General features: G+C 66.5%; 53 protein-coding genes (2 of these 53 running past the window's edge). 33 read left to right on the forward strand and 20 right to left on the reverse strand.

All coding sequences use genetic code 11. The annotated features are described in order from the left end of the window. From ABZ827_RS14480 to ABZ827_RS14490, 3 genes are all read left to right on the forward strand, one after another. On the forward strand, window positions 1-1,951 hold the 3' portion of the coding sequence (locus tag ABZ827_RS14480; RefSeq protein WP_357237050.1) for an alpha/beta fold hydrolase. Its footprint begins 1,445 nt before the window's first position; the window shows 1,951 of its 3,396 coding nt (coding positions 1,446-3,396); its start codon lies off the left edge, out of view; the stop codon is at window positions 1,949-1,951. 43 nt (window positions 1,952-1,994) lie between these two features. Further along, window positions 1,995-2,423, forward strand: a complete 429-nt coding sequence (locus tag ABZ827_RS14485) for a VOC family protein (RefSeq protein ID WP_357237051.1) — start codon at window positions 1,995-1,997, stop codon at window positions 2,421-2,423. 415 nt (window positions 2,424-2,838) lie between these two features. Then, complete coding sequence (locus ABZ827_RS14490) at window positions 2,839-4,023, forward strand: cytochrome P450 (RefSeq protein WP_357237426.1); 1,185 nt, start codon at window positions 2,839-2,841, stop codon at window positions 4,021-4,023. Between the two features lie 27 nt (window positions 4,024-4,050). Here the strand turns inward: ABZ827_RS14490 and ABZ827_RS14495 are convergent, their stop codons facing one another. The 3 genes from ABZ827_RS14495 to ABZ827_RS14505 all read right to left on the reverse strand — a co-directional run bounded on the left by ABZ827_RS14495 (window position 4,051) and on the right by ABZ827_RS14505 (window position 5,993). After that, window positions 4,051-4,320 (reverse strand): hypothetical protein, encoded by a 270-nt coding sequence (locus ABZ827_RS14495; protein WP_357237052.1) that lies wholly within the window; start codon window positions 4,318-4,320, stop codon window positions 4,051-4,053. Window positions 4,321-4,406: 86 nt separating this feature from the next. Then, on the reverse strand, window positions 4,407-5,108 hold the full coding sequence (locus ABZ827_RS14500) for a hypothetical protein (RefSeq protein ID WP_357237053.1): 702 nt from the start codon (window positions 5,106-5,108) through the stop codon (window positions 4,407-4,409). 123 nt (window positions 5,109-5,231) lie between these two features. Beyond that, on the reverse strand, window positions 5,232-5,993 hold the full coding sequence (locus ABZ827_RS14505; RefSeq protein ID WP_357237054.1) for a TioE family transcriptional regulator: 762 nt from the start codon (window positions 5,991-5,993) through the stop codon (window positions 5,232-5,234). Window positions 5,994-6,073: 80 nt separating this feature from the next. Between ABZ827_RS14505 and ABZ827_RS14510 the strand changes: the two genes are divergently transcribed. Continuing rightward, on the forward strand, window positions 6,074-7,264 hold the full coding sequence (locus ABZ827_RS14510; RefSeq protein ID WP_357237056.1) for an erythromycin esterase family protein: 1,191 nt from the start codon (window positions 6,074-6,076) through the stop codon (window positions 7,262-7,264). Between the two features lie 262 nt (window positions 7,265-7,526). Here ABZ827_RS14510 and ABZ827_RS14515 read toward each other — a convergent pair whose 3' ends face one another. The 4 genes from ABZ827_RS14515 to ABZ827_RS14530 form a co-directional block, all read right to left on the reverse strand. After that, entirely contained in the window at window positions 7,527-8,786 is a 1,260-nt protein-coding gene (locus ABZ827_RS14515) for an amidohydrolase family protein (RefSeq protein WP_357237058.1), read from the reverse strand. Window positions 8,787-9,055: 269 nt separating this feature from the next. Then, on the reverse strand, window positions 9,056-10,483 hold the full coding sequence (locus tag ABZ827_RS14520; RefSeq protein WP_357237060.1) for a FadD3 family acyl-CoA ligase: 1,428 nt from the start codon (window positions 10,481-10,483) through the stop codon (window positions 9,056-9,058). 25 nt (window positions 10,484-10,508) lie between these two features. Beyond that, window positions 10,509-11,705 carry an amidohydrolase family protein gene (locus ABZ827_RS14525; protein ID WP_357237062.1) on the reverse strand — a complete coding sequence of 399 codons (1,197 nt, stop codon included), beginning with the start codon at window positions 11,703-11,705 and terminating at the stop codon, window positions 10,509-10,511. A 38-nt stretch (window positions 11,706-11,743) separates the two neighbouring features. Continuing rightward, window positions 11,744-13,303, reverse strand: a complete 1,560-nt coding sequence (locus tag ABZ827_RS14530; protein ID WP_357237064.1) for an AMP-binding protein — start codon at window positions 13,301-13,303, stop codon at window positions 11,744-11,746. A gap of 92 nt (window positions 13,304-13,395) precedes the next feature. Here ABZ827_RS14530 and ABZ827_RS14535 point away from each other — a divergent pair, with 92 nt between their 5' ends. Continuing rightward, window positions 13,396-14,112 carry an enoyl-CoA hydratase/isomerase family protein gene (locus ABZ827_RS14535; RefSeq protein ID WP_357237065.1) on the forward strand — a complete coding sequence of 239 codons (717 nt, stop codon included), beginning with the start codon at window positions 13,396-13,398 and terminating at the stop codon, window positions 14,110-14,112. Window positions 14,113-14,117: 5 nt separating this feature from the next. On the opposite strand, the gene ABZ827_RS14540 is transcribed toward ABZ827_RS14535, so the two are convergent. Beyond that, entirely contained in the window at window positions 14,118-14,708 is a 591-nt protein-coding gene (locus ABZ827_RS14540; RefSeq protein ID WP_357237067.1) for a helix-turn-helix domain-containing protein, read from the reverse strand. A 353-nt stretch (window positions 14,709-15,061) separates the two neighbouring features. Between ABZ827_RS14540 and ABZ827_RS14545 the strand changes: the two genes are divergently transcribed. The 4 genes from ABZ827_RS14545 to ABZ827_RS14560 all read left to right on the forward strand — a co-directional run bounded on the left by ABZ827_RS14545 (window position 15,062) and on the right by ABZ827_RS14560 (window position 18,570). Then, window positions 15,062-16,330: a cytochrome P450 gene (locus ABZ827_RS14545; RefSeq protein ID WP_357237069.1), complete on the forward strand. Its 1,269-nt coding sequence runs from the start codon at window positions 15,062-15,064 to the stop codon at window positions 16,328-16,330. Between the two features lie 64 nt (window positions 16,331-16,394). Then, window positions 16,395-17,231, forward strand: coding sequence for a mycofactocin-coupled SDR family oxidoreductase (locus ABZ827_RS14550; protein WP_357237071.1), 837 nt, complete (start codon window positions 16,395-16,397; stop codon window positions 17,229-17,231). Between the two features lie 174 nt (window positions 17,232-17,405). Next, on the forward strand, window positions 17,406-17,840 hold the full coding sequence (locus tag ABZ827_RS14555; protein ID WP_357237073.1) for a hypothetical protein: 435 nt from the start codon (window positions 17,406-17,408) through the stop codon (window positions 17,838-17,840). A gap of 76 nt (window positions 17,841-17,916) precedes the next feature. After that, on the forward strand, window positions 17,917-18,570 hold the full coding sequence (locus tag ABZ827_RS14560) for a Uma2 family endonuclease (protein ID WP_357237075.1): 654 nt from the start codon (window positions 17,917-17,919) through the stop codon (window positions 18,568-18,570). Window positions 18,571-18,590: 20 nt separating this feature from the next. On the opposite strand, the gene ABZ827_RS14565 is transcribed toward ABZ827_RS14560, so the two are convergent. Together ABZ827_RS14565 and ABZ827_RS14570 are read right to left on the reverse strand one after the other, a co-directional pair. Beyond that, window positions 18,591-19,487 (reverse strand): serine hydrolase, encoded by an 897-nt coding sequence (locus ABZ827_RS14565; protein ID WP_357237077.1) that lies wholly within the window; start codon window positions 19,485-19,487, stop codon window positions 18,591-18,593. After that, window positions 19,484-20,359 carry a LysR family transcriptional regulator gene (locus ABZ827_RS14570; RefSeq protein ID WP_357237079.1) on the reverse strand — a complete coding sequence of 292 codons (876 nt, stop codon included), beginning with the start codon at window positions 20,357-20,359 and terminating at the stop codon, window positions 19,484-19,486. The genes ABZ827_RS14565 and ABZ827_RS14570 overlap by 4 nt, the downstream gene beginning before the upstream one ends. A 163-nt stretch (window positions 20,360-20,522) precedes the next feature. Between ABZ827_RS14570 and bla the strand changes: the two genes are divergently transcribed. Continuing rightward, window positions 20,523-21,470: a class A beta-lactamase gene (bla, locus tag ABZ827_RS14575; RefSeq protein ID WP_357237081.1), complete on the forward strand. Its 948-nt coding sequence runs from the start codon at window positions 20,523-20,525 to the stop codon at window positions 21,468-21,470. 584 nt (window positions 21,471-22,054) lie between these two features. Here the strand turns inward: bla and ABZ827_RS14580 are convergent. After that, window positions 22,055-22,696 carry a pentapeptide repeat-containing protein gene (locus ABZ827_RS14580; protein WP_357237083.1) on the reverse strand — a complete coding sequence of 214 codons (642 nt, stop codon included), beginning with the start codon at window positions 22,694-22,696 and terminating at the stop codon, window positions 22,055-22,057. A 453-nt stretch (window positions 22,697-23,149) separates the two neighbouring features. On the opposite strand from ABZ827_RS14580, the gene ABZ827_RS14585 reads away from it, so the two are divergent. The 15 genes from ABZ827_RS14585 (at window position 23,150) to ABZ827_RS14655 (ending at window position 38,597) form a co-directional block, all read left to right on the forward strand. Next, window positions 23,150-24,685, forward strand: coding sequence for an SMP-30/gluconolactonase/LRE family protein (locus ABZ827_RS14585; protein WP_357237427.1), 1,536 nt, complete (start codon window positions 23,150-23,152; stop codon window positions 24,683-24,685). 8 nt (window positions 24,686-24,693) lie between these two features. Beyond that, a complete protein-coding gene (locus ABZ827_RS14590) occupies window positions 24,694-25,539 on the forward strand; it encodes an SDR family oxidoreductase (protein ID WP_357237085.1) in 846 nt (281 codons plus the stop codon). A 142-nt stretch (window positions 25,540-25,681) separates the two neighbouring features. Then, on the forward strand, window positions 25,682-27,001 hold the full coding sequence (locus tag ABZ827_RS14595; protein ID WP_357237428.1) for an aromatic ring-hydroxylating dioxygenase subunit alpha: 1,320 nt from the start codon (window positions 25,682-25,684) through the stop codon (window positions 26,999-27,001). Between the two features lie 39 nt (window positions 27,002-27,040). Further along, window positions 27,041-28,864 (forward strand): NAD(P)/FAD-dependent oxidoreductase, encoded by a 1,824-nt coding sequence (locus ABZ827_RS14600; protein ID WP_357237086.1) that lies wholly within the window; start codon window positions 27,041-27,043, stop codon window positions 28,862-28,864. After that, window positions 28,861-29,778 carry an SDR family NAD(P)-dependent oxidoreductase gene (locus ABZ827_RS14605; protein WP_357237088.1) on the forward strand — a complete coding sequence of 306 codons (918 nt, stop codon included), beginning with the start codon at window positions 28,861-28,863 and terminating at the stop codon, window positions 29,776-29,778. Before ABZ827_RS14600 ends, ABZ827_RS14605 begins: the two co-directional genes overlap by 4 nt. Before the next feature lie 2 nt (window positions 29,779-29,780). Beyond that, window positions 29,781-31,487, forward strand: a complete 1,707-nt coding sequence (locus tag ABZ827_RS14610) for a thiamine pyrophosphate-binding protein (RefSeq protein WP_357237090.1) — start codon at window positions 29,781-29,783, stop codon at window positions 31,485-31,487. Further along, the gene (locus tag ABZ827_RS14615; RefSeq protein ID WP_357237092.1) at window positions 31,487-32,923 is read left to right on the forward strand and encodes an aldehyde dehydrogenase family protein; all 1,437 of its coding nucleotides are present in this window, start codon (window positions 31,487-31,489) and stop codon (window positions 32,921-32,923) included. The genes ABZ827_RS14610 and ABZ827_RS14615 overlap by 1 nt, the downstream gene beginning before the upstream one ends. Window positions 32,924-32,934: 11 nt before the next feature. Continuing rightward, complete coding sequence (locus tag ABZ827_RS14620) at window positions 32,935-33,465, forward strand: nuclear transport factor 2 family protein (RefSeq protein WP_357237094.1); 531 nt, start codon at window positions 32,935-32,937, stop codon at window positions 33,463-33,465. Window positions 33,466-33,474: 9 nt separating this feature from the next. After that, window positions 33,475-34,338, forward strand: a complete 864-nt coding sequence (locus ABZ827_RS14625) for an SDR family NAD(P)-dependent oxidoreductase (RefSeq protein WP_357237096.1) — start codon at window positions 33,475-33,477, stop codon at window positions 34,336-34,338. A gap of 32 nt (window positions 34,339-34,370) precedes the next feature. Next, the gene (locus ABZ827_RS14630) at window positions 34,371-34,925 is read left to right on the forward strand and encodes a nuclear transport factor 2 family protein (protein WP_357237098.1); all 555 of its coding nucleotides are present in this window, start codon (window positions 34,371-34,373) and stop codon (window positions 34,923-34,925) included. Between the two features lie 22 nt (window positions 34,926-34,947). Next, window positions 34,948-35,772, forward strand: a complete 825-nt coding sequence (locus ABZ827_RS14635) for a TauD/TfdA family dioxygenase (protein WP_357237100.1) — start codon at window positions 34,948-34,950, stop codon at window positions 35,770-35,772. A 70-nt stretch (window positions 35,773-35,842) separates the two neighbouring features. Then, window positions 35,843-36,583, forward strand: coding sequence for an SDR family NAD(P)-dependent oxidoreductase (locus ABZ827_RS14640; RefSeq protein ID WP_357237102.1), 741 nt, complete (start codon window positions 35,843-35,845; stop codon window positions 36,581-36,583). A 35-nt stretch (window positions 36,584-36,618) separates the two neighbouring features. Beyond that, complete coding sequence (locus ABZ827_RS14645; RefSeq protein ID WP_357237104.1) at window positions 36,619-37,203, forward strand: carboxymuconolactone decarboxylase family protein; 585 nt, start codon at window positions 36,619-36,621, stop codon at window positions 37,201-37,203. A gap of 93 nt (window positions 37,204-37,296) precedes the next feature. Then, window positions 37,297-37,698 carry a DUF427 domain-containing protein gene (locus ABZ827_RS14650; RefSeq protein WP_357237106.1) on the forward strand — a complete coding sequence of 134 codons (402 nt, stop codon included), beginning with the start codon at window positions 37,297-37,299 and terminating at the stop codon, window positions 37,696-37,698. Continuing rightward, window positions 37,695-38,597: an acyl-CoA thioesterase domain-containing protein gene (locus tag ABZ827_RS14655; protein WP_357237108.1), complete on the forward strand. Its 903-nt coding sequence runs from the start codon at window positions 37,695-37,697 to the stop codon at window positions 38,595-38,597. Before ABZ827_RS14650 ends, ABZ827_RS14655 begins: the two co-directional genes overlap by 4 nt. 1 nt (window position 38,598) lies before the next feature. On the opposite strand, the gene ABZ827_RS14660 is transcribed toward ABZ827_RS14655, so the two are convergent. From ABZ827_RS14660 to aztB, 8 genes are all read right to left on the reverse strand, one after another. Then, window positions 38,599-39,366 carry a GntR family transcriptional regulator gene (locus tag ABZ827_RS14660; RefSeq protein WP_357237110.1) on the reverse strand — a complete coding sequence of 256 codons (768 nt, stop codon included), beginning with the start codon at window positions 39,364-39,366 and terminating at the stop codon, window positions 38,599-38,601. A gap of 164 nt (window positions 39,367-39,530) precedes the next feature. After that, window positions 39,531-40,070, reverse strand: coding sequence for a DUF1990 domain-containing protein (locus ABZ827_RS14665; RefSeq protein WP_357237111.1), 540 nt, complete (start codon window positions 40,068-40,070; stop codon window positions 39,531-39,533). Between the two features lie 121 nt (window positions 40,071-40,191). Beyond that, window positions 40,192-41,559: a TerD family protein gene (locus ABZ827_RS14670; RefSeq protein WP_357237113.1), complete on the reverse strand. Its 1,368-nt coding sequence runs from the start codon at window positions 41,557-41,559 to the stop codon at window positions 40,192-40,194. A gap of 102 nt (window positions 41,560-41,661) precedes the next feature. Further along, window positions 41,662-42,156, reverse strand: a complete 495-nt coding sequence (locus ABZ827_RS14675; protein ID WP_357237114.1) for a DUF4396 domain-containing protein — start codon at window positions 42,154-42,156, stop codon at window positions 41,662-41,664. A gap of 8 nt (window positions 42,157-42,164) precedes the next feature. Next, window positions 42,165-42,638 (reverse strand): hypothetical protein, encoded by a 474-nt coding sequence (locus tag ABZ827_RS14680; protein ID WP_357237116.1) that lies wholly within the window; start codon window positions 42,636-42,638, stop codon window positions 42,165-42,167. Between the two features lie 159 nt (window positions 42,639-42,797). Beyond that, window positions 42,798-43,952 (reverse strand): zinc metallochaperone AztD, encoded by a 1,155-nt coding sequence (aztD, locus tag ABZ827_RS14685; protein ID WP_357237118.1) that lies wholly within the window; start codon window positions 43,950-43,952, stop codon window positions 42,798-42,800. Between the two features lie 59 nt (window positions 43,953-44,011). Then, complete coding sequence (gene aztC, locus ABZ827_RS14690) at window positions 44,012-44,929, reverse strand: zinc ABC transporter substrate-binding protein AztC (protein WP_357237120.1); 918 nt, start codon at window positions 44,927-44,929, stop codon at window positions 44,012-44,014. Then, window positions 44,926-47,184: a zinc ABC transporter permease AztB gene (gene aztB / locus ABZ827_RS14695; protein WP_357237122.1), complete on the reverse strand. Its 2,259-nt coding sequence runs from the start codon at window positions 47,182-47,184 to the stop codon at window positions 44,926-44,928. The genes aztC and aztB overlap by 4 nt, the downstream gene beginning before the upstream one ends. A gap of 59 nt (window positions 47,185-47,243) precedes the next feature. Here aztB and aztA point away from each other — a divergent pair, with 59 nt between their 5' ends. From aztA to ABZ827_RS14730, 7 genes are all read left to right on the forward strand, one after another. Beyond that, window positions 47,244-47,918, forward strand: coding sequence for a zinc ABC transporter ATP-binding protein AztA (gene aztA / locus ABZ827_RS14700; protein ID WP_357237123.1), 675 nt, complete (start codon window positions 47,244-47,246; stop codon window positions 47,916-47,918). Window positions 47,919-48,148: 230 nt separating this feature from the next. Beyond that, window positions 48,149-49,576 (forward strand): ATP-binding protein, encoded by a 1,428-nt coding sequence (locus ABZ827_RS14705; RefSeq protein ID WP_357237125.1) that lies wholly within the window; start codon window positions 48,149-48,151, stop codon window positions 49,574-49,576. Window positions 49,577-49,747: 171 nt separating this feature from the next. Next, on the forward strand, window positions 49,748-50,044 hold the full coding sequence (locus ABZ827_RS14710; protein ID WP_357237127.1) for a DUF6285 domain-containing protein: 297 nt from the start codon (window positions 49,748-49,750) through the stop codon (window positions 50,042-50,044). After that, window positions 50,041-51,066 (forward strand): phosphotransferase family protein, encoded by a 1,026-nt coding sequence (locus ABZ827_RS14715; protein ID WP_357237128.1) that lies wholly within the window; start codon window positions 50,041-50,043, stop codon window positions 51,064-51,066. Before ABZ827_RS14710 ends, ABZ827_RS14715 begins: the two co-directional genes overlap by 4 nt. An 8-nt stretch (window positions 51,067-51,074) precedes the next feature. Beyond that, entirely contained in the window at window positions 51,075-52,361 is a 1,287-nt protein-coding gene (locus tag ABZ827_RS14720; protein ID WP_357237130.1) for an acyl-CoA dehydrogenase family protein, read from the forward strand. Between the two features lie 138 nt (window positions 52,362-52,499). Next, entirely contained in the window at window positions 52,500-55,841 is a 3,342-nt protein-coding gene (locus ABZ827_RS14725; RefSeq protein ID WP_357237132.1) for a carboxyl transferase domain-containing protein, read from the forward strand. A 13-nt stretch (window positions 55,842-55,854) separates the two neighbouring features. After that, the gene (locus ABZ827_RS14730; RefSeq protein ID WP_357237134.1) at window positions 55,855-56,649 is read left to right on the forward strand and encodes a crotonase/enoyl-CoA hydratase family protein; all 795 of its coding nucleotides are present in this window, start codon (window positions 55,855-55,857) and stop codon (window positions 56,647-56,649) included. Here the strand turns inward: ABZ827_RS14730 and ABZ827_RS14735 are convergent. After that, complete coding sequence (locus ABZ827_RS14735) at window positions 56,614-57,219, reverse strand: TetR/AcrR family transcriptional regulator (protein WP_357237136.1); 606 nt, start codon at window positions 57,217-57,219, stop codon at window positions 56,614-56,616. The two genes, ABZ827_RS14730 and ABZ827_RS14735, sit on opposite strands and share 36 nt — an antisense overlap. A 53-nt stretch (window positions 57,220-57,272) precedes the next feature. On the opposite strand from ABZ827_RS14735, the gene ABZ827_RS14740 reads away from it, so the two are divergent. Then, a protein-coding gene (locus tag ABZ827_RS14740) for an alpha/beta fold hydrolase (protein WP_357237138.1) crosses the window boundary here: on the forward strand, window positions 57,273-57,399 show its beginning. The gene runs 725 nt beyond the window's last position; only the first 127 of its 852 coding nucleotides appear in the window; the start codon lies at window positions 57,273-57,275; its stop codon lies beyond the right edge, outside the window.

Consider the following 57,399-nt stretch of genomic DNA (forward strand, 5'->3'; position numbering starts at 1 on the left):
GGCCAATCTGCGGAACGCCACCGATAGCGCGGTGTTCGATGCGATTTTCGACCGCTCGTGGAACGAACAGCTGGCGCACGGCGGTTGGGCACAATCGATCATCATGGCCATCGCCCTGCACAGCTCCACGGCGACCCGGGACGCCCTCGCCTACGCAGTCGGCATATCCGAACAGGAGCTGCGCGAGGAGATCGGCACGCTGACCGCCGCATCGTTCGTCGAAGTGCAGCGTGACCGGCCGTCTGCCGCCGGGCGGTTCCGGCTCCACCCGCTGACCCGGGCATACGCATTGAACAGGCTGAACAGTAACGCCGAACAACGGGCCGGAATCGAGAAGCGGCTGATCGAATACTACCGGCGTTTCGCCGGACGGAACTCCGATATCTTCACCGACCCCGACCGGGTGCACCTGCTCGAGGGCGAACGCCGGAACATCATCGACTTCGCCGTCCTGGCTTTCGAGCGGGCCGGTAGGTCCGATGACCGGTCGGATCTGCTCTCCGTCCTGGAGTTCGCCGAGGCGATGGCCGGATTTCTCTGGGGCCGAGGCTATTGGCGAGACCGTGTACGGCTGTGTGAAAATGCGGCGATCGCCGCGCGAGCGGCCGGCGAGCCGGTTGCACTGGCTCGTCAATACGCACTCATCGGCCGGGTCCATGCTTGGCTGGGTGATTTCCCCGCTGCCCGGGAGTTTCTCGATAGCAGTGAATCCGTGCTGCCGCCCGGTGCAACCCTGGCGGAACGGCGCGAGACGATCCGGCTGCGTGGGCATATCGCCTCGGGCACCCGTGATTATCCGAGTGCCCGCGCCTTGTTCGGCTCGATTCTCGATGTTGCGGAACGGGAGGCAGCGAACGACGAGGGCCGGGCGGCAACACTGGTGGAACTGGGAATCTGTGCGTTCCGGGAGGGGGAGTTGTCCGAGGCGATCGATCGGTTCGAGGAGGCGCGGCAGCTGGATCTCGAGATGGGGACAGACGAGGGACTGGCCGTTTCGGTGAGTCATCTGGCGAACGCTCTCTTCGAGGCCGAGCAATACGCGAGGGTGCGGCCGCTGTTCGAACAAGGACTCGAGCTGGCGAATCGGGTCAACCGGCAGAGCACGCGTGGCCGATGTCATCTGGGACTGGCGAGACTGGGCGTAGCGGAGAAGGAATACTCCGAGGCCGCCAGGCATGCGGTATCCGCCTGCGATGTCTTCGGCTTGCTCGGTATGCGGGAGATGTTCGAGGAGGCCGCGCTGATCCTCGACAACATTCCGGACGAACGAAGCAGCGATTCACCGCGTCGCGACAATATCTCGGGCCTGATCTCGGGGTGCCGTGCCGTGATCTTCGATTTCGACGACACCCTGGCCGCGACGATGCGAAGTCGCTGGCCGGTCCTTATCCGAACGGCCGGCTCCTTCGGTGTGGAATTGCGCGATGAGGTCATACGCGCGGCCTGGGGTATGCCGTTGGACCGCCTGATCTCCACGATTGTGCCCACTCTCGACCGGGAAATATTCAAGAGCGCCTATCTGCAGGCGATGGCACTCGCGAAACCCGTGCCGACCCTCGGCGCTGCGTCGCTTGTCGAAGCCCTGCACACGCGTGGTGTCCACTTGTCCATCGTCAGCTCCAGCACCAGCGAATTCATCACCGCGGACCTACGGGAGCTCGAGTTGGACCGGTACTTCCGGGCGGTGTTCGGGAGTAACGATTCGGGTTTCCACAAGCCCGATCCGCGGTCGCTGCGCCCGGCGATCAATGCGCTCACCGGAATGGGTATCGACCGCGCCGATATTGTGTGCGTCGGAGACAGCGTGCGTGATCTGCGCGCGGCCGCGGGCAACGGGTTACGGTTCATCGCCACGCTCACCGGTCTGGAAGGGCGCGCCGAATTCCGGGCCGCAGGCCTCCCCGATGGGCTGATGGTAGCCAACCTTGCTCAGGTGGGCAGGTGGCTGTGACTTTGTGGCGTCGCGCGGCGCATCCCGAGATACGGAGGTCCGGATGAACCATCCAGCAGGTATCGCACTCGAATTGCACGTCCCGGACTTCGGGCCGGTGCGACAGTTCTACACCCAGCTCGGTTTCGAACTTCTCTGGGAACGTGCGCCGGAGGCGAAGAAGGGCTATCTGGTGGTCGAGCTCGAGGGTAATGTCGTCGGCTTCTGGTGCGGGAACGACCGGGTATTCGATCAGAGCTACTTCCGGCGTTTCGCGCGGACCACCCCCCGTGGTTACGGCGTGGAGGTGGTCTTGACGGTGTCCGATATAGATGGTTTGTACGAAACCGCCCGGCACCACCCAGGGTTGGTGCGTGAGCTGTGCACCCAGCCCTGGGGTAAGCGGGATTTCCGCATGGTCGACCCGTTCGGGTACTATCTGCGATTCACCGAGCCGATGGACATTCGGGATCCTCGCTACGCCGTTCCGTGAGGTGAGGGCGGAATCGGCCGGAACTCCGGGGGACGATGACCGGTGAGATATTCATCGCGTGCCCCGAGGAAGCCGTTGTGCCGCGTGGCCCTCTCCGCTCGGATGCGCGGCTCGGCTCGTGTGGAAGCGCCTGCGGTGTCCCTGTGACACGGATACGTGAGGATCGGAACGGAAACATGCGTCGCCGGGAGGCGCCGTGGTTGGAAGGCGGATGCCGAACTGAACAGGCGGTGTTCGGTATTCGGTAGTTATGCTCGAGGGGTAAACGCCCCGCGATGTGGCCGGCAGCGGCTGCCATTGCACCCGAACTTGTTGGAGTATAGACGTTTTGAACACGCCAAATGCACCGGCGAACGAGTCGTCCTGTCCAGTTGTCCATGGTTCGCCGTTCGATTCCGATGAACAGCGGGTGCCCATGTACTCGCCGGGCTTCGTGGCCGACCCGCACCGCGCATACCGCGAAATGCGGCGAGAATACGGCTCGATGGCAGCGGTGGAACTGGCGCCGGGGGTGCCGGCCACACTGGTGATCGGCTATCAGACCGCGCTGCGGGTACTCAACGATCCAGATCGTTTCCCGGCCGATCCACGTGTCTGGCAGAAGGATATTCCCGCCGACTGCCCGGTACTGCCGCTCATGGAGTGGCGGCCGATCGGGAGCAAGAGCGCCGGTCTGGATTTCATGCGCTACCGCGAGGCGACCTCGGCGAGTATGGCCGAGGTCGACCTGCACGGCCTCCACGGCATCGTCGAAAAGTTCGCCCTCCCGTTGATCAGGGGCTTCTGTGCCGACGGTTCGGCCGATTTGATGAGTCAGTACATCTTCCCGCTGACGTTCGAGGTCGTCTGCGCCATGGTCGGCTGCCCGCCCGAAATCGGGCACCGGGTCGCCACCGGATTCGCGGCGATCTTCGAGGGCATCGGAGCCGAAGAAGGCAACGAGATGATCAGTTCGGCGTTGCAGGATCTGGTAGCGCTCAAGCGGGCCGAACCCGGCAACGATGTCGCTACGCTGCTGCTGCGCCACCCGGTCCAGCTCGGCGAGGAGGAACTGATCCACCAGTTGGTGGCCTTCTACGGTGCGGGAATCGAACTTCAGCTGAACTTGGTCGCCAATACCTTGCTGCTGATCCTCACCGACGACAGGTTCGGGGGCACGGTCCTGGCCGGAAGCCTCTCCACGCGCGACGCGCTCGACGAGGTCTTGTTCAACGACCCGCCCATGGCGAACTACCTGATCAGCTATCCTCGCCAGCCGACGCTGATCGATGACGTCTGGCTACCCGCTCATCAACCGGTCCTCATCAGTATGGCCGCGTGCAACAACGATCCCGCTATCCGGTCCGATAACCTGACCGGCAATCGCTCCCATCTCGCCTGGGGCGCCGGCCAGCGTGCCTGCCCCGCGCAGTCCGCGGCCTACCTGATCGCCGAGGCAACCATCGATCAACTCCTGGACGTGCTGCCCGATTTGAGTCCGGACCTGCCCGGTGGTGAACCGAGCTGGCGCCCGGGCCCCTTCCACCGGGCACTGGCATCGCTCCCGGTCACCTTCCCGCAGACCGATCCGGAATCCGTGATGCTGCCCGACACCGAGTAGCGGCAGGTCGATCGAGAAGCCGGCCGGTCAGAAGAAGTAAGCGGTGCCCGATGAGCTTCCCGTGCCGTAACCCATACTCTTCAGCCAATTCCGGAAGGCGATCAGGGCCCCGCCCACCGGGCCCGGATCGCTGCACGAACCACCGGCCGAGGAGAAGGTGCAGCCGTCGTCCGCCACCTGCGCCGGCGCACTCGCGCCCGGGTATCCGCTGTGGGCCGAGGCCGTGGCCGCGGGACCGGCCAGCGTTGCGGCGACAATGAAACCTGTCAGGACCAGGCCGCTGATTACACGTTTCACGGCGGATTTCGATGATCGCATGAGCCGAAACTACCGCAGCCGATGTACGGTATTGCCGCGCAGAGCTTTTCCGCTGCCCGCACGATTCAGGGTGATCCGGCCGCCTGCATCCGAGTCGCCGGGATCTCCGGGGTGCGGGCCGCCGCGGACCGTGCCGCCGTTCGTTGGGCGTACGCGATGACATCCCGGGTGTACTCCGACGGCTCGCGTCCGGCACAGCAGGCGTACAGCTGCTGTATCGCATCGTCGAGCCGCTGTCCCGGACCGTGGCCGGCCAGCAGGACGACGATGGTCTCCCAGGTCCCGATATGCGGATCGGCCCGGGCCACGAGCTCGTCGAGGTAGATGCCCGGTTCGACGAGTTGGAGTGCGCGGCGCGCGTAGGCGTGTATTCGCCGGGGGAGTTCGGCGCGAACGGAGTCGATATCCGCCTGCGGTACGTGCCCGTCCGGGGCGGTGCGCAAGATCCACGGTTCGGCCGGGTTCCGGGTGGTGATCAGATCGGGCCCGGTCGCCGCCTCCAGCGGTATCGCGGGCAGGCCCAGCCGGGAATTGCGCCAGTTGCCGAATTCCCACCAGGCGGTCGGTGTCGCGGTGAGATGCAGGTCGAACCGGAGCACCTGCTGCCCGTCCGTCCAGGTGCGGGAGGCCCGGGTACGTTCGACGGCGGCCACCCCGCCCGGCTCGACTCGTACCCACCGTGGATCACTGCCGTGGAAACCATAGGGCTCGAGCAACTTCTGTGTTTCGCGCAGCAGCCGCCGCAATGCCGGATCGGGTCTGACCATCTGGGCAGACTAGCGAGGCGGCCCGACAGCCGCGGTGAGCCGGTATGCCGGCGACGACGAAACCTGTCAGGACAAGGCGGTCGATTTCACGGATATGGTTCCGGCGGCCGGCACGGCCACGAGTTACTCGACCGACTGCGGAGGCGGTGCACTCGCCGACCGTCCGGCCCCGTCGGGGAGCACATCGGTGATCCGCAAGTAGTGTCCCAACATGCCGGCCGCGTCCAGCATCATGACCCCTTGCGTGACGAGTTTGCGGCGCCATTCGGCGAGGGCGGTCGCAAGGGCACCGGTGCCGCCCGCCGTGCGGATCTGTTCGACCACGGTGGCGATATGTGACAGCCCGTATCCGCCGCGTCTGAGTAGATGGGCGAGTTCGGCGTCACGGATATCGGGTGCGCGATAGACGCGGTATCCGGTGGCCGGGTCGCGGCGAGGGGTGAGGATGCCGGCTGTTTCCCATTTGCGCAGGGTGGCCCGGGTGACACCGAGGTAGTGGGCGACTTCGCCGACGCTGCGGGCGGTGGGGCCGGGTGCGCGGCCCGTATCGGTCTCGGCGGTGAGGTGGCCGATTGCCTTCCGCACCGCGTCCAAGGTTTCGCGATCGCGGATCAGCTGGTGGTGGCCTCGGTCGATCAGATCCAGCGCGGCGTCGAGTGCCCCGTCGTGCAGTTCGTTCATGATCCGGCCGGCGCGGGCGTGCCCGTACGCCGCGACGAGGGCGAGGTAGGCCCGCAACGCTGCCGCGTGTACCTCGGTGTAGATCCGGTAGCCGCTGGGTGTGCGTTCGGCGGGCGGGATGAATCCGTCCCGCTCGTAGTTGCGGACGGCCTGGGTCGAGAGGCCGTGCCCGCGGGCGAGGTCGGACGGTCGCAGGGTGATCACCGGTTTGAGACTTTACCCCACTGAAGACGAGTATAAGCGATAAAAGTCTCTACCGAGGTTTCAAAGATACGATTCAAGGAATGACGCACGGATCCGATACCTTTCTCACGCACCCCGTCGACCTGCTGGCATTCGGTGAAGCGACCCATCTGGAACCTGCCTTCGCCTGGACCCGTAACGACCTGTTCGCCGAGTTGTCCGGCCGCGGGTACCGGTCCATCGCCCTCGAGAGCGACCGGGTGGCGGCCCTTGTCGTGAACGACTACGTCCAGCAGGGGACGGGCACTCTCGACGACGTTATGCGGGAGGGTTTCTCGCACGGTTTCGGGGAGCACGAGGCCAACAGGCACCTGGTTTCCTGGATGAGGGAGTACAACGACAACCGTCCCGCGGAACAGCGATTGGCGTTCCACGGCTTCGACGCCGTGATGGAGACGATGAGCGCGCCCAGCCCGCGCCGGTATCTCGAATATGCCCGCGACTACCTGGGTCTCGACCTCGACCTGGCCGATCTGCTCGGCGAGGACGAACGCTGGCACCGCACGGAGGCGGTCATGGACCCGGCACAATCACCCGGCGCGACCGCCGCGGCCGATACTGCCCGGGTCCTCGCCGACGATATGCTCACCGTGCTCTACACCCGCGCCCCGGAACTGCGGGAGAAAACCTCACGCGCCGAATGGTTCCGGGCCGAAACGCACCTCACCGCGGGTCTGGGCGTGCTGCGGTATCACAAACAGGCGGCGCAGCGGGCCGAGCAGGAGGCCCGGTGGACCCGGATGTGCGCCACCCGGGACGCGCTCATGGCGCAGAACCTCCTCGATATCCGGCGATCCGAGGCCGGGCGGGGCGCGACCCTGGTCTTTGCCCAGAACGCCCACCTGCAACGGGAACCGAGTTCCATGCAGATGGGGGATATGCACCTGGTCTGGAACAGCGCCGGAGCGATCCTCGACACGCTGGTGGGCCCCGGGTACGCATGGATCATGGGCAGTCTGGGCCGGGATGAGTCCATCGGCCTGCACGAACCCGAACCGGACACCTATGAAGGGTTCCTGCAGACTCGTATCCCCACCCGGGGGTTGATCGATCCCGCCGACATCCCGGACGCCCGCACCCGCACGGATCACACTCCCGAGCACGGCCTCTTCCCGATGGACCGGGCGACCGTCGAGACCGCCGACGCGGTCCTGCACATCAACGACGGCGCCGCCATTCGGCGGCCGCGGGAGAACGAGTCGCGGGAACCCCTGCTCGCGCAGCGGGTGTGATCGACTCCGCCGCCGGCCGGTGAACGGTCGGCGGCAGACCTCGGCCCCGGAGCGGTTCTGGAAGAACAGGATCCGGCCGACGCCACCCTCCGGCCCGGACGCGGTGTGGTTCCAGCCGCGGCTGGGCGCAAACTACGAGAACAGGGTCGGTCGCCGGGTTCGGCCGATCACGTCAACGGTCCCCCGGACTCGGTGAAGTCCGGGGGACCGGTGGATCGCGAATACGGAAGAGTGGATGAGGGTTACCCCTCCGCGTCCGGGATCAGCTCGCGTGCCTGGCGGCGTACCGGTCCGCGTATTCCTTGCGGGTGGTGGTGGACAGGTCGACATCGGCGCCCTTGGCGCGCAGCGCGCCGACCGTCGACTCTTCCCGGGTCTGGTGGGCGAAGGGATCCCAGTTCAGGAAACGGCAGGCGTTCTGCCAGGTGATCTTGTCGATATCCGAATCGTCGGCGCCGGCACCTTCGAGTTCGTTCAGCACGAACTCCGGCGCGCCCGGCCACAGCGAATCCGAATGCGGGTAATCGCATTCCCAGGCGATGTTGTCGATACCGATCTCGTGGCGGAGCTTCAGCGAAGTCGGGTCGGTGACGTAGCAGGCCAGGACGTGCTCCCGGAACACCTCGCTGGGCATCTTGCCGCCGAAATCGCGGCGCAGCCAGCGCTGGTTGGTGTAGTGGCGGTCGGAGCGGTCCAGGAAGAACGGAATCCAGCCGACACCGCCCTCGGAGAGCGCGACCTTCAGTTTCGGGTAGCTGCGGAACGCCGGGCCCCACAGCAGGTCCTGCGTCGCGATGAGCGAAATACTCGGCGCGAGCACCATGAGGTTGTCGATGGGCGCGTTCGGTGCCAGTTTGAGAACGCCGAAGCCCTGCCCGATATGCAGGTTCATCACGGTGTCGTTGTCGCAGAGGGCCTGGAATACCGGGCCCCAGTAGTCGATATCGTGGTAGCTGGGCAGGCCGTCGATATGCGGCAGTTCCGGCATGGTGACCGAATGGCAGCCCTTGGCGGCGAGGCGGTTGATCTCGTCGACGGCCAGCTGGGGCTCCCAGAGCGGCAGTATCCCGATCGGGATGAAGCGGCCCGGGTAGGCGCCCGCCCATTCCTCGATATGCCAGTCGTTGTAGGCGGCGATCATCGCGACGGTGATCTCGTCCATACCGCCGCGGCTCAGATGCCCGGCGCTGAAACCGGTGAAGGTGGGGAAGCACATGGAGCCGAGGACGCCGTTGGCATCCATATCGCGCACCCGGTCGTGGATGTCGTAGACGGCGGGACGCATTTCGGCGTAACCGGCCGGGTCGTAGCCCCACTCTTCGGGCGGCCAGGAGACGACGGCGTTGAGCCCGGTGACACCGGTCGGCCGGTCGCGGTAGATCCAGCGATCGATGCCGTTGTCGTCCATGACGACCTTGGGCACGTACTCGGCGTATTTCTTCGGGGTGTGGTTGGCGAACATATCGCGCGGCTCGACCACGTGGTCATCGATGCTCACCAGAATCATGTCGTCGATATTCACCGGACTCCTCGCTGTTCAAGGTAGACGCCGGGGGTACCCGGACCTTGGAGATCGGAAATCTCCGAAAATGAGAATCGCACTCTCGATTGTGTTCGACGATACACCGTCCGCCCTGTGGAGGTCGAGATAGTGCGCCACCTGGATTTCGCCGCGGTCCGACGATATGGACCTACTGCCGGCCGGCGCCGGTAACGAAAACCAGGACGGGTGAACTCACTTCGGCGAACGATACCGAGGTGATCCAACCCGTCCTGCTGTTCCCGCGCCGTTCAGCGCAACTGGTCTTTCATAACCTTTCCGGTGGCGTTGAGCGGAAGCTCGTCCAGGAACACCACCGACCGCGGCGCCTTGTACCCCGCCATCCGTTGTTTGCACCAGGCCACCAGATCGGTCTCGCTGATCTGCGAGCGGGCCACCACGAACGCCTTGCCCACCTGGCCGAGTCGTTCGTCGGGGACACCGATCACCGCCGCCTGTGCCACGGCCGGGTGTTCGAGCAGGAACCCTTCGATCTCGGCGGGATAGGCGTTGAACCCGCCGACGATGTACATATCCTTCTTGCGGCCGATCACCTTCAGCCGGCCGCCCTCGTCCAGGCTGCCGAGGTCACCGGTGTGCAACCAGCCGTCGGAATCGACCGCGGCCGCGGTGCCTTCGGGGTCGTCGAGATAGCCCTGCATCACGCTGTAGCCGCGGATGAGGATCTCGTTGTCCTCGGCGATCCGCAGTTCGATACCGTCGCAGGCGCTGCCCGCGGTGGTCGCGATCTGTTCGAAGGTATCGCCGGGACGTGAGGCGGTGGCCGTACCGGCTTCGGTGAGCCCGTAACCGGTCATGATCGACTCGAAGGGTAATTCCTCGCGGACCCGGCGGATCAGATCGACCGGGATATCCGCGGCACCGGTCACCGCGGCCCGCAGCGACGAGATGTCCCGGCTCCCACGGTATTCCAGTAGTGAGTGGTACAGCGTCGGGGGCCCGGGCAGCATGGTGATCCGTTCGGTATCCACCAGCTCGAGCACCTTGTCGACGTCGAATACCGGTACCGGCAGCATCGTGGCCCCGCGGATCAGCGACGAGACGATTCCCGCTTTCAATCCGAAGGTGTGGAAGAACGGGTTCACCATCAGATACCGGTCGCCCTCGCGGAGGTCGGCCAGATCGCACCATTCGGCGTAGAGCCGGATCGTCTGCAGATGGTTCATCATCACGCCCTTGGGGCGGCCGGTGGTGCCCGAGGTGTAGATGATGTCGGCGATATCGGTGCCCGCGACCGCACGTTCGAACGGCTCACCGCTGGTGAGGAAATCCGATTTCAGGTCGAATACCGGCACCCCGGGGGGCGCCGGATAGTCGCCACCGAGGAAACCCTTCTGCACCAGCAGCGCCTTGGCCCCGCTGCGGCGGATGACATCGGCGGCCTCCTCGGCTTTGAACCGGGTGTTCACCGGGACCAGGACGCCGCCCGCTGTCATCAGGCCGAGGGCCGCGATGATCCATTCGGCGGAATTGGGTGCCCAGACGGCCGCCCTGTCGCCTTTGTCGATACCGGCTTCGGCGAACGCGCCCGCGGCCCGGCGAATCCGGTCCGCTAGTTCCGCATAGGTCAATCGCAGGTCCCCGTCCACGACCGCTTCGGCAGAACCGAAGCGGTCGGCGGTGGACAGGGCCAGCTGCGGAATGGTCTGCCAGCTCATACTGCCGCCCCCGGGCCTGACTCGCTCATACCCCGAGCAGCCGCGCCAGGTTGCCGCCCATGATCTTGGCCTGATTCTCCAGCGGCATGTCCTTGATCTCGTGGATGTAGCGCGCCGGCTCGGCCAGGCCCTCGGGATGCGGCCAGTCGGAGCCGAACAGCACGTGATCGACACCCATGACGTCGGACAGTCGCTGCAGATCCTCTTCCCAGAACGGGCTGACGTAGAGGCTCTGCTTGATGGCTTCCACCGGATCGCGGAAACCGAAGCCCTCCGGCGCCTTCTTGAAGACGTCGGTCAGCTGCTGCAGCAGCGGCTCGAGCCAGGCGGAGCCGTTCTCGATCACCGAGATCTTCAGATCCGGGAAACGGTTCAGCGCGCCGTGGCACACCCAGGAAGCGACCGCGTCGGTGACGGGGCGCCACTGGTTGGTCATCGCGAAGGTGTTGGTCTTGAACGGCAGCATCTCCAGGGCGCTGCCCTCCCACTCGGCGTCGAAACGCGAGTAGCCGCTGTCCGAGGAGTGCATGGTGACCAGCACATCGAGCTCGACGACCCGCTTCCAGAACGGATCGAACTCGGGCAGTGCGAAGGACCGCATGCCCTTGAAGCCGGGCACCGGGGCCGGGCGGATCAGGATCGCCTTGGCGCCGTGTTCGACGACGGCCCAGTTCAGCTCCTCGATCGCCTTCTCGACGATCGGCAGGGTGATCACCGGGACGGTGAAGATCCGGCCGGAGTGCACGAAGCTGCCGTCCTGGCCCCAATCCTCCAGCATCCACTGGTTCAGCGAGTGGATCACCGCGTGGATCAGTTCGGGGTGGTGCCGCATACGCTCTTCGACCAGGCTGGCCAGGGTCGGGAACATGAGCGCCCGCTGCAGCTGGAGGTCGTCCATCACCTTCAGGCGTGCCACCGGGTCGCGGAAGGCGTCGATGGCCTTCATCGACTTGCCGAAGATCTCGCGCCGGCTCTTGCCCTCGGGGTTGCCGTGCTTGAAGTAGTCCTCCATGGCGCCGGGGCGGGCCACGACGTCGAAGGTGGGGTTGGGGATGTACTCGCTGATCTGGCCGAGAACCGCGATCTTGGTGCGGCCGTTGATCTCGATGTACTGGATGGCGCCCTCGTACTCCTTCGGCAGGTGCCGGGTAAGCGCTTCTTTGGTCTCGTACAGGTGGTTGTCGGCGTCGAAGAGCTGGTACGGCAACTCGACTTCACTCATGGAATCCTCCTTGGTTCTTTATGAGAATGGTATTCTCATCAGGGTTCGGTCGCAACGGCCTCGGTGCGGGCCGCGGCGAGATCACGCCGGATGGCGAATTTCTGGATCTTTCCGCTGGGGGTGCGGGGGAAGTCCGCGACGATATGTAGTTCCTCGGGCCACTTCTGTTTGGCCAGCCCGGCCTGTTCGAAATGTGCCCGCAGCGAGTCGATATCGGGTTCGGGATGCGATGACAGACAGCGCACGACCGCGGCGGTGCGCTCCCCGAGGCGGGGGTCGGGCACGGCCACCGCCACCCCCTCGGCCACCCCGGGCAGCGTGAGCAGGACCTCCTCGACTTCGAGGGCACTCACGTTCTCGCCGCCGCGGATGATGATGTCGGATTTGCGGTCGGTGATCGTCAGGTAGCCGTCGGCGTCGAGTGTGCCGATATCGCCGGTGTGGTACCAGCCGTCGGCGTCGAAGGTGCGGGCGGTGAGCTCGGGATCGGTGTAGCCCAGGCACAGATCGGGTCCGCGGCTGATGATCTCCCCGTCCTCACCCAGCCGGAATTCCACCCCGGGTAATGCGTTGCCGTCGGTGAACATACGTTTCGGCGCCGGTGCGGTGGCCATCGAACCGGTGATCGAGGGGTGCTCGGTGCTCCCGTAGGAGCGGAACACCGTGATACCGAGCCCCTCGAGCCGGGTACTCACCGCGGCCGGCACCGCCGCGCCGCCGAGCCCGGCATAACGCAGCTGTTCGAGGTGGGTGGGTTTGTAGTCCGGATGGTCGAGCAGGCTGGTGAGGAAATAGCTGACTCCGCCGCCCACGCAGATGTTCTCGGATTCCATCAGCTCGAGCACCCACCCCGGATCCCAGAGATCGAGCAGGTGGATGGGGGCGCCGTCGAGTACCGGGATCAGCAGGGCGTTGAGCATACCGATGAAATGACCGACCGGCGCCGAGGTGAGCTGATCACCCCGGTCCGGTGGATACATACCGGCCAGCTGCCGGACTTCGTAGCCGAGGGTGTTGTGGCTGTGCACGACGCCCTTGGGCGCGCTGGTGGTCCCCGAGGTGAAGGCGATAACCGCGGGGCTGTCCGGATCGGTGGCCAGTGCACCGGCCATGGGTTCCGGGTCGAGGAGTTCGTCGAAATTCCGATCCACCACACCGACCACCGGGACCGCGGCGCACAGCCGCGGGTCGAATTCGTTGTGGCCGAATCGCTCGCAGGTGATGAACGCTTTCGGCTCGACGGCATCGAGGATGTACCCGAGCTCTTTGCGGCCGTAGAAGTGGGCGATCGGCACCACGGTGGTGCCCAGCAGTGCGGATGCCCAGTAGGTCGCCGCCGCCTCCATCCAGTTCGGAAGTTGGAACGCGACGAGATCGCCGGGCCCGACCCCGCGCCGCCGCAGTCCGGCGGCCAGTCGTCGCGCGATCAGTTCGACGTCGGCGAAGGTGCCGGAATAAGGGCGCAGCCGGGAGTGCACCGCGAACCGCGCATCGGGGGCCGCGGCGAGACTGCGGGCCAGGAGCTCGCCGAGGGTCTCGTCGGCCCACCAGCCCGCCTCGCGATAGCGAAGGGCCAGTTCGGGGGGAACTTTGCGCATAGTCGAACTCCCGATCCGAGCGCCGGAAACCAGCGGGAAAGTATATGGTTCTCTATGTAAGAGAATCATATTTCCGTCGAGGAGAACAAGTAGTGATCGAGCTCGAACTGACAGACGGCCTCGCCGTTGTCACCATCAACCGCCCGCATGCGCGCAACGCCATCGCCCTGGACACGATGGACGAGCTGGACAAGGCGATCGACGGGGCCGCCGGGGCGCGGGCGCTGGTGATCACCGGTGCCGGTGACAAGGCGTTCGTCTCCGGTGGGGATCTCAAGGAACTCGCCGCCCTGCGCACCCACGAGCAGGCCGCGGCGATGGCGAACCGGATGCGTCAGGTATGCGACAAACTGGCCGGATTCCCGGGGCCGGTGATCGCGGCCCTCAACGGGCACGCGCTAGGGGGCGGTGCCGAGGTGGCCGTGGCCGCGGATATCCGGATCGCCGCGGCCGATATCAAGATCGGGTTCAATCAGGTCGCGCTGGCGATCATGCCCGCGTGGGGTGGGGCCGAGCGGCTCACCCGGCTGGTCGGGCGCAGCCGGGCGCTGTTGCTGGCGGGGACGGGCGAGATTCTCACCGCGCCCGACGCCGAACGTCTCGGCCTGGTGGACCGGGTGCTGCCCCGGGCGGAGTTCGACGCGGGCTGGCGAGCGGTGGCCCGCGCGCTGGCCAATCCCTCGGCGGGTGAGATCAAGAGGGTGATCGACGGCGTGACTCCGCAGGAAGCGGTCGACGCTTTCGCGAAACTCTGGGTGTCCGACGCGCACTGGGCCGCCGCGGAGCGGGTGATGAACCGCGGCAAATGAACTACCTATTCCGCCTGCCCGCTCTCGAGCAGCCCGATCTCGCGTTCGGCGAACGCGAAGGTTTCGGCGTGCCCGGCTGTCATGCCGAGCGCCTGTTCGAGCACGACCATCCGGGCCGCGCTGGTCATCAGGACCGAGAGCACATCAGCGGGGAAGCGGCTCGTATCGACCCCGTACCCCGCGAGCATCCGGCCCAGCGCCTCGGTCTGGGCCGCGCGGAACTGTTCGGAGTAGCGGGCCACCTCGGCCCGGATGGCCGGATGGTGATTCGCCAGGCCGACGAACTCCATGGTGAAGCGCGCCGCGGTGGCATCGGTGCTGAAGGTCCACAGCGCGTGCAGCGGACGATCGGATTTCAGGACCTGCGCCAGGGCTTCGAGTCCCTCATCGGCGCGGCGGCGGAACAGTTCGAGGAACAAATCGTCCATCGAGCGGAAGTAGTAGTGCACCAGTTGCGGTTTCAGGCCGGCATATTCGGCCACCCGCCGGGAAGTCACGGCCGCCCAGCCCTGTTCCAGCATGAGCTGTTCGGCGGCGTCCATCAGGACACCGCGGTTCTTGGCGTCGGGTGCCCCGAGCCGGCGGGGTGTTGACATGGTCGTGCCTCCTCCTGAAAATCCGCGCGGCCGTTGTGGTCATGGGATCACCGGGGATGGTATCCCGCGAGCTGCGACTGTTGACGACGTCGGGCCGCGCATGCTAAGCATGTGCTCAGCATCACAGCTGAGCGCTCGCTCAGCAAGGGTCGTTCCGGATCGGCTCAGGCAACGACTTCGAATGAGATGTGTTCCGGCGCAAGGAGGCTGCTGTGGATGAACCGGAGCACCGCCATGCGTCGACGGCGGCGATTTCCGGCGGCAACAGCCCGAGTGAGCCGCGGAGCAAACGAGCCGTATCAACCGGTGATCCACGGTTGGCAATAAAACTCTGCTGATATCAGGAGGTTCCCGTGACCGATTTCGATACGGTCGACTACTTCACCGACCCCGCGCTGGTGCCCGATCCGCACCCCTACTACGACCACCTGCGCGCCAAATGCCCGGTGACGAAAGAACCCAACTACGGCGTCTACGCGGTCACGGGCTACGAGGAAGCCAACGACGTGCTCCGCGACTCCGATACGTTCTCCTCGTGTATCGCTGTCGGCGGCCCGTTCCCGCCGCTGCCGTTCACCCCCGAGGGCGACGACATCACCGCGCAGATCGCCGAGCACCGCCAGCAGATACCGATGTTCGAGCATATGGTCACCATGGACCCGCCGGACCACACCGCGGCCCGCTCACTGTTGAACCGGCTCCTCGTGCCTTCGCGACTGAAGGAGAACGAGGAGTTCATGTGGAAGCTGGCCGATAAACAGCTCGACGAATTCATCGACGACGGCCGCTGTGAATTCCTCGGCGCCTACGCCAAGGTGTTCACCCTGCTGGTGATCGCCGACCTGCTCGGAGTGCCCGAGGAGTATCACGACGACCTGCGGATCAATCTTGCCGGCGGCCCCACCGTGGGATCGATCGACAAGGAGATCGTGCCCATCAACCCGCTGGAATGGCTGGACAACCTGTTCAGCGAGTTGATTTCCGATCGCCGCCGCAACCCGCAGGGCGACGTCCTGACCTCGCTGGCCGAGGCGAAGTACCCGGACGGCTCGACGCCGGAAGTCGTCGAGGTGGTGCGCACCGCAACCTTCCTCTTCGCTGCGGGTCAGGAAACCACTGCCAAACTGCTCGGCAGCGCGATGCAGTTCCTGGTGACCCGCCCGGACCTGCAGGAAGCGCTGCGGGCCGACCGCAGCAAGATCCCGGTCTTCATCGAAGAGACCCTGCGTATGCAGGCGCCGGTGAAGAGTGGTTTCCGTCTCGCGAAGAAGCCGGTGGAGATCGGAGAGGTGCCGCTCACGGCCGGTGATCTGGTGATGGTCTGCCCCGGTGCGGCCAACCGCGACCCCCGCCGCTTCGAGAACCCGCACGAGTTCGACCTGAACCGGCCGAATTTCCGCGAGCACATGGCCTTCGGCCGCGGTGTGCACACCTGCCCCGGTAGCCCGCTGGCCCGCGTCGAGGGCCGGGTCTCGCTGGAGCGGATCCTGGACCGGATGCTCGATATCCGGGTCGATCCGGAAAAGCACGGTTCCCTCGACAATCCGGTGTTCAACTTCGAGCCGACCTTCATCCTGCGCGGCCTGACCGATCTGCACATCACCTATACGCCGAAATCCTGAAATACCCACCACTGCGACGGAAGACGACAGTCGAGCACTGCCGCAACGAGGAAAAGAGGAAGTTATGACCGGACGGGTCGAAGGAAAGGTCGCCTTCATCACCGGCGCGGCTCGCGGCCAGGGCCGCAGTCACGCGGTGCGGCTGGCCGAAGAAGGCGCCGACATCATCGCCGTCGATATCTGTAAGCCGATCGAGGGCGTGAAGATCCCGCTGGCGACGGCCGATGATCTCGCCGAAACCGAGGAACTCGTCAAGAAGACCGGCCGGCGGATCGTCACCGCGGAAGCCGATGTCCGCGATTCCGACGCGCTGAAAGGAACGCTCGACGAGGCCGTCGGAAAGCTGGGCCGGCTCGATATCATCGTCGCGAATGCCGGTATCGCCAGCGGCGGCGACACCCTGGCCGATACCGACGAACGGGATTGGCAGGACATGATCGACGTCAATCTCAGCGGTGTGTGGAAATCGGTGAAAGCCGGTGTGCCGCATATTCTCGCGGGCGGCCGCGGCGGTTCGATCGTGCTCACCAGTTCGGTGGGTGGTTTGAAAGCCTATCCCCAGACCGGCCACTATGTATCAGCCAAACACGGTGTCGTCGGGCTTATGCGGGCCTTCGCGGTGGAACTCGGCCAGCACTCGATCCGGGTCAACTCGGTGCACCCCACGCACGTGAGCACCGCGATGATCATGAACGACGACACCTTCCGGATGTTCCGCCCCGATCTGGAGAACCCCACCGCCGACGATATGGCGCCGATCTGCCAGATGTTCCACACCCTGCCGGTGCCGTGGGTGGATCCGATCGATATCAGCAACGCGGTGCTGTACCTGTCCTCCGACGAGGCCCGCTACCTCACCGGCGTCACGCTGCCGGTGGACTGCGGTTCGATGCTCAAATAACCGCGTCGCGGCAGTACTCTCAGCGCCCCGGCCGGGCCGATTCGCCGGCCGGGGCGTTGTGCGCGGTGCGGTCGGCGGTCGATGACCCCGGTGGCGGAGCACATATCGGGGTCACGCGAATTCGAATATCCGTCCGTAGACGCCCTGACCTGCGGCCTGTCATGATCGGTCAGTATGGACGGTATGCGGATCGGCCGGTGGGCAGTGGTGGCGGGACTTCTGATATCTGCGCCGGGTTGCGCCGCGTCGGCCGGGCCACAACCCGGTTCGGTGCCCGCGGAACTCGGCACCGAGTTCACGCTGGCGGTCGGCGATACCGGACTCGTCGACCACGACCGGGTGGCGGTGCTGTTCCGTGAGGTGGCCGAGGACAGCCGGTGTCCGGCCGGCGCGGATTGCGTATGGGAAGGCGATGCGACCGTCGTGACCGAGCTGACGGTGGACGGCACCCGGTCACCGGCCGAACTCCATTCCAGTGGCCGGTTCGCCACCGAGGTGACATCCGGCGGCTATCGGGTGGCATTGCGCGCGGTGCACCCGGAGCCGCCGCGGAGCGGACAGCTCCCACCGTCCGCCTATCGGGTGGACCTGCTGGTCACCCGGGCATAACCACGCGACGAACCTACTCGTGCCCCGGTATCGCTCCGGGGCCGGGCCGGCCTCCTCCGCCGCTACCATAAAGAGCATGTCCCGCCCATCCATCGAACAGCCCGACCTCCCGGAGTTCATGACCTGGGAGGAGCTCGAGCGTCTTCCGGAGGAGATCGCCGGGCAGATCGAGTTGTGGGATGGGCGCGTCGTCTGGGTTCGTCGTGGTCCGGCCGAACATCAGGCATTCACCTTCTCGCTGACAGCCGCGCTGAAACGGTGTGCCCGCGAAGCGATGTCCGGTAATCCACAGCGCTGCCTGCGGGTCGATTTCGAGACGAATGTCTTCTTCGGTTCCCAGGGGAAATCCGATTTCGTCACCCCGTACTTTCTCGCCTATCGTTGTCTCGACGGTCCGTACCGGGATATCCGCGCCACCGATGTGCTACTGGTGGGTGAGGTGCTCTCTCCCTCGAATACCCAGACCGATATGGACGAGAAGAAATCGCGCTACGCGAAGGCCGGTATCCCGTGGTATTGGGAGGTGACTCTGGCCCGCGAAGCGAGCGCGATCGCGATGGTGCGTACCTTCGCTCTGGAGGCCACTCACGGCCGCCTTCCCGCCGGTGTCCACCCGTTGTACCCCGCGAATTACTTGCTGACCGGCAAATGGACACCGAAGGATTCGGAACGAATCGCCGTCGACCACCCATTTCCGATCGATATCCCCTGGCCGGAACTCGCTTTCTGAAGCCTTGACGCCGCCCCCGATCATTCCGCCGGTAGCGCGCGGCGCAGTTCGGTGACCGCTATCCGGGCCGCTTCGGCGATCGCGGCATCGACCGCCGGTAAGGCCGGGTCGGCGCGGGCAGCGCGGGTGAACACCGCCACCGCGACCGGGTACTCACCGGGGAATTCGACCACGGCGACCTCGTTGCGGATGATGCCGATGGTCCCTGTCTTACCGGCGACGGAAACCCCGCGATGCGGGAATCCCGCCGCGATCCGGTGCGGCCATACCTGGCGGCGCATCACCGCTTTCGCGAAATCCGTTTGCCGCGCCGAAACCACCTCACCGCGCCACAGGGACGACAGTAGCCCGGTCATTTCCTCCGGTGTCGTCGCGCTCGTATAGGCGGGGTCGTAGGCGGAAACCGTCCAGGCCTCATCGTTGTCCGCGAGCGCCGCGAACGCTTCGAGCGTGCTGTGGGTATCGGTGTCCTCGATGAGACCGCGCTGGATATCCGCGGTCCCGCCCACCAACCGGGTCCGGGTGAGTCCGAGCGAAGCCAGCAGTTCGTGCACCCGGCCGAGACCGATCTCGCCCAACAGCAGATCCGCTGAGGCGTTATCGGACACCGTCATCATCGAGGTCGCCAGATCGCGGCGGCTCATGGTGACCGGGTCGTGCAGCGCGGAGACCCCGGTGGGTCCGGGAGTGCATTCCGCCGGAACGAGGGTCAGCCGCTCCAACGGGTCGAGACGGCCCGCGTCGACGGCCCGGCAATAGGCGAGCAGCAGGGGAAGTTTGTACACCGACGCGGTCACCACCCGGTCCGCGCCGCCGATCGAAACCTCCTCGCCGCTCTCGTCGCACCGCCGGGCGTGGAGGCGTCCGGTACAGCCCGCGTCGGCGAATACCGCGCGAATACGGTCGGTCGCTGTCATCGCAGCCGTTCCCGGTAGAGCACCCTGTCCAGGGCATTCGCCTGTTCCTCGGCACCCGCCCGGTGGATCACCCGGCAGCGCAGGGCGACGGCCTGGGGCGCCATCCGCAACCACGCGACGCCCGGGATATCCGACGGTGGGGTCGTGGTGAGACCGAAACTCGTTCCAGCCGCGACGGCGGCGAGCACCGCGCGATCGTCGTGGATGGTGACGGCCGGTACGTCCAAGCCGCGTTCGCGCAGCAGGTCCCGGACGGTATCGGAGGCCGGGGGATTGGCGGCGCGCGGATACGCCGCGTACGTGAGGTCCGCGAGCATCGGGAAGACCGGGCGCTCGGTGGCAGCGCTGCGATGCTCGGCCGGTACGACGATCCAGCGCGGTAATTTCACCACCGGCCGGGCCTCGACGCCGTCGACCAGCGCCGGATGTTCGATCACTGCCACATCGCACAGTCCCGACCGCACCGCCGACACCAGATCGACGGTCGCGGCCACCGTGGTGGACACGGCGTCGCCGCAGGTGTTTCCGGTGCGCAGGGTGGTGACACAGGCGGTGAGGATCCGGTCGGGTAGTGCGGTGGTCGCGCCCCAGTGCACGGTGCCGCGGGTCCGGGCGATGCGCTGGGCTTCGGCCAGCAGCCGTTCCGCGTCGTCGACAAGCAGCCGGGCCCGCGGCAGCAGTTGCCGGCCGGCGGCGGTGAGCACGGCACCCTGCCTGGTCCGGTGGACGAGTTCGACACCGAGCCGGCTCTCCAGCCGCCGCAACCCCTGCGACAACGGCGGCTGTGTCATATCCAGGACGGTCGCGGCCCGTCCGAAATGGCCCTCGTCCGCGATGGCGACGAAATAGCCGAGGTGGCGGATCAGGTCCATAGCCATATTGAACCAGTGGGCCGTCCGGGTGCTGTCCAACTGCGGATTCAGCGGTCAGAACGGGCACATAAACCGGGATCCAGCTGCGGTGATATCCAAATAGAATGATGTGCGGGAGTGTCGGATATTGGCGGCGGGTCCGGAGCCGGTGTGTGCTGCCGATGTGAAACCGAACCGATCCGTATCACCTGCCTCGGCGGGCCGCTCGCTCGTGGCGGTACTGGCCGTGACCGCGTTCGCCGCCGGCGCCTGTGGTTCAGATACCGGCACCGGAACGTCGCCCACACCTTCCTCGATCAGCGAACCGGCCATGGCCGATCTGAGCACCACGCTGATGGAAATCCAGGCGCGGCACAATGTCATGTTCGGGATCGCGGCCTACAGCCCGACCGGCGCGCGGACCTTCGAGTGGAACGCCGACGACCGGTTCGCGATGTGCTCGACGTTCAAGGTGTACGCGGTGGCCGCTCTCCTGCGTCTGGCCGAACGCGGCGAAGTGGACCTGAACGAAAGTGTGCCGATCCTCCGGGACCAGCTGGTCGCGGCCTCGCCGACCACCAGCTACCACGCCGACGAGACTCTGACCTGGTACGATCTATCCCAAGCGGCCATCGTCCGCAGCGACAACACGGCCGCCAATATGATCCTGCGCCGTATCGGCGGGCCGCCCGCGGTGACGGCGATGGCGCGGAAGGTCGGCGATACCGAGACCAGGCTGGACCGCTGGGAACCCGAACTCAACGAAGCGCTTCCCGGCGATATCCGTGACACGAGTACGGCGGCGGCGATGGCCCCGGGGTTGAACCAGTTGATTCTCGGCAATGCTCTTATTCCCGAGCATCGGCGACTGCTCACTGGATGGATGCGTGCGAGCGTCACCTCGGGCGAACGGATGCGCAAGGGGCTGCCGGTCGGGTGGGTGGCGGCGGACAAGACGGGGGCGGGGGGGTTCGGGACGGTGAATGATGCGGGGGTGGTGTGGAGCCCTACCGGTACGTCGGTGGTGCTGGTGATCTTCAGTCGCTCGACTATCGGGTATCCGACGGCGGCGCCCAGTAATCAGGCGATCGCGGATGCCACGACGGCGGTGCTGGAGGCAGTGACGAGCTGATTTGGAGGTAGGGGAGGGGAGGGGATAGGTAGTGGTGATAAGCGGGGGAGGTTGTGAAGGAGCGAGGGGGTTGTGAAGGTAGGGGCAGAGATTGTGAAGGTAGGGAGGTGAGCTAGTCCGCGGTTGGGCTGTGTTTTTGGCGCCGCCTGCGGCGTCGCGGGTTCGGGGCCCCCTTGGTCTCGTTCTTCACTCCCGGCGCTCACTCCCGGCGCTCAGTCGCTGCGCTCCTTCGCTCTGGTCGCTCCAGAACGAGACGGGCCCCGAACCAACAAGGTGGACGGGCCGCATGCGGGGAAACGGGGTGGGATCGGATGTGGACTGACTGGCGGTAGGGGATCAAACGCGCCTGACGGCGGCGGTGAGTTCGGCCGGTCGGTGAGTTTGGCTGGGCGGTGAGTTCGGCCGGTCGGTGAGTTTGGCTGGGCGGTGAGTTCGGCCGGTCGGTGAGTTTGGCTGGGCGGTGAGTTCGGCGGGGCGGTGAGGTTGGGAGGGGGAGGACGGATCTTGCGGGCCGAGGTTGGCTCACTGTGGGGTGGGCCGGCGAGTATCGCGCGGTTGCGGTGGCGCGCGATCACTCGCTGGACTCAGGGCTGCACGACCAGTCCGACGGCGGCGGCGAGTGTGGGCGCGAGGTCCATCAGCTGGGCCGGTGTCACGAGCGCACCGCGCAAGGATTCCACTCCGTCGGCGATGCCGATACTCTGCGCCTGCCGGAAGTCGACCTTCTTCAGTTGAGCGTTGCGCACCGACAGTTCCGATATCTCCGAACCGGGGAAACTCACGTCGGAGAGCTTCGCGCTGCCGAAATCGACATGGCGCAGTACACAATCGACGAACCGCACCTTCGTCAGCCCCGCGCTTCGGAAGTTCACCGAGTCGAGTTTGCAGTCGTGGAACTCCACGCGGCGTAGTTCGGCCCCGCTGGCCTCCACCCCCGACCAGGCGCCCTCGATCACCTCCGCGTCCATCCAGGCGGAATCCGGCATATCCGTCCCGGTGAACCGGACCCCGTGCAGCCAGACGTCGGTGAAGCGCGCGCCGCCCGCCACACCGCGGTCGACGGTGACCGACCGGAAGGCGCACTGGCCGAACGTGGTATGCCGGAGATCCGGTTCGGTCAGGACCGTATCGTCGAACCGGGCACAGTCGTACTCGCGGTCGATATCGAGGGCACCGGCCGGTTCCAGCCACTTCGCGAACGGTAGATCGGCCAGTTCCCGGGACATTCCACTCCTTTGCCGATACCGCTCGATCGATTACGCCGAGATGACCCCCACTGTAGGCGGAGAACCGTGGCCCTCGGCCTGGCAGGGCATCCCAGCGCAACCCCTGACCTGCGAGACGGGAGTTCGCGCTATCTCGGCAGACTTGCTCATTTCCTAAAAGGAGAATGATATTCTCCAAACCGTGGGAGCGGTGGTCGTCAAGCGGTCTACCGTGGCGCCGAAGGTGGTCGCGCCCACTCGGATACCACATGCTCGTATCTATCCTTACAAAGATTGCAATACTTATTGCGCTTGCCTGGTTGGGGCGTTAGATTCCTTACAAAGTCCTCGACATCGAGGCGGATCAGCGCTATCGGCCGGGTCGGTTGGGAGTCAGTCGGAATGTTGCAGCAAGAGGCTCGCTATCAGGGCGGTCAATCGATCGGACTCGCGGCGGGCTGGAGTCAGCGGCGAATGACGCCGCCGAGCCGGCTGTTCGGTGCCAACGGTCTGCGCACCGGGCCGGACGGCCGGATCTACATCGCCCAGGTGACCGGCAGCCAGATCAGTGCCCTCGATATCGATACCGGCGGAATCGAAACCATCAGCGCCAAGGGCGGCGATATCATCGCGCCCGACGATTGCGCCTTCGACCCGGACGGCAACCTGTACGCCACCGAGGTGATGGACGGCCGGGTCAGCGCCCGTAATGCCGACGGCACCACCCGTTTGCTGCGCGCGGATCTGCCCAGCGCCAACGGCATCACGGTGTATCAGGGCCGGTTGTTCGTCAACGAATGCCGGCCCGGCGGGCGGCTCATGGAACTCCCGCTCGACGGTGGCACGCCCCGCATCCTGCTGGAGAACATCGAACAGCCCAATGCCATGGAAGTCGGGCCCGACGGGTTGCTCTACTACCCGGTGATGGGCCTGAACGAGATCTGGCGCATCCATCCCGACGGCGGTGAACCGGAACGGGTCGCCGGCGATCTCGGTGTCCCCGATTCGGTGAAATTCGATGCGGACGGTTTTATCGTCTCCACCCAGGTGGCCTCCGGGCAGGTGTTGCGGATCAATCCGCGTAACGGCGACAAAACGGTGCTGGCGCAGCTCAACCCGGGTCTGGACAACTGCACCCTGGTCGACGGCAGACTGTTCGTCTCCAATTTCACCGGCGAGATCACCGAGATCCTGTCCGGCGGTGCTACGCGGACCACCCTGCCGGGCGGCCTGAACTGGCCGCTGGACCTGACCGTCGGTCCCGACGGGACCCTGTTCGTCGCCGACGGCACCTACTTCTACGCCGTCGGCCCCGACGGACTCCGGACTCTGGGCATGCTGTTCAGTCCGGGCTATCCCGGCTTCGCCCGCGGTGTGACCGCCACCGGACCCGGCGAATTCGTCGTCGCGACCGCCGGCGGTCAGGTCGCGCGCTGGCGCCCCGCGGCCGGTGAATGCGATTTCCTGGCCGGCGCGGAGGCTCCCCTGGACCAGCTGTACGGGATCGAGGCCGGGCCCGGCGGTGCCATCGTCACCACGGAATTCGGTACCGGCCGGGTACTCGGCGTGCGCGGCGACGGCGGGGTCGATGTGCTGGCCTCCGGGCTGAACAAGCCGATCGGTATCGCGTTCACCGCGGACGGCACCTGCCTGGTGGCCGAATCCGGTGCGGGCCGGATCGTTTCGGTGACCCCCGGCGGAGTGGACACCGTGGTGGACGGGCTGGACGCACCGCAGGGCATCCTGATCCGCGGATCGCAACTGCTGATCGTCGATTCCGGTGCGAAGAACCTCGTCGCTGTCGATCTGGAGACCAAGGCTCGTGAGGTCCTCGCCTGGAACCTGCCGGTGGGCGCGCCGCCCGGGGTGACACCGAAACCGCTGCTGGGTATGCCGCCGTTCTCCGGTCCGCAGGGGCCGTTCGCGGGAATCACCGCGGGACCGGACGGGACCCTGTATATCGCCGCCGATGCCGAGGGCAGTGTGCTCGCGTTCCGGAAGGACGGGTGAAAACAACCATGACAGGTGAATTCTTCGGGCTCGACGGGCGCGTGGTGATCGTGTCCGGTGCGGGTGGCGGCGGTATCGGCACCGCGGTGACGAGGCTGGTCGCGCAGGCCGGCGCGACCGTGCTCGGGGTCAGCCGGGGCGCCGAGAACCTGGCGAAACATGTGGAACCCCTGGCGGGCGAGGGCCTGAAGGTCATCCCGGTACAGGCCGACGCCGCCACCGACGACGGTGTCGCCACCGTGCTGGAAGCCGCCCGGCAGGCCGACGGTGACCTCTACGGTCTGGTGAATATCGCCGGCGGTGCCGCGCCCGCCACCTGGATGCCCGCGACGCGAGTGACCCGGGACGACTGGCGGGCGTTGTTCGCGCAGAACCTCGAATCGATGTTCTTCATGAGCCAGGCCGTCGCCGCGGAGATCAAATCGCAGGGGCGCCCGGGATCGATCGTCTCGCTGTCGTCCATCAGCGGGATGAACACCGCACCCTTCCATATCGCCTATGGCACGGCGAAGGCCGCACTGGTCGCCGCGACCCGGACGATGGCGGTCGAATTGGCGCTCAGTGATATCCGGATCAACGCGATCGCGCCCGGCGTCACCGAGACCCCGGCCTCGGGAACCTACGTCGACGAGGACGTCGATCGCGATCAGCGCGCGATCGCCATGGGGCGCCGCGGCCGGCCCGAGGAGCAGGCGGGCGCGGTGCTGTTCCTGCTCTCCCAGCTGTCGTCCTATATCACCGGGCAGACGATCCTGGTCGACGGCGGGCTCAATTTGAAATGGACCCATCTGGGCGCCGACAACACCTCCCTGTTCCTGAAGGACGAGGGATTCCGCGCCGCTATCACCCGCTAGCCACCGATATGTATTGCACCGACACCGACTGTCCCCGGACCCGGGGTGGGAGAACGCCATGAGCGAGCGCAGCGAGCGATCAATCGACACAGCCGAAACCGTCGACGATATCGCCACGAACACCGAACCGCTGTCCGAGCCGATGACGATCGGGGTGGACGCCTACCTGAGTCCCGACTACGTCAGGGCCGAGCGCGACAAGCTATGGCGCAAGGTATGGCAGCAGGTGGGTCGCGTCGAGGAGATCCCGCGTGTGGGGGACTATCTCACCTACGAGATCCTCGACGATTCGATCATCATCGTGCGTACCGCCGAGGACAAGATCCGCGCGTACCACAATGTGTGCGCGCACCGCGGCCGCAAACTGGTCGACGTCCCGCCGGGGGAGCGCAACGCCAAGGGACAGAAGAAACAGTTCGTCTGTGGATTCCACGGCTGGCGCTACGACCTCGAGGGCCGCAACACCTTCGTACCGGAACGCGAGGACTGGCCCTGCGGGCTCACCGAACGTAACGACGGACTGGTCGATGTGCACCTCGACACCTGGGGCGGCTGGATCTTCATCAACCTGGATCCGAATCCGTCGGAAACCCTGCAGGAATACCTGGAACCGGCCGCGACCCTGCTCGATCCGTTCCAGCTGCAGAATATGCGCTACCGCTGGCGGCGCTGGCTGGTGTTCGACTGCAACTGGAAGGTCGCGCTGGAGGCCTTCATGGAGACCTACCACGTGCCCTACACCCATCCGGAGTTCATGAACTTCGGCATGTTCCTGGGCTGGGCGCGGGCACAGGGCAAACACAGCAATATCGGCTACGACGCACCGAAGGGCCAGGAGGAGAGCCAGGGCAAGATCCGCCTCGGCCACGGGCCCGACGCCCGTAAATCCACCATCGAACTGCAGAACTTCACCTGGGAGAACGCCAACACCAACACCACCTGGACCATGGTGGAGGCGGCGCGGCGGCTCACCGAGGAACTCCCCGAGGGGACGCCGGCACCGGAGGTCATGCAGCACTGGCTGGCCTCGGCGCGCGCCGCCGACGAGAAGCGCGGGGTCATCTGGCCGACCGTCACCCCGGCCGATGTGGCGGCGGCCGGTACCGCGTGGCAGATCTTCCCGAACTTCCAGATCGGGCACGCGGTGAACAATATGCTCTGCTACAGCGCGCGGCCCTACGGGTACGACCCGGACAAATGCATTTTCGAGGCCGCGGTCTACGAGCTGTTCCCCGAAGGGGAAGCGCCGGAAACGGAGTGGGTCCACACGCCGCAGGACGATCCGGGCTGGCGCACGGTCCTCCCGCAGGACTTCGACAATATGGCCGCCGTGCAGCAGGGCATGAAGACGGCGGGCTTCTCCGGTCCGAAACCGAATCCGTATCGCGAGCGCAGTGTCGTCAACCTGCACCACAACCTCGCGAAATACATGGGCACCGGTGAACCGCGTGACCTCACCTGACCCGGCGTCGCCGGCCCGATCCACCACCGAGGACTCCGAATGAACAACTGCGCACCCACGCAGACCCCCGAGATCGACCATGCCGAATTACGGGCCAAATACCTGGCCGAACGTGATAAACGGCTGCGATCGGAAGGCCAGCAGCAGTACGTCGCCAGCGAGGACGGGTTCGCCGAGGTATTCGAAGGCGACCCATATACCCCGGTGACGCCGCGGGAACCCATTCACGAGGAAATCGACGTGGTGGTCCTCGGTGGCGGCTGGGCCGGCCTGACCGCGGGTGCCCGGCTCACCCAGGCCGGTGTCGATGATTTCCGGATCATCGAATTGGCCGGTGATTTCGGTGGCGCCTGGTACTGGAACCGCTATCCGGGTATCCAGTGCGATTCCGATGCCTACTGCTATCTGCCGCTGCTCGAGGAAACCGGGTACATCCCGACTCAGAAGTACGCGCGCGGTGACGAATGTTTCGAGCACGCACAGCGTATCGGGAAACATTTCGGACTGTACGAGAAGGCGATCTTCTCGACGATGACGAAATCGCTGGAATGGGATGAGGCGCTGCGGCGCTGGCGGATCGGCACCAATCGCGACGACCGGATTCTCGCCCGGTTCGTCGTGATGGCGCAGGGTCCGTTCAACAAGCCGAAGCTGCCCGGTATCCCGGGTATCAACGATTTCACCGGGCATACCTTCCACTCGGCCCGCTGGGATTACGCCTACACCGGCGGTGATATGAACGGCGGCCTGACCGGTCTGGAGGACAAGAAGGTCGCGGTGATCGGCACCGGCGCCAGCGGGATCCAGATCATCCCGCATATCGCCCGGTCGGCCGAGCACCTGTATGTTTTCCAGCGGACCCCGTCCTATATCAACGAACGCGGTAACGTCCCGACCGATCCGGAATGGGCGAAATCGCTGCAGCCGGGCTGGCAGTTGGAGCGCCGGAAGAATTTCCATACCGCCGCGTTCGAGGCCTTCGCGCCCGGTCAGCCGGATCTGGTGTGCGACGGCTGGACCGAGGTCAGCCGGAATGTGCAGGCCTACCTGGACGAGACGAACAGCTGGGCCGAGGTGACCCCGGAGAAGTTCATGGAGATCCGGGAGATCCAGGACTACCGGGCGATGGAGCGGGTCCGGCAGCGGGTGGACGAGATCGTCGAGGATCCGGCTACCGCCGCCGCCCTCAAGCCGTACTACCGGTTCCTGTGCAAGCGGCCATGTTTCAACGACGAATACCTGCCGACTTACAACCGTCCGAATGTCACCCTGGTCGACGTATCCAAGACCAAGGGCGTCGAACGGATCACCGCCGACGGCATCGTGGCCGACGGGGTGGAGCACAAGGTGGATTGCATCATCTTCGCCAGTGGATTCGAGATCACCACCGATCTGGACCGCCGCTACGGGATCCACCCGTTCACCGGCCGCGACGGACTGTCGCTCTACGAGCACTGGGCGAACGGTTACCGGACTCTGCACGGTCTGACCAGCAACGGTTTCCCGAATATCTTCTTCACCGGGTTCGTCCAGGGCGGGGTGACCGCGAGCACCACGGATATGTTCGATCAGCAGGCCACCCATGCCGCCTACATCATCGGTGAGGCGCTGAACCGGGACGCGAAGGTGGTGGAGCCGACGCCGGAAGCTGTCGAACAGTGGTGCACCACCATCAAGGAAACGGCTGTCGACAACAGTAATTTCCAGCGCGAGTGCACTCCGGGCTACTACAACAACGAGGGTGAGCAGAACATCCGCTCCCATCTCGGCGAACCCTACTGGCCGGGTTTCTACGCCCTGGAAGATTTGTTGCAGGAATGGCGCGGTACCGGGCGCCTCGAGGGTCTGGCTCTCGGCAAATGAGCGCGGAGAAGCGGTTCGACGGCAGGGTTGCCGTCGTGACCGGGGCCGGTCGCGGACTCGGACGTTCCTACGCGCTGCTGCTCGGTGCGCGTGGCGCGAAAGTCGTGGTCAATGATGTGGGCGGCGGTATACCGGGCGGCGATATCGACGCCGGTGTCGCCGGTGGCGTGGCCGCCGAGATCCGGGACGCCGGTGGGGAAGCGGTCGCGAGTGCCGATTCCGTAGCGACTCCGGAGGGCGGCCGCGCGATCATCGATACCGCCCTGAACACCTACGGTCGTGTCGATATCCTCATCCACAACGCCGGCAATGTCCGCTACGCCTCGTTGACCGAAATGACCTACGAGGACTTCGATTCCGTCCTCGACGTGCATCTGCGGGGCGCGTTCCACGTCGTCCGCGCGGCATTCCCGGTGATGCGCGAAGCCGGATACGGCCGGGTGGTCCTGACCTCCTCGATCGGCGGACTGTACGGCAACGAGAACGTCGCCAATTACGCCGTCGCCAAAGCCGGTGTGATCGGTTTGTCGAATGTGATCGCGCTCGAGGGCGCCGAGCACGGGGTGAAATCCAATGTGATCGTGCCCGCGGCGGTGACCCGGCTGGCCGACGGCCTGGACATCTCGAAGTATCCGCCGATGGAACCCGAGCTGGTAGCCCCTGCCGTGGGCTGGCTGGCCCACGAATCCTGCACGGTCAGCGGTGAGATGCTGATCGCGCTGGCGGGCCGGGTGGCACGGGCCTATATCGCGGAAACGCCCGGCGTCTACCGGCCGCAATGGTCGATCGAGGATGTCGGCGAACAGATCGACGAAATACGCGATACCAACGATTCGTGGTTGCTGCCGGTGGTCCCGTCGGCCCACAGCGACCATATCGGCCGGAGCTTCGCAATGGCCATGGGAGGACAGTGAATATGGCGGTCAAGGTTTACGAACGAATTCTGGATCTCTTCGAGGCCGAAGGTATCAACACCATTTTCGGTATCCCCGATCCGAACTTCGTGCACCTGTTCCACCTGGCCGACGAACGCGGCTGGAATGTGATCTCCCCGCATCACGAGGAATCGGCCGGGTTCATGGCCGAAGCGGTTTCCCGGATGACCGGTAAGGCCGCGGTCTGTATCGGCACCCTCGGACCCGGTATGGCGAATATGGCCGGGGCGATGATGTGCGCCAAGGTGGAGAATTCGCCGGTGATCTTCCTGGGCGGGCAGCGCGCGCGGATCACCGAACAGCGGGTGCGCCGCGGGCGGATCCAGTTCGTGAAACAGTCGGGCCTGCTGGAACCCTCGGTGAAATACGCGGCGAGTATCGAATACGCCGACCAGACCGACGAGATCATCCGGGAAGGCCTGCGCAAGGCGCTGTCGGGTGTACCCGGCCCGGTGTATATCGAATACCCCTCGCATGTCATCCAGGAGGAGCTCGACGTTCCGCCGGCGCTGCCGCCGCACCGCTACCGGCTGGTCGGCCAGACGGCGGGTCAGGACAAGGTCGACGAGGCCGCCGATCTCATCCGTAACGCGAAGCAGCCGGTTCTGCTGGTCGGGCACGGGGTGCACACCTCCCGGGCCGGCGCCTCGGTGAAAGAACTCGCCGATCTCATGGCCTGCCCGGTCGTGCAGACCTCGGGCGGCACCTCCTTCATCGAGGGCCTCGAGGACCGCACCTTCCCGTACGGTTTCTCGCCGTCCGCGGTGGAGGCTGTCGTGCAATCGGATCTGTGCCTGGCCATCGGCACCGAACTCGGCGAACCGGTCCACTACGGCAAGGGCCGGCACTGGCTGGAGAACGAAGCCAACCGGAAGTGGGTGCTGATCGAACAGGACCCCACCGCCATCGGTGTCAATCGACCCATCGACGTACCGCTGGTCGGTGATCTGCGCGCCATCGTGCCCCAGCTGTCGGCCGCCCTGAAAGACACGCCACGCACCGCCACACCGGAACTGGCCCGGTGGATCGAACAGGACGCCACCCGGCTGGCCGAGCTCGCCGAATCCGCGCCGTCCGGAATGTCGCCGGTGCATCCGGCCCGGCTGGTCGTGGAGGCCACCAAGGATTTCCCGGCCGACGGGATCCTGGTCCGCGACGGCGGCGCCACCACGATCTTCGGCTGGACCTACACCCAGTGCAAACCGCACGATGTGATCTGGAACCAGAACTTCGGGCATCTGGGCACCGGCCTCCCGTACGCGGTGGGTGCCTCGGTCGCCGACGGCGGGAAACGCCCCGTGCTGATGATCACCGGCGATTCGTCGTTCCAATTCCAGATCGCCGAACTGGAAACCGCCGCGCGGCTGAATCTTCCGCTCGTCACGGTTGTCGCCGTAGACTACGCGTGGGGCCTCGAAGTCGGCGTCTACAAACGCACTTTCGGCCAGGCCTCGCGGGAAACCGCCGTGCACTGGAGTAAAGCGACTCGCCTCGACAAGGTCGCGGAAGGGTTCGGCTGCTACGGCGAATACGTCGAAACCGACGCCGAGATCGCTCCCGCCATCAAACGCGCCTTCGCCAGCGGTAAGCCCGGCGTGATCCACGTAGCGGTGGACCCGAAGGCGAACTCCGAGGAAATGCCGAGCTACGACGAGTTCCGCACCTGGTACGCGGAAGGGATGCAGTAATGCGCGAATACCTGAAGTTCTATATCGACGGTAAATGGGTCGAGCCCGCATCCGATCGAACCTTCGAGGTGATCAATCCCGCGACCGAAGAGGTCTGCGGGAAGGTCGCACTCGGGTCGGCCGCCGATGTGGACGCCGCAGTCGGTGCGGCGCGAGTCGCGTTCCCTGGCTGGGCAGCGAGCACCGTCGCCGAACGACTGGACCTGTTCCGTGCCATCGGCGAGGAATACCAGAAACGCACGGGTGATCTGGCCGCTGCGCTCACCGAGGAGATGGGCGCCCCGGCCGGTCTGGCCGGCGGGTTCCAGGTCGATCTCGCGGCAGGGCACCTGCAGACCGCGATCGAGGTGCTGCGGAACTACCGGTTCGAGGAACAGCGTGGCGCCACCCTTTTCGTCAAGGAACCCATCGGGGTCTGCGGGCTGATCACCCCTTGGAACTGGCCGATGAATCAGATTGCGGTGAAGGTTTTTCCCGCTCTCGCCACCGGATGCACGATGGTGCTGAAACCGTCGGAGCGGTCGCCGTTCACCGGGCAGATCTTTGCCGAGGTGCTGGCTGCGGCGGGTGTCCCGGCCGGCGTGTTCAACCTGGTGCAGGGGGACGGCCCGAGCGTCGGCGTACCGCTGGCCTCGCACCCGGAGGTCGATATGGTGTCGTTCACCGGGTCGACCCGGGCGGGAATCGATATCGCTCGCAATGCCGCCGCCACGGTCAAGCGGGTTACCCAGGAACTCGGCGGCAAGGGCCCCAACATCATTCTCGACGATGATGATTTCGCTACCAATGTCGGCCAGGGCGTTGCAGATATGATGGGCAATTCGGGCCAGACCTGCAGCGCTCCTTCGCGAATGCTGGTTCCCTCGACTCGTATGCAGGAGGCCGCGGCCGCCGCCAAGGCCGCGACGGAGGGGATCACTGTCGGTGACCCCACCGGAGAGGTGGCGGTCGGCCCGGTCGTCGCGGGTTCGCAGTTCGAGCGTATCCAGGATCTCATTCAGAAAGGGATCGACGAGGGCGCCACCGTCGTCGCGGGCGGTCCGGGAAGGCCGGATGGGCTCGAAAAGGGTTATTACGTCAAACCCACAGTGTTCGCGGATGTCACCAACGATATGACCATCGCTCGGGAGGAGATCTTCGGGCCGGTCCTGGTGATCATCGGCTACGACACTGTCGACGATGCCGTCAGCATCGCCAACGACACCGAGTACGGACTATCCGGTTACGTCGCGGGCCGGGATCTGGACCAGGCCCGGGCTGTCGCACGTCGCCTCCGTGCCGGGTCGGTGGGTATCAATGGCGGGTTCGATTTCGGCGCGCCCTTCGGCGGTTACAAGAAGAGCGGTAACGGACGCGAATGGGGTGAAGCCGGCTTCGAGGAATACCTGGAGGTCAAGGGCATCCTCGGCTACGCGCCCGAACCGGCCGAGGCGTAGGGGTACTCGCCGTGGACGCCGACCCCGAAGAAGTCCGGACGATCCTGGCCCACGCCCGAATCCGTGACTGTATCGTCCGGCTCGCGCGGGGCGAGGATCGCCGCGACGCGACGCTGGTGAAGGATGCGTTCTGGTCCGACGCCACCGTGGATTTCGGTATCTTCGACGGCACATTCGACGAGTACCTGAACTGGGTGATCCCCGGATCTCCGGCAGTCGTATCGACCCAGCATCTGCTCGGTCAGACCTCGATCGATCTGCGTGGCGATATCGCGCTGGCCGAAACACAGCTGATCGCGTATCACCGGCTCGATACCGGCACCGAACACCGCGATTCGGTCCTCGGCGGCCGCTATCTGGACCGGTTCGAATCCCGGGACGGGCGGTGGCGGATCTCGCAGCGGATCATGCTGTACGACTGGGCGCAGGACCAGGGCGTTTCGGCGGACTGGTCCCAGGGCGTCATGGGTGCGCCGCTGCGGGATCAGCGGTTCATCGGTCGCGCGAACGGCGACTACAGCGAAGAATTCTTCGGGGATTAGGTGGGCGAGATGGGTTCACTGTCCGGCCGGGTCGCCGTGGTCACCGGCGCAAGCCGCGGTATCGGTAAAGGGATCGCCCTCGCGCTGGCCGGCGAGGGCGCGACCGTCTACGTGACCGGCCGGACGGTCACCGACGGTGAACATCCGCTGCCCGGCACGATCGGTGCGACCGCCGCCGAATGCGGCGAGCGCGGTGGGACAGGTATCGCGGTGAAAGTGGACCACGGCCGCGATGCCGAGGTCGCCGCCCTGTTCGACCGTGTCGAGTCCGAGCAGGGCCGGCTCGATATCCTGGTCAACAACGCCTTCTCGCTGCCGGAGGATCTGACCGATCCGGAGCCGTTCTGGGAGAAACCGCTGTCGAACTGGGAGATGGTCGATATCGGTGTCCGGTCGAATTTCGTGGCCGCCCGGCACGCCGCCCGGCTGATGGTGCCGCGCGAATCGGGTCTCATCGCCGCGATTTCCGGCTACACCGGAGTCTCCTACACCTACGGTGTCGTATTCGGTACCGCCAAATCCGCGGTGGACCGGATGGCCCGGGATATGGCGGTGGAGCTGAAACCGTTCGGCGTCGCCTCGGTATCCCTGTGGCAAGGGCTGACCATGACCGAACGCGCCGAACGCAATCTCGCGATGATTCCGGGGCTGTCCGGCCAGGCGGCCACCACCCCGGCGCACGGCTGCTCTCCGGAGTATCCGGGACTGATCATCGCGGCGCTCGCGGGCGATCCCGCGCTACTGCGACGTACCGGCGGGACTTTCATCACGGCCGAACTGGGTCGCGACTACGGCATCACCGATATCGACGGCCGGGAAATTCCCTCGCTGCGCGATACCCGCGGTGGCCCGATCTGGTCGCCGATCCCGTAACCCCCACGCATCACCGATATTCCGAGGACGCCATGAGCACCGCCACCGACCAGCAGGCCAGACTCGCCGCATTGCTGGACCGTCAGGACATCGTCGACTGCCTGACCCGATTCAGCCGGGGAATGGACCGATTCGATCGCGCCCTGTTCCTCTCGGCATTCCACACCGACGCCGAGATCGCGGCCGGTGATTTCGTGGGCGGGCCGGAGGATCTCTACGCCTGGGCATCGGCGATGCACGACAGCGGGCAATACGCGACCCACCACAATCTGCTCAACCACACCTGCGATATCGACGGCGATACCGCCCATACCGAAACGTACTATCTCTTCGCGGCACGTAATCGCGACGACTCCAATTGGCTCGCCGGCGGCCGCTATCTCGATCGACTCGAGCGACGCGCCGGACAGTGGCGGATAGCTTTGCGCACCAACGCTATCGAATGGTCGGGCGTTGTTCCGACGATGCCCATACCGTTCGCTGATATCCCCGATATCCACGCCAACGGTGTTCCGTCGCGCAGCCCGGAAGATCCTTCCTACACGCGTCCGCTGCGCAATACGCGCCGGCCGAATATTCCGGGCTGAAAACAGGAGTGAGGAGATAGTCATGCCGGCAGTCGCCACGCGAGAACTGAGTGAACAGGTCGGTGTCGAGGTTCTCGATGTCGACGCCGAGCGGCTCGTCACCGATCCTGATCTGCCGGAAATCTGTGAAGAGCTGCTCGAGCGCTACGGAGTTGTACTTTTCCGTGAGTTGCACGCCTCGGACGCGGCGCAGGTCGAGTTCGGCGCGAAACTGGGGGAGCTGGCTGTATTTCCGAAGTTCCCGAACAAGAATGTGATGGAGATCAGTTTCGATCCCGGTAATCCGCTGGCGCCGTATTTCCCGAGCAACGATTTCTGGCATATCGACGGGTGCCTGGACAAGATGATCGCCAAAACATCGATCATGAGTGCCCGGGTGATCACCGAGGAGGGTGGCGAAACGGCGTTTGCCAGCACCTATCTCGCCTACGAGAAGCTGACCGATCGGGAGAAGGAGCAGCTGGCCGATACCCGGGTCGTGCACCGGATGGCGCGGATCCAGAAGCTGAGCCATCCGAATCCCACACCCGAAGAACTCGCCGACTGGGACCGCTGGCCGCAGCGGATCCATCCGCTGGTGTGGGAGCACGAATCCGGCCGCCGATCTATGGTTTTCGGAGCCACTGCTTCCCATATCGACGGCACCGATCCGGCCGGCCGAGAGCTGCTCGACGATCTGGAGCACCGCGCGACCACACCGGACCGCGTCTACACCCACACCTGGTCCGTGGGCGACATGGTTCTGTGGGACAACACGGGCCTGGTGCACCGGGCCTGTGAATTCGACCGTTCACAGCCCCGGCGGATGTCGCGGTCCACAGTGCTCGGATCGGAGCCCATCGCATGAGTGAATCGGGCCCGGAGACGGAAGCCGAGCGTCACCACGCAGGGACTCGCGCACGAGCAGGAGGCACAGCATGACCCGCGTCGCGATCGTCACCGGTGGTGCGTCCGGAATCGGCGGTGCCATCAGTCGTCGCCTGGCCGCGGACGGTGCCGCTGTCGCCGTATTCGATATCAACGGGGAGGCCGCGGCCGCCGCGGCCGCCGAGATATGTGCCGAGGGTGGAAAAGCCGCCGGTTTCGCGGTGGATGTCGCCGATCGAACGGCCGTGGAAACCGGTGTGGCACAGGTCGGTTCCGAGCTCGGTTCGCCCTCGATCCTGGTGAACTGTGCGGGTATCACCGTCTCCGGGCCGTTCCTGGAACTCGATATCGACACCTGGAACCGGGTGCTGGCGACGAACCTCACCAGTGCGTTCCACTGCTGTCAGGTCGTACTGCCCGAGATGGTCGCCGCCGGGTGGGGCCGGATCGTCAATATCTCGTCGTCGAGTACGCACAGCGGAGTGCCCGGTATGGCCGCGTATGTGTCCTCCAAATCCGGGATGATCGGACTCACCAAGGTGCTGGCCCTGGAATTCGGGCGCAGCGGTATCACCGTGAATACCATCCCGCCCGGTTTCATCGAAACGCCCATGATGCGGGGCGCACTGGACAACGGGGTATTCGATCTCGACCGGCAGGTGGCGAATACGCCGGTCGGCCGGATCGGCAGACCGGAGGATATCGCCGCCACCTGCGCGTTTCTGACCAGCGAGGACGCGGGTTACATCACCGGACAGGTGATCGGCGTGAACGGGGGACGGAACACGTGAACGAATCCGGGACCCCGGTGGAAAAGGAGTTGGATATGGAGCGGATACCCCCGCTGAAACCCGCGGAATGGTCGGCGGAACTGCGCGCGTTCTTCGCCGATTTCCGGTCTCAGGTGCACCACGGCGGCCCCGCGCCCGCCAATACGAAGTCGGGAACCAATCTGCTCGGGACTCTCGCCCGGTACCCCGCGTTCACCATGGCGTTCCTCCCGTTCAACGGACACCTGCTCTACGGCGGCAAACTGTCCGACAGGCAGCGTGAGATGCTGATCCTGCGAGTAGCGCACCTCTGGGAGAGCGACTACGAATGGGCCCAGCACGCGGTGCTCGGTGGAAATGTGGGACTGTCCGACGAGGAGATCCGCCGGATCGCCGCGGGCCCGGACGCGACCGGATGGACACCGCTCGAGGCGGCGTTGCTGCGGGCGGCCGACGAGCTGCGGGAAGCGGGCACGGTCGGGGAGGACACCTGGCAGGCGCTGGCGGGCGACTTCGACGAACAGCAGATGATGGATATCGTCTTCACCGTGGGTACGTACGCGATGCTGGCCATGGCGATGCGTTCGTTCGGGGTCCGGCCGGACCCCGATATCGAGGCGTACCTTCCCGTACGACAGTGAGATCGGTGAATCGCCCGGCAGATCGTGCTCACGCCGGGCGGTTCGGTCTCGAGCAACAGCCGAGATTCGGCGCAGCGATGTTCGGAGCAGCAAATGAACGAAGAGGCCGTACCCTCCGGGTATCGGGATCACCCCGACTACCGGGTGGACCTGCTCGCCCGCACCAATACGTTCACGGCGACACTCGCCGGCCGGGAACTGGCGACCAGCGACGCGTGTCTGCTGGTGGACGAACAGGATCACGGCCTGGTGGTGTACTTCCCGCCGGACGCGGTCAACCTGGAACTGCTCGAATCGGTCGAACTGCATACGGTCTGCCCGTTCAAAGGGCAGGCGTCGTATTGGACGCTGCCCCGCAGTGATCGCCCGTGGATCGCCTGGACCTATCCGAAGCCGCATCCGCCGGTCGCCCGGCTGGCCGGGTATATCGCGTTCGACCAGAGCGTCGTCCAGGTGGTGCTCGGAAGCGGCCGGTACACGGGGGTGCGGTCATGAGCGCCGCGGACCTGCCGGATTTCGGGGCCGAGCCCGAATCCTCGATGGCGCGGATGGTGGAGATCTTCGATGTCCGGCCCGACCCGGTGGTTCCGGCGCGCTACCTCGGCGACAGTGACGGCGGTACCCGGCGGGTGGTCGACGGCAGTCAGATTCTCGGGCAGAGCATCGTCGCCGCCGCCAAGGCGCTGCCCGGCCGTACGGTGCGGACCGCGCACGCGCTGTTCGTCTCCGCCGCCGACCCCGATATCCCGCTGGACTTCACCGTCACCCCGATCAAGACCGGCCGCAGTTTCGCCAGTGCCACCGTGACGGTCCGCCAGGAGCTGAAGGTGCGCACGAGTTGCACTGTGCTGCTGGACAATCCACAACCCGACCTGATCCGCAGCGACGAACCGGCCGGATTGCCGGTGGCCGGTCCCGACGACGCCGTTCCGGCCGCCGCCCTGCCCCTGCCGGGCCGGGAGGTCCGCATCGTCGGTAGCACCGATATCAACGACCCGGGCGAAGTGGGCCCGCCGGTGGTGGACGCATGGCTGCGCTACGACGAGGTTCCGGCGCGCGACGAACTGCACCGTGCCGTCCTCGCTCATTTCACCGGCCATCTCGGCATCTCCACCGCGTTGCGGCCGCATCCCGGAATCGGCACCGCCCAGGCCCATCACACCCTGTCGACAGCGCCGATGGGTATCTCCGTCACCTTCCACGACCCCGTGAAATGGGACGGCTGGTTGCGCTATCACCATGAGGCGACCTACGTGGGAGCGGGTACCGCGTATATCCGCGGTCAGGTCAGCACCGAGGGTGGCAGGTTGATCGCGTCGTTCACCCAGGACGCGATGATCCGTGCGTTCGATCCGGGCCCGGTCACCGAGATGCCGAGCGAGGCTCGACTCTAGATCAGCGGCGGATCCCCTGGGCGCCGCGTATCGCCTGCTGGGCCATGGTGGACGACGCGTTCACGATACCGTCGTCGAAACGGTTCAGCAGTAGCGCCTGGGTCGCCGCCAGATGCGCGCAGGCCATATGTTCGGCGGCCGAGGCCTGGCCGGAGGCGATATCGTCGACGATCTTCTGATGGGTCCGCACCGCGGCCCGCGCCTGTTCCGCCGACGGATACTCGCCGCGGCCGGTCAACGCTTCGGCCCACGCCTCTTCCTGCGCCGACCACAGCGCGACCAGGCTGCTCACCACATAGCGGACCGTGGCGTTCGGCGTGAACGACACCACCATGTCGTGGAATTCGCGCGCGGTCTGGGTGAAGGCGACCCCGTCATCCACCAGATCCCGCGATTTCTCGATGTTCTCGGTGAGTGCGGGCACCACGACCTCGAGGCGATCCTCGCGCCGGGCGCATTCGGCCGCGCACATCGGTTCGAGCATCTGCAGGCCGGAGGCCAGATCGCGGAGCGTCACCCGCCCACCCTGCAGGGCGAGCCCGAGATGATATGCCGCCGAGGTCTCGTCGGGCCGGTGCACTTCCGCGCCGCCCACATTTCCGCGGCGCACGGTGACCAGACCCTCGGTTTCCAGAATGCGGATGGCCTCGCGGATCGAGGGATAGGAGACACCGAATTCCTGCACCAGTTGATCCTGGGTCGGGAGGCGGTAATCGTCGGTGCCGTTGAGGATCCGCGTGCGCAATTCCGCCGCAACGGTCTGTGCCACCCGATGCTGGGTAACCCGTCCCCGCCGGGGGGCCGTCACAGCAGCCGCTTACGGCCGGAAATGTGCACCATAGCCGCGAGTTTATAGCGAAACCACTAGTTCATCAATAATTGCAATATTTGAAAGGACAGCGGGGTTGTGTCGGCGCGCGGTCCGGGCCGGAATCACCGTACGGGCGGCGCATCGTCGGGGGTGCGGCGCAAAACCGCGAGGTACCCTTCGGCGGCGAGGCGTTGAAACCCGCGGGCCACCGGTCCGCCGAGCCGGGTGTACCAGGTGGCGGGCCGGGAGAACGCGGTGACCACGCCGTACACCGCGTCCGTAGCACGGTCGTACTCGACAGCGAACAGCTCCTCGCCGGATTCGGGATGTCCCGGCAAGGTGCCGTAGGCGAAGCCGCGGCGATCGTCCTCGTCGACGACGTAGACCACCCGGCACGGCGCGATCAGGCCGAGCCGGCCGATACCGAGCCGAACCCGGACACCGGTCCCCGGTTCCGCCCGGGGCGTTTCCGCGCCGGCGAGCAACCGCAGGCCGCGCTGCATCCGGTAGGCGAGGACGGCGTCGCCGAACCGCCGGAACTCGGTGCGGCCGTGGCCCAGCCGGCGCCGCAGGCGGAGATGGTGATAGCCGTCGGGCAATTCGCCACGGGTAGCGCCGACCTCCGCATAGGTGAAGGGCGGGTATTCGGCGGAATCTGTCACGGCACAATCCTCTCGCGTCACCGATCTCACCCGGTGGTCAGGGCATCACGGGCCGCTCAGGCGAGACGGTGCACGGCCGGCCAACGGCGGCCGGACCGATCACTCGCAAAGCTCCCGCGACTCACGTTCGGTCGGCTTTGAACTGGTTCACCGGGCCCTTGTCCATCCGCACCTCCACCTGCCCGTCGGGCTGCAGCGTGACGGCCGGCCGGTGTTCGGAGAAGCGACGGCTGTAAAGCTCCAGGCGTTCGATGAGGACACCTTCGGGCCGGTTGTAGACGATCCCCGGGACACAGGTGAAGATCCAGCTCGACTTCTTCGCCTGGTCGGCCGGGATGGTCACCGTATCCGCCCCGCTCTCGATGGACAGCGTCACGCGGTATTTGTGGAACGAACCGGTCCCGTTGTTGATCGCCGAATACGCCACCGGGACCACGGCCACGATCTCGGGCGACAACCGCACCTCGATGATCTCCTCGGTCTGCCCGCCGCCGCGCTGGATATCGCCCCGGCCGCGGTCACCGAGATGGCGCACCAGATCGCCGTGCTGTGGATTCGCCGGGATCCCGGCGGCCGGGAAAGTGGCCACATGTACGACCTTTCCGCCCGTCAGGACCACCAGGGCATAGGCCTCGTAGTCGGTACCGCTGGCCCACGCCACCCGCAGCCGGACGAGCGGGGACTTCTCCAGGAGCACCGGTCCGGCGCCCTTGGTGAGGGTTACGGCGCCCTTGCTGAAGTTCACCCCGGGCTGGGGCCGGGGAACGGACACCGGAGCCGGCGGCACCGCAGATCCGGCCGGTGGGCTGCCTGCCGCCGGAGCGGGCGGATACCCCGCCGGTGCCGGTGGCGGATATCCGGGCGCGTTCGGTGGCGGATATCCCGGTGCGGACGAGAGGACCGGAGACCCGGGTGCCGGTGGTGGGGTGAACCCCTGATCGGCCGGAGGGGCGCCCGCGTCCGGTGCCGGCGCGGTGGGGGCGGCCGGCGGCGATGCCGGTGCGGTGGGTTCGCCGTCGACCGTGATACCGAAATCGGTGGCCAGTCCTGCCAATCCGGTCGCATATCCCTGGCCGATATTGCGCAGTTTCCATCCGCCCGCCCGCCGGTACACCTCCGCGAGTTGCACCGTGGTCTCCGCGGTCAGGCCGGTGATGGGCAGCTCGTAGGATCCGCCACCCTCTTCGGTGATCCGCACCGCGAGCGCGATCGTGCCGAACGATCCGGTATCCACCGACGCGGCGACCACCAGCCGGTGGCTGCCGGGGGTGACCGCGGACAGATCGATCGAGATCGCACCGTCCACCAGGCGTACCGCGCCATCCGGTGAGACCGGCTGGTTGTAGAAGACGAAATCGTCGTCGCCACCGACCTTTCCGTTCTCCCGCAGGCACAACACGGTGAGGTCGATTCCGGCCGGTGTCGCCGATATCTGTAACCGTCCGCCCCGTAATGCCGTATTCGCACCCTTACCGATTACCTCGGACATTCGCATCCCTGCCGTTCGTCGGATCGTCCACCAGCCTAGGGCGGGAAGGCCCGTGGGGGAGGTGTCCGGCAGTCGAACTCGCCAGGGGCCGGGGTCGTGGCGTCAGTGGTGGTGATACTCGTGGACGACCGCGTGCCCGAGCCCGCGGCCGATCATCCATTTGTTCACCGGCACTGTCACCACGAACGCGATCGCGAGCGAGAAGACCAGCGACCCCCAGAACAGCCAGTTGGCGAGCCCGGCGTCCAGTGCGCCCGGAACCACGACCATGATCAGGTTGTCCACCAGCTCCATGACCGCGATGGAGACGGTATCCGCGGCCAGCGCCACCCGCAGTGCCCGCCGCAGGCCGACACCGGCCCGGAGGACACCGCGCATGGTCAGCGCATAGCCGAACACAAACGCCAGCAGTACCGAGAGCACCACCGTCGCCGCGTTGTGCAGGCCCAGGGCGGTACCGATCACCATGCCGAGTACCTCACCGATCGCGCAGCCGGTGAGGCAGTGCAGGGTCGCCGATACCGCGGGCCGCCAACCGCCCGAGGTCTGGTGCGGTGACTGCTCTCCGGGCCGCGCGGACGGCTGGTGCGCAGACATTCCGCTGCTCACCGCAGCACGCTGTAGGTGGTGGCCAGGGTGAAACCGTGTGCGCCGGCCGCGCAGCTCACCGTGCCCTGGAAGCCGACGCCGCAGGTGGTGTTCTCCACCGTGATCCGATGGCCCTCGGGCAGCACCTGGGCGCCCGGCAAAGTGAACGTCGGTGCTTCGGCGGCGACGAAATGCGCCGGTTCCTCGATCGCGGTCCGCAGCTGGGTGGTCCGGGGCGGTGCGTCGATGGGAACCGCGTCACAGCCGGCCGGGCCGCCCATCCACAGGATGCCGCAGTGCCGGCCGTCGGGAGCGGTGAAGAAGACGGATTCGCCGTACCGGGGGTCGGGGTCGTGGTAGGACGCTGGATCCACCGGGGTGTAGCTGTTGAGGTCGTCGGACTGTGCCGCGGCGGTGCCGCCCCCGGATATCACGGCGGCGGCCACGGCCACGGCGCCGGCCCGGGCCGCCGAATACTTCCGGACGATCATGCTCGCTCCTCCCGGTCGGGTTTCACCCCGGCGACCTCGCCTGATCCCAGCTGTCCTGACATTGTGCACCCCGTGGGCAGCGTCGCAGCGCGGGGCGGCCCGGCCGGGTCGCCGGGTCCGCCCCGCGTGCCGTACCGCCGACCGGCGGCGGCGCGTAGATCAGGAGCTCACGCCGCTGATCTCGTTCGGGATCTCGGGCAGCGTCACCGACTGGGTCACCGCACCGGTCGCCAGGTCGATGCGGTGGAGCTGCTCGGTGGCCGGGTCGGATACGTAGGCGATGCCGCCACGCACGAACAGCGCCGGCCGCGGCTGCTGCCAGTCGATGGGTTCCTGCCACGGGTCCAGGACGTCGATGGTCCGGGTGACCGCGCCGGACTGCGGGTCGAGGATATGGATGGCACCGTCGGTGCCGAGTACCAGCGCCTCACCCTGCGGGCCCCGTGCCAGCGACCGGAAAGTGTAGCTCGTGCCCAGATCGACAAGCCGCATCGTCCCCTTCTCGGTATCGATCAACGAGATCTTCTCGGGGCGTTCCAGTTCCGCATGTTCATCGGTCTTGTAGTCGCCGAGCACGATCGGCGATACCTCGCTGCCGGCCTGGTTACCGATCCGGCCGTACGGATCCGGGCTCGTCACCTTGGTGAGTTTGCCGTCCCGGTAGACCAGCACGCCGTTCTCGCAACCGACAACCAGGGTGTCGCCCGCCGCTGTGGCCTCCCCGTGTACTCCGGGGCATTTCTCGTTGCGCGCGATCTCCGTGCGATCGGCGTCCAGGATCGCCAGTCCGGTCCGCTCCTCCGCGGTCCCGAGCGTGACGGCGAGCTCACCGCTCTCCAGTTCCACCGCGACCCCGTGATGCGGCTCGGCGGCTTGATATTCGCGCGTCTCCGGTTCGCCGCCGCCGAGATCGGCGGGATCGAAGGAGATCACCTTTCCGGTCCCGTCCGAGAACAGCACGGTACGCCCGGCATGGCGGACGACGTGGCCCGGTTTCGGTGCGGGGAATTCGATATCGGTGAACTGTGCCGTCACCGCGTCGAGAATCCGGAAACTGTCACCCGTCGAGACGACGATATGCCGGTCGTCGCCCGCCGGATTGACCCGGTTGAATCCGGACAGCTCCACGCCGCCGCCCGGGGCCAGGGTCGTTCCGTCCAAGACGTGGATACCGCCGTCATAGGTGACCGCCAGCGGTTCGGCGATCGTGGTCTCCGTGCCGGAATCATCGCCACCGCAGCCGCTCAACGCGACGACCGCGGTGAACAGACCGGACAGCGCGGCCGCCCGTTTCGTACCCGACCGATTGTGCATAACGCTCCCTCATCTTCTTCGTGCCGGCTGCGGCGGCGGAATATCGCAGCGGTGAGTGGCTACGCGGGCGCCAGGCCGTCCACCATCGCGGTGGTGTTGGCGCGCATCATTTCCAGGTAGGTGGCCGCGCCCCCGCCCGGCGCGGTCAGCGATTCCGAATACAGTCCGACGATGCGCACCTCGACACCGGCCTGTTCGGCGAGTGCCCGGGCGAGACGGTCGGGCCGGGCGGAATCGACGAAGATCGCGGGGACGCCGGTGGTGCGAACGGCCGTCGCCAGATCGGCGAGATCCGCGGCGCTCGGGGACGCCAGCGTGGTCCCGCCCGGGATCACCGCGCCTACCACCTCGAAGCCGAAACGTTCGGCGAGATAACCGAATACGTGATGATTGGTGACCAGCTTGCGACGATCGGCCGCGACGGTGGCGAACCGGTCGGACATCCACCCCCGCAAGACGTCCAATTCGGCGAGATACCGGTCGGCGTTCGCGCGTACGGCGGCCGCGTCGATATCCGGAACCGATTCGATCACCTGATCGCGGATCACCTGCACTGCCCGGTGGACACGCTGAGGGTCGGTCCAGAAATGCGGGTCCGGCGCGCCGGCGGCATCGCCGGAACGATAGGGGAGCGGGTCGATCCGGGGACCCACCGCGAGGGTTGTGACCCCGGCTTCGGCGGCCGTGGTCACATGACGAGCCAAACCTTCCTCGAGGCCCAGCCCGTTCTCGACGATGAGATCGGCGTCGTCCAGCACTGCCGCTTCCTGTGCGGAGAGTGCGAAGGAATGCGGATCCGAACCCGGCGGCATCAGGACGGTGACCGGGGCGGTGTCACCGACCACGGCCCGGGTGATATCGCCGAGGATATCGGTGGTCACCACGACCCCACCGCCGCCGGAATCGGAGATACCGCAGCCGGTCAGGGCGAGAACGCCGGCCAGGAGTGCGGCGCAGAGCCGGAGAGTGCTTGTCATCGGCCGGTCTCCACCATCAGATCGGGGTCGATATCGAGTGCGAAATCACGGGCTACTCGCAGGTTGTCGGCGTAGTCGATCTCGTGGATCTCCCGGGTGGCCGGGTCGTTGACGTAGGCGCGGTCGGTATCGACCAGCAGGATCGGCGGCGCAGCGGGGTCCACCGGCCCCGGCAGCACCCGGTTGTGGGCTGTCTCCACCCCGGTTTCCGGGTCGTAGGCGTGCAGCACACCGTCCGGGGTCAGGGCGAGGATCGCGGTGCCCGCGCCCGCCGTCGTCGCGGCGGTCACCGGGCCGGTGTCGATCGGCCGCCAGGACCGCCGTCCGATATCGAGAACCAGCACTCGCGCGTCCCGGACCGCGACCAGTACATCGCTGCCGGTCCGGTGGAAGAACTCCTCCGCACTCCCTGTCGTGCCGGGCGGGTACGGCAGTTTCTCGGCCGTGAACTCGTCGTCGCGTTCGGTCACCAGCAGGGCGCCGTCGGCGCAGGAGAACACCGCGCCCCGGCGGGTCACCGTATGTCCGCCGGGATCGGGGCAGACCGGTGTCAGCGTCCGCACCGGCTCGTCTTCGCGGCTGCGGACCTCGATCTGCTCCGAGCCGGGCGGTGCGACGAGCAGATGTCCACCGTAGGGAACGGAGGTACCGGGCACTACGGGTCCGGGTCGCAGCTCGCCCGCGTCGAGCGCGGTGCGGTCCGCCAGTGCGGTGCTTCCGGAGTCGAGGACCGCGGCCGCCACCTCGGTATCGCTGTGCGCGGACCGGACGACACCGTCGACGACGCCTATGCGACGCGGCTGCGCCCGGTAGTAGTGCACATGGTCGCCGTGGTCGACCACCCAACTGCCGCTGTCCACGACGGTGGTCTCCCGCCCGGCGGCGAAGTAGGCGTAACGCCCGTCCCCGGCGAGACCGGCGACACCCGGGACCTCGTCCAGGGTCGTAGTCTCCTCGGACACCAGATCCAGTAGCCGGACCGCACCCGAATCCCGGTCGGCGATCACCAGCCGCGGCTGGGCGCTCGCGCTCTCCTCGGCACCCTCGACGTATCCGTGCGGTACCGGCTCGGCCGGCTGTTCCTCGCTCCCGCAGGCGGCGACCGGCACCACCAGCAGCGCGGAGAGCGACGCACGCGCAACGGCTTTCCCACCCCACACCCGGGTCTTCCCGCGCCACCGCCGACGAGCACCGGAGCGGGAATCCTGAGCGCTGGAATCACCTGGCCCGGTGACGGCCGCACCGAGATCGCCTGCGCTGGAATCGCGTGCGGCGGAGTCATCGTTGCCGGTACGGCCCGCGCTGGAAGCGTGAGCGTCGCGTGTTGTGCCGGAACTGACTGTGCCGGAACCGTGTACGTCCGGGCCGGGTGCGCTGGAATTGTCCGTGCCGGGATCGCCTGCGCCGGGACCGGTTCCGGATCGCCCGGTACGGACCTGTACCGCGTTGCGAATTCGCGCTGCCAGGGCGGAAACGAAGAATATCGCGACCGCGATCGCGGCGATCGTCGCTCCTGCCGCGGTGCCCGCGTGCCAGGACACCAGCAGGCCCGCCACGGTGGAAAACGATCCGATTCCCGCTGCCAGCATCATGATCCGGGGGATCCGATGGGTGAAGTAGGTGGCCGCGGCCGGGGGAGCGACAAGAAGACCCAGGACGAGCAGCGTGCCGACGATATGGAACGACGCCGCGATCGCCAGCGTGAGCAATCCCAGCAGCGCGATCTGCGCGGCTCGTGGACGCAGTCCCAGCGTATGCGCGGTACGCGGATCGAAACTCAGCGCGACGAACGCGCGATGGCCCGCCACGGTGATCACCAGCGCGACCGCCAGGGCCGCCAGCAGGAATCCCAGATCCCGCGGCCGGGTGGCGAGAACATCGCCGAACAGGAATCCGGTCAGATCCACCGCGAACGATTGCGACCGTGATATCAGGATCACCCCGGTCGCGAGCATCCCCACGAACAGCAGCCCGATCCCGGTATCGGTCGACAGCCGGCGGTTACGGCTGAGTACCGAAACCCCGGCCGCCATGGCCGAGGCGCTGATCAACGCACCGAGCAGCAGATTCCCACCGAGCAGTGCGGCGGCGGCCACCCCGGGCAGCATGCCGTGCGCCATGGCTTCACCGAGGAACGCCATACCGCGCACCACGACCCAGGTCCCGGCGAGCGCACACAGGCACGAAACGAGCAGTCCACCCCAGAGGGCTCGTTGTACGAAGGACACCTCGAACGGGGTGATCAGCCAATCCATGATCGAAGACTGTAAACTGATAACGATTATCATTACAAGTATGTCGCGGGAGTCACAGCATGCGCACGGCCGATATCGAAATCACCGATCTGGCAGCGGGATACCCGGGAAACCCCGTGTTGTCCGAGGTCACCGCGATATTGCCGGGCGGCCGCGTGACCGCGCTGATGGGACCCAACGGCTCGGGTAAATCCACCCTGCTGGCGGTACTCGCCGGCATCCTCGCGCCGACAGCCGGATCGGTGTCCCGCCCTGGCGGCAGCCGCCCGGCCCTGGTCGTCCAGCAACAGGCCATACCACCGACCCTGCCGATCACCGCCGGCGAAACCGTCGCCATGGGACGCTGGGCGCAACGCGGCCTCTGGCGCCGCCTCACCCGCGCCGACCGGACGGTGGTGGCGGACTGCCTGGCGCGCATGGATATCGCCGACCTGTCCGAACGCAGACTCGACACTCTGTCGGGCGGCCAGCGGCAACGCGTCCTCCTGGCCCGCGCGCTTGCCCAGCAATCCGACCTCCTGCTGCTCGACGAACCGAGTATCGGGCTGGACACTGCCGCGCAGGAGGCCATCGGTGCCGCCGTGCGCGAAGCCGCGGCCGCCGGGATCACGGTCGTCCACGCCACTCATGACCGGGCCGATGTGCGGCACGCCGACCACTGTGTGCTGCTGCGCGGTGGTCGAATAGTGGCGGCGGGTGAACCCGAAGCTGTCCTCTCGGTCGGCCGCGGATGACCTGACCTGGTGGCGGCGTCGTCACGTAGTCTGCTGAACGGGTCCACGGCGGACCGGTGGGAGACGAGTTAGGGGTGGCATGAAGTATTTCAATACGACCGGTCCCTGTGACGCGGAGTGGCACTACATGCTTCCCTCGGTCGAGCGTCTACCCGAGGCGTGCAGGTACATAGCGCGTGGCCAGTATTTCGTGTTGCACGCCCCCCCGGCAGACCGGGAAGACCACCACGATGGCGGACCTCGCCCACCAGTTGACCGCGACGGGCGACTACGTGGCAGTAAGGTTCTCCTGCGAGATCGCGGAGCCGTTCGGGGACGATGTCGGCAGCGCGGAGCGGCTGGTTCTGGGCTCTGTTGCCCGGGCCGCCGAAGATGCGGGCGTCGAACTCGAGTTCCGGCCACCATCACCGTGGCCGGAGGCGGAACCCGGCTCGCGGATACTCACCGGACTTCGGGCGTGGGTACAACAATGCTCGAAGCCGCTGGTGCTTTTCTTCGACGAGATCGACGCACTCCAGGGTGCGAGCCTGGTGAGCGTATTGCGGCAGTTGCGCGACGGATATACCGGGAATCGGCGGGCGTTTGTGTACTCGGTGGTGTTGTGCGGGTTGCGGGACGTGCGCGATTACAAGACCGCCGCGGGCGGTGACCCGACCCGGTTGGGTACCTCTAGTCCGTTCAATATCAAGGTGGAATCGCTGCGGCTCGGGGACTTCACCCGCGCGGACGTCACCGAGTTGTACACGCAGCACACCAGGGAATCCGGGCAGGAATTCAGCGCGCCCGCGCTGGATCTCGCTTTCTATTACACCCAGGGGCAGCCGTGGCTGGTCAATGCACTTGCCGCGGAGGTGGTCGATCGGATGGGTGTACAGACCACCATCACCGATGACCACATCGATCAGGCGAAGGAACGATTGATCGTCGCGCGAGCCACTCACCTGGACTCATTGGTGGCCAAACTGCTCGAGCCGCGGGTGCACCGGGTGATCGAACCGTTGATCGCGGGTGCGAGTCCGGAAGCCGATCCGGAGTTCGACGATGCCGTCTCATATGTCGCCGATCTGGGTTTGGTCGCCCGGGACAAGCCTGTCCGGATCGCCAATCCGATCTACAAGGAGGTAATCCTCCGGGTGCTGGGTGCCGGTATCGAGCACAGCATCACCTCGGAACCCCATCAGTTCAGATTCGAAGACGGACGGCTGGATTTCGCGCGCCTCCTGACGGAATTCGCGGCGTTCTGGAAACTGAACGGGGAGGTCATGTCCGCGGAGCAGCGATATCACGAGGTGGCACCACAGCTGGTGCTGATGGCATTTATGCATCGAATTGTCAACGGCGGCGGCTATATCGATCGCGAATACGGTGTCGGCCGGGGGCGGATCGACCTGTTGATCCGGCAGCCGTACACGGATGCGGATGGCCGGCGGGCCGAGCAGCGGGAGGCGTTGGAGCTGAAAGTCTGGCGGGACAAGCGTGCGGACCCGTTGGCGGAAGGACTGGTTCAACTCGACGGTTACCTGGACCGGGTGGGTCTCGATACCGGTGTGCTGGTGATTTTCGACCGGCGGTCGACAGCTGAGCCGATAACCGAACGTACGCGGTTCAGCGAGGTCAGCTCGCCCGACGGCCGGGCGGTGACTCTCCTACGCACCTGAACCTCCACGGCCTTCGCTACGACCCCTGGTGCGACGATGAGAACATCCTCTACTGTTTGTCTCACCTCGTGCCCGTAGACGACAAGGAGGTCGGATCGTGGACTCCAGGCGGATGGCCGCGGAAACGCCCACCGTGTCCCGCGGCGCCGGAATCCATCGAGGAGAGTCGTAGTGCAGAACAGACCCACGGCAGCGGAGCTGCTGGAATCACTCGCGGAGCTGCTGGAGGAGACCCTGCTGCCGGCCCTGCCCCCCGATCTGCAGCATCGTGCGCGGGTCGGGGCGAATCTGGCCCGCATCCTGGGGCGGGAAGTCGAGCTCGGGCCCGCGGCGGCGGCACGGGAGAAGGAACTGCTCGAGGCGGTTCCGGCTGGTGACGAGGATGCGCTCTGGCAGGCATTGACCGAGGTCGTGCGGGCCGATCTGGCCATCGCCAAACCTGGTTACGACAGCTGGGAGGGCGAATGAGCGAGCCGGGCCCGGAGACGGTGGAGCGCGATCCCGCCCGTGGCCTCGCCGATTTCCTTTCCGGTGAATTCGGTGACCGGGCCACCATCTCCGATTTCCAGTTTCTCTCCGCCGGAGCGCGGCGCCGCAATATCGCCTTCACCGCCACCGTCGCGGACACTCCGCGTCGACTGGTGGCCACCATCGTGCCGCCCGCTGTCGAACTGATGCCCGTCGACGCGGAAGCCGGTGTCCGGGAACTCGCGCGGGCCGAGGGAGTACCGGTACCGGCCGTCGTCGCGACCTGCACCGACACCTCTTACGTCGGGGAACCGTTCCTCGTCTCCGAACATATCGACGGCGAAACCGTGCCCCGCCGGGTACTGCGCACCCTCGCCGCCGCCGGGACCGCGGAGTCGACCGCCCGGCAATGGGGCGCGGCCATGGCGAGGCTGCATCTCATCGACCCGGCGGCCGCACCGGATTCGGTCCCGGCGGCTGGGGCCGACCCCGCCGCCGAGCACCTCGCCGAAGTGGCGTCGGTGGTCGCGGAGCTGCTGCCCGACCGGCCCGTTTTCGCCCTCGCTCTGCGCTGGCTCGAGAAACGGCTGCCCGGCCCGCCGCCGCGGCCCGCGCTGGTCCACACCGATATGCGCAACGGCAACCTCATCGTCAGCGAGGAAGGGTTGCGGGCCGTCCTCGACTGGGAGGGGACCCAGCGATTCGGCGACCCCATGCGTGATGTCGCCTGGCCCGCCCTGCGCATGTGGCGGTTCCGGGAGGACGCCGCGGAATTCGGCGGGTTCGCCCACCGCGATACTTTCGTGGCCGGGTACGAGGATGCCGGCGGCACCTTCGACCTCGACCGCTTTCGCTGGTGGAAGGTTATGGGCACGCTCTACTGGGGCGCCGGGCTCGCCCAGCAGGCGGCGGCCCATCTGGACGGAACCGTCCGGGATATCGTCATGGCCGCCAGCGGGCGCCGTGTCTCGGAAATCGAATGGGATCTGCTCATGCAGATCCGCCCCCGCGTGAAAGCATAGGAGACACCGTGGATTTCGAGCTGCCCGCCGAACTGAGCGCGTATCTGAGCGAACTCGACGAATTCATCGAGCGTGAGATCGAACCTCTCGAACAGTCCGACGACAATATCCGGTTCTTCGACCACCGCCGCGAGGACGCCCGCACCGACTGGGATCGCGACGGCCTGCCCACCGCGGAATGGGAAGCGCTACTGGCCGAATCCCGCCGCCGCGCCGACGCCGCCGGTCATTACCGTTACGCCTTCCCGAAGGAATTCGGCGGCCGCGACGGCACCAATCTGGGTATGGCGGTGATCCGGGAACATCTCGCCCGGCGCGGCCTGGGCCTGCACTGCGATCTGCAGAACGAGCACGCCGTCGTCGCCAACAACGTCGGTTTGCTGCTGATGCTGGAATACGGCTCGGACGCACAGAAAGAACAATGGGTCGACGGCCTCGCCGCCGGTACCCGGTTCTTCGCCTTCGGTATCACCGAACCCGAACACGGCTCCGACGCCACCCATATGGAAACCACCGCTGTGCGCGACGGCGACGACTGGGTGATCAACGGAACCAAGACCTGGAACACCGGCGTGCATATCGCCGACGCCGACCTCATCTTCGCCCGCACCTCGGGTAAAGCCGGGGACGGTCGCGGTATCACGGCGTTCCTCGTGCCCACCGACACCGCCGGCTTCACGGTCGAGGAATACCTGTGGACCTTCAATATGCCCACCGACCACGCGCGGATATCGCTCACCGATGTCCGGGTACCGGACGCGGCGATCTTCGGGCAGGAGGGTCGCGGCCTGGCGGTTGTCCAGCATTTCTTCAACGAGAACCGCATCCGGCAGGCCGCGTCCAGCCTCGGCGCCGCGCAGTATTGTGTGGACCGCGCGGTGGCCTACGCGAACGAACGCAAACCGTTCGGAAAACCGCTGTCGTCGAACCAGGCCATCCAGTTCCAGCTCGTCGAACTGCATACCCAGTGCGAGATGCTGCGCGCGCTGGTACACAAGACCGCCTGGTCGATGGACAAATACGGCACGTTCGCGGTGTCGGAGCAGGTATCGATGTGCAACTACTGGGCCAACCGGCTCTGCTGCGAGGCCGCCGATCGGGCCATGCAGGTGCACGGCGGCCTCGGCTACTCCCGCTACACGCCGTTCGAGCATATCTACCGCCACCACCGCCGCTATCGCATCACCGAAGGCGCGGAGGAGATCCAGATGCGCCGAGTGGCCGGGTACCTGTTCGGATTCATGGACCGGGCCGCGGTGAAGGGTGTCGGTACGGGCGGGACCGGACAGAAATAGGTCCGGTCTGCCGGGGGCTGCGGCGCGGAGCGCGGCGTTCGGCCCGTCCGGCCACGGTGAAGGCCCGGTGCCGGGTTGTGCCCGGGTAGCGTCGGATGCGGCCCGCGGCGCCGGGCGGGAGTGGAGGTTCGAGGACCGATGAGCACAGAGCTGGGCAAGGTTCTGGTCGCCAACCGCGGCGAGATCGCCCTGCGAGTCTTTCGCGCCGCGCAGTCGCTGGGAATCGCGACCGTCGGAGTGCGGTCGCAGGACGACGAAGGTGCGCTGCACGCGGATCGCTGCGATGAACTGCTGGTGCTGCCCGGCACCGGGCCGGCCGCCTACCTCGATATCGATGCGCTCGTCGCGGCCGCGGCCGAATCGGGCGCGACAGCGATACATCCGGGCTACGGATTCCTTTCGGAAAGCCAGGATTTCGCGCGTGCCTGCCGGAAAGCGGAGATCACGTTCGTCGGCCCGGCGGCGGAAACGCTGGAGTTGTTCGGTGACAAGGGCCGCGCCCGGCGGCTGGCGATGGACCATGAGGTGCCGGTCCTGCCCGGCACCACCGGCCCGACCTCGCTGGCGGAGATGACCGACTTCCTGGCCGATCGGAACGCCCCGGTGATGGTGAAGGCGCTGGCCGGTGGCGGCGGGCGCGGCACCCGCGTGGTGCGCACCGCCGAGCAGTTACCGGAGGCGTTCGAGCAGTGCCGGGCCGAGGCGACGAGCGCCTTCGGCGTCGCGGACCTGTACATCGAACTATTGCTGAGCGAAGCCCGGCACCTGGAAGTTCAGGTGGTGGGCGACGGCACCGGGGCAGTGGTCCATCTCTGGGATCGCGACTGCACAGTGCAGCGCAGACAGCAGAAACTCGTGGAGATCGCACCGAGCACCGCTCTCGCCGATGACGCCCGTGCGCGGATGCTCGCCGCGGCGGTGCGACTGGCTCGTGCCGCCGGGTTGCACGGCGTGGCTACCGTGGAATTCCTCGCACTCCCCGACGGGACCTTCTACTTCCTCGAGGTGAACCCGCGGCTCCAGGTGGAGCACACCGTCACCGAAATGGTTACCGGGGTGGATCTGGTGCACACCCAGCTCCGTCTTGCCGCCGGCGCCACCCTCGCCGAACTCGGCCTGACCCAGGACACCGTCGCCGAACCGTCGGGCTGCGCGATCCAGGTCCGCGTGAACGCCGAAACCGTCCGGCTGGACGGCACACTCGCTCCCGCCGCGGGCACGCTCACCGGTTTCGAGTTACCCACCGGTGCCGGTATCCGGGTCGATACCGCGGGCCGCGCCGGCGCGCCGGTCAATCCCCGTTTCGACACCCTGCTCGCGAAGATCGTGGTGCACGACCGCGACGGATTCGCCGCCGCGCACCGGCTGGCGGGCCGCGCATTGCGGGAAACAGCCATCGCCGGGGTGCCCACCAATATCGCGTTCCAGCGCGCCGTACTCGCGGACCCGGTTTTCGCCACCCACGAATTCGATACGACCTGGGTCGACCGCAGTATCGCCCAGCTTGCCGCGCGGGCCAGGGAATTCGAACAGCTCGCAGCGGTGAACGGCCCCTCTATCCGAGGTGGTCCGGTGCGGAACACATCCGCCGGTTCCGGCCGGCCGCCGGCCGTCCCCGGCGCGCCGCCGGCCGGCACCGGGGACGATAGCGCGGTCCGGACCGGGACGGCCGGCGTCGTGGTCGCCATCGAGGTCGAACCGGGTACCGTCGTCGCCGCCGGTCGAACGGTGGCCGTGCTCGAGGCGATGAAAATGCACTACCCGGTATCCGCCGGTCGCGCCGGAACTGTCGATGCCGTCCTTGTCTCGGTCGGTGATTTCCTGGGCGAAGGGGAGATCCTCGCTCGGCTGAGTCCGGTCGCGGGTGCCGCCGAAGCCGACGCTGCCGCGGAATCCGTTGTCGCCCTGGACCATATCCGCCCCGACCTCGCCGCTCTCCGGGAACGTCGCGCCGCGCTCGACGACGAATCGCGGTCCGCGGCCGTGGCCAAGCGTCACCGCCTCGGTATGCGGACCGCGCGGGAGAACATCGCCGCGCTCACCGACGCCGGTCTGCTGGTCGAGTACGGCGGATTCGCCGTGGCCGCCCAGCGGGGCCGCCGCGACCTCGCCGACCTCGAGGCCCGGACCCCCGCCGACGGCATCATCACCGGTCTGGGCCGCGTCAACGGCGACCGTTTCGCCGCCGACCGCAGCACCTGTGCTGTGCTCGCCTACGACTACACGGTTCTGGCAGGCACCCAGGGCTATTTCAGCCACCAGAAGACCGACCGGCTGTTGCGACTCGCACGCACCAATGGTTATCCGGTCATCCTTTTCGCCGAAGGCGGCGGCGGGCGACCCAACGACAGCGATCCGCCGATGGTCGCGGGCCTGCACTATCCCACCTTCGCCGCGATGGGCGCGCTGAGCGGCGTCGTGCCGACCATCGGAATCGCCGCCGGTCGCTGCTTCGCCGGTAACGCGGCCCTGCTGGGTAGCTGCGATGTGGTCATCGCGACCGAGAACTCGACCATCGGCATGGCCGGACCGGCGATGATCGAGGGTGGTGGGCTCGGCGTTTTCGCCCCCGAAGAAGTCGGACCTATCGATATGCAGCGCCACAACGGCGTGGTGGATATCGTCGTCGCGGACGAAGCCGAAGCGACCGCGGTCGCACAGCGGTACCTGGCGTACTTCCAGGGTCCGCTACCGGCTGGTGAGGTTGCCGACCAGCGCGCGTTGCGGCATCTGGTCCCGGAGGATCGCAAACGTGTCTACGACATCCGCGCCGTACTCGACACGATTTTCGATATCGGCTCTGTTCTCGAACTCCGCCGGGATTTCGCCCCCACCGTGCTGACGGCGCTGGCCCGGATCGACGGTGCACCGGTCGGCGTCGTCGCCAACAACCCGGCCCTGTTCGGTGGCGCGATCGACGCGCCCGGCGCCGATAAGCTCGCCCGGTTCCTGCAACTCTGCGACGCATACGGTCTCCCTGTCGTATCACTCTGCGATACGCCGGGTTTCATGGTGGGACCGGACTCCGAACAGCAGGCCGCGGTCCGCCATTTCCCGCGCCTGTTCGTCCTCGGCGGTCACCTCACGGTACCTCTGGTGACGGTCGTCCTGCGTAAGGGATACGGACTCGGCGCTCTCGCGATGGCCGCGGGCGGGTTCCACAACACGAATATGATCGTTGCCTGGCCCACCGGCGAATTCGGTGGGATGGGTATCGAAGGCGCGGTGCACCTGGCGGCCCGGGATATGCTGGCCGCCATTCCTGATCCGGGCGAACGAGCCCGCCGGTTCGACGAGCTGGTGGCGCTGGCCTATCAGCACGGCAGCGCGATCAACACAGCCTCCCATCTGGAGATCGACGATGTGATCGACCCGGCCGCCACCCGCGATGTTCTCGCCGCGGCACTGCTCGCGCGATCGAGTCCGCCGCGCGACGGCTGGCGCAACAGCAAACGCAGCGTAGGTATCGATACCTGGTAGCAGAGGAGACCCCATGACCACACCACCGGTACGGATCGAACGCGACGGCCCGGTTTTCACGGTGATCCTCTCGCGCCCACAGGCCCGTAACGCGGTCGACGGCCCCACCGGCACCGCACTGTTCGACGCGTTCACCGAATTCGACAACGACGAATCGGCGTCGGTCGCCGTGCTGTGGGGTGAGGGCGGAACCTTCTGTGCCGGAGCCGATCTCAAGGCGATCGGCACCGAGCGATCCAATCCGCTGACGGCCGACGGCCGCGGTCCGATGGGGCCGACACGGATGCGTCTGGGCAAACCTGTTATCGCCGCGGTCGCCGGGCACGCCGTCGCCGGGGGCCTGGAACTGGCCATCTGGTGCGATCTGCGGGTCGCGGCCGAGGACGCGGTATTCGGTGTGTTCTGCCGCCGCTGGGGCGTTCCGCTCATCGACGGCGGAACAGTACGTCTGCCCCGGCTCATCGGCACCGGCCGGGCCATGGATATGGTGCTCACCGGCCGCCCCGTCGGTGCCGCGGACGCCCTGTCCATGGGGCTGGCCGATCGCGTCGTCCCTACCGGTACCGAACGCGCTGCCGCCGAACAACTCGCCGCCGAGATCGCCGGCTTCCCACAGACCTGCGCCCGTCAGGACAGGCTCTCGCTTCTGCAACAGCACGGCCTGACCGAAGAAGAGGCGCTGGCCAACGAATGGGAACACGGAATGATCTCGCTCACCGCCGATGCCGCGGCCGGTGCCCGTCGCTTCGCCGACGGCGCGGGCCGGGGCGGCTCATTCGCCGACCCGGACCCGCGGGGAAAGTTCTGACAGCCGCGCGCTCATCGCCCGGCCCGCGGCGTGTAGCGGGGCGGTGGAGCGCAGGGTCCGGCTGAGGACGAAAGCGCCTTCCAGGGCGGTGAGGACGCCGAGAATCAGTTCCCGGGCGGCTTCTCCGGACAGGCCGCGATCGACGAAATACGCGGTACCGTCCTCGATCCACGCTGTGATGATCTCCGCGGCCACCGTCCGCAATTCCGGTTCGGCATCGGCGATTTCGCCCGCGACGGTACCGACCGGGCACATATTGATCCACCCGGTCTGCTCGATCTGTTCGGCGGCCGTGGTGAAGGCCGCGGGGATCGCCTCGTGCAGGTCTCGATAGGGGTCGAGCAGGAGCGGGATCAGCTGTCCGTACGCGACGCCTGCATCGCGGAGGGCCGCTGCGGCGAGCTCCGGTTTTCCGCCCGGGAAATGGTGGTAGAGCGATCCCATCGGTGCGTTCGCGGCCGTACTGATCTGCTTGACGCTCGTCCCGCTGTAGCCGCGGGTGCGCAGGAGTTCGATCGTCGCGGTCACCAGCCGGGCCCGGGTGCCGGTGGTTGACAGGTTCTCGGTCATTGTTCCAGACTAGAGCAATCACTCTAGAGCGATCGCTCGAAAGGGGTCGGAGGATGCCGACAGTCGAACTGGCCGCAGGTCGGATGCACTATGTGGAACACGGCGAGGGGCCGCCCGTGGTGCTGCTGCACGGCCTGCTGATGAATCACACAGTGTGGGACCGGATCATCGGCCTGTTGC

This window comes from Nocardia sp. NPDC019395 (genome assembly GCF_040632335.1).
In the GTDB taxonomy this organism is placed as follows: Bacteria; Actinomycetota; Actinomycetes; order Mycobacteriales; family Mycobacteriaceae; genus Nocardia.

Excerpts from the sequence above, each read along its gene's own strand:
- ABZ827_RS14485 (WP_357237051.1), top strand. The coding sequence starts at position 1,995 with ATGAACCATCCAGCAGGTATCGCACTCGAATTGCACGTCCCGGACTTC.
- ABZ827_RS14490 (WP_357237426.1), top strand. The coding sequence starts at position 2,839 with ATGTACTCGCCGGGCTTCGTGGCCGACCCGCACCGCGCATACCGCGAA.
- ABZ827_RS14500 (WP_357237053.1), bottom strand. The coding sequence starts at position 5,108 with ATGGTCAGACCCGATCCGGCATTGCGGCGGCTGCTGCGCGAAACACAG.
- ABZ827_RS14510 (WP_357237056.1), top strand. The coding sequence starts at position 6,074 with ATGACGCACGGATCCGATACCTTTCTCACGCACCCCGTCGACCTGCTG.
- ABZ827_RS14520 (WP_357237060.1), bottom strand. The coding sequence starts at position 10,483 with ATGAGCTGGCAGACCATTCCGCAGCTGGCCCTGTCCACCGCCGACCGC.
- ABZ827_RS14525 (WP_357237062.1), bottom strand. The coding sequence starts at position 11,705 with ATGAGTGAAGTCGAGTTGCCGTACCAGCTCTTCGACGCCGACAACCAC.
- ABZ827_RS14530 (WP_357237064.1), bottom strand. The coding sequence starts at position 13,303 with ATGCGCAAAGTTCCCCCCGAACTGGCCCTTCGCTATCGCGAGGCGGGC.
- ABZ827_RS14540 (WP_357237067.1), bottom strand. The coding sequence starts at position 14,708 with ATGTCAACACCCCGCCGGCTCGGGGCACCCGACGCCAAGAACCGCGGT.
- ABZ827_RS14550 (WP_357237071.1), top strand. The coding sequence starts at position 16,395 with ATGACCGGACGGGTCGAAGGAAAGGTCGCCTTCATCACCGGCGCGGCT.
- ABZ827_RS14555 (WP_357237073.1), top strand. The coding sequence starts at position 17,406 with ATGGACGGTATGCGGATCGGCCGGTGGGCAGTGGTGGCGGGACTTCTG.
- ABZ827_RS14560 (WP_357237075.1), top strand. The coding sequence starts at position 17,917 with ATGTCCCGCCCATCCATCGAACAGCCCGACCTCCCGGAGTTCATGACC.
- ABZ827_RS14565 (WP_357237077.1), bottom strand. The coding sequence starts at position 19,487 with ATGACAGCGACCGACCGTATTCGCGCGGTATTCGCCGACGCGGGCTGT.
- ABZ827_RS14570 (WP_357237079.1), bottom strand. The coding sequence starts at position 20,359 with ATGGACCTGATCCGCCACCTCGGCTATTTCGTCGCCATCGCGGACGAG.
- ABZ827_RS14580 (WP_357237083.1), bottom strand. The coding sequence starts at position 22,696 with ATGTCCCGGGAACTGGCCGATCTACCGTTCGCGAAGTGGCTGGAACCG.
- ABZ827_RS14585 (WP_357237427.1), top strand. The coding sequence starts at position 23,150 with ATGACGCCGCCGAGCCGGCTGTTCGGTGCCAACGGTCTGCGCACCGGG.
- ABZ827_RS14590 (WP_357237085.1), top strand. The coding sequence starts at position 24,694 with ATGACAGGTGAATTCTTCGGGCTCGACGGGCGCGTGGTGATCGTGTCC.
- ABZ827_RS14595 (WP_357237428.1), top strand. The coding sequence starts at position 25,682 with ATGACGATCGGGGTGGACGCCTACCTGAGTCCCGACTACGTCAGGGCC.
- ABZ827_RS14600 (WP_357237086.1), top strand. The coding sequence starts at position 27,041 with ATGAACAACTGCGCACCCACGCAGACCCCCGAGATCGACCATGCCGAA.
- ABZ827_RS14605 (WP_357237088.1), top strand. The coding sequence starts at position 28,861 with ATGAGCGCGGAGAAGCGGTTCGACGGCAGGGTTGCCGTCGTGACCGGG.
- ABZ827_RS14610 (WP_357237090.1), top strand. The coding sequence starts at position 29,781 with ATGGCGGTCAAGGTTTACGAACGAATTCTGGATCTCTTCGAGGCCGAA.
- ABZ827_RS14615 (WP_357237092.1), top strand. The coding sequence starts at position 31,487 with ATGCGCGAATACCTGAAGTTCTATATCGACGGTAAATGGGTCGAGCCC.
- ABZ827_RS14625 (WP_357237096.1), top strand. The coding sequence starts at position 33,475 with ATGGGTTCACTGTCCGGCCGGGTCGCCGTGGTCACCGGCGCAAGCCGC.
- ABZ827_RS14630 (WP_357237098.1), top strand. The coding sequence starts at position 34,371 with ATGAGCACCGCCACCGACCAGCAGGCCAGACTCGCCGCATTGCTGGAC.
- ABZ827_RS14635 (WP_357237100.1), top strand. The coding sequence starts at position 34,948 with ATGCCGGCAGTCGCCACGCGAGAACTGAGTGAACAGGTCGGTGTCGAG.
- ABZ827_RS14640 (WP_357237102.1), top strand. The coding sequence starts at position 35,843 with ATGACCCGCGTCGCGATCGTCACCGGTGGTGCGTCCGGAATCGGCGGT.
- ABZ827_RS14645 (WP_357237104.1), top strand. The coding sequence starts at position 36,619 with ATGGAGCGGATACCCCCGCTGAAACCCGCGGAATGGTCGGCGGAACTG.
- ABZ827_RS14650 (WP_357237106.1), top strand. The coding sequence starts at position 37,297 with ATGAACGAAGAGGCCGTACCCTCCGGGTATCGGGATCACCCCGACTAC.
- ABZ827_RS14655 (WP_357237108.1), top strand. The coding sequence starts at position 37,695 with ATGAGCGCCGCGGACCTGCCGGATTTCGGGGCCGAGCCCGAATCCTCG.
- ABZ827_RS14670 (WP_357237113.1), bottom strand. The coding sequence starts at position 41,559 with ATGTCCGAGGTAATCGGTAAGGGTGCGAATACGGCATTACGGGGCGGA.
- ABZ827_RS14675 (WP_357237114.1), bottom strand. The coding sequence starts at position 42,156 with ATGTCTGCGCACCAGCCGTCCGCGCGGCCCGGAGAGCAGTCACCGCAC.
- ABZ827_RS14680 (WP_357237116.1), bottom strand. The coding sequence starts at position 42,638 with ATGATCGTCCGGAAGTATTCGGCGGCCCGGGCCGGCGCCGTGGCCGTG.
- aztD (WP_357237118.1), bottom strand. The coding sequence starts at position 43,952 with ATGCACAATCGGTCGGGTACGAAACGGGCGGCCGCGCTGTCCGGTCTG.
- aztC (WP_357237120.1), bottom strand. The coding sequence starts at position 44,929 with ATGACAAGCACTCTCCGGCTCTGCGCCGCACTCCTGGCCGGCGTTCTC.
- aztB (WP_357237122.1), bottom strand. The coding sequence starts at position 47,184 with ATGGATTGGCTGATCACCCCGTTCGAGGTGTCCTTCGTACAACGAGCC.
- aztA (WP_357237123.1), top strand. The coding sequence starts at position 47,244 with ATGCGCACGGCCGATATCGAAATCACCGATCTGGCAGCGGGATACCCG.
- ABZ827_RS14705 (WP_357237125.1), top strand. The coding sequence starts at position 48,149 with ATGGCGGACCTCGCCCACCAGTTGACCGCGACGGGCGACTACGTGGCA.
- ABZ827_RS14715 (WP_357237128.1), top strand. The coding sequence starts at position 50,041 with ATGAGCGAGCCGGGCCCGGAGACGGTGGAGCGCGATCCCGCCCGTGGC.
- ABZ827_RS14725 (WP_357237132.1), top strand. The coding sequence starts at position 52,500 with ATGAGCACAGAGCTGGGCAAGGTTCTGGTCGCCAACCGCGGCGAGATC.
- ABZ827_RS14730 (WP_357237134.1), top strand. The coding sequence starts at position 55,855 with ATGACCACACCACCGGTACGGATCGAACGCGACGGCCCGGTTTTCACG.
- ABZ827_RS14735 (WP_357237136.1), bottom strand. The coding sequence starts at position 57,219 with ATGACCGAGAACCTGTCAACCACCGGCACCCGGGCCCGGCTGGTGACC.